This window comes from Photobacterium angustum, from assembly GCF_003026365.1.
Lineage (GTDB): Bacteria > Pseudomonadota > Gammaproteobacteria > Enterobacterales > Vibrionaceae > Photobacterium > Photobacterium angustum.
In genome coordinates, this window is sequence record NZ_PYOM01000002.1 from 1 (window position 1) to 57671 (window position 57671).

Annotated in this window: 48 protein-coding genes and 5 tRNA genes (1 of these 53 running past the window's edge); 25 read left to right on the top strand and 28 right to left on the bottom strand. The window is 38.3% G+C overall.

All coding sequences use genetic code 11. The features are described from left to right. Window positions 1-49: 49 nt before the first annotated feature. The 12 genes from CTN01_RS02095 to CTN01_RS02150 all read right to left on the bottom strand — a co-directional run bounded on the left by CTN01_RS02095 (window position 50) and on the right by CTN01_RS02150 (window position 8828). Window positions 50-125 (bottom strand) — tRNA-Gly (locus tag CTN01_RS02095). Window positions 126-144: 19 nt separating this feature from the next. After that, window positions 145-218: transfer RNA gene (locus tag CTN01_RS02100), tRNA-Cys, on the bottom strand. A gap of 20 nt (window positions 219-238) precedes the next feature. Next, window positions 239-325, bottom strand: a tRNA-Leu gene (locus tag CTN01_RS02105). Window positions 326-388: 63 nt separating this feature from the next. Then, a tRNA-Gly gene (locus CTN01_RS02110) sits at window positions 389-464 on the bottom strand. A 20-nt stretch (window positions 465-484) separates the two neighbouring features. Next, a tRNA-Cys gene (locus CTN01_RS02115) sits at window positions 485-558 on the bottom strand. A 215-nt stretch (window positions 559-773) separates the two neighbouring features. Further along, window positions 774-1892 carry a carboxynorspermidine decarboxylase gene (gene nspC / locus CTN01_RS02120; protein WP_258178902.1) on the bottom strand — a complete coding sequence of 373 codons (1119 nt, stop codon included), beginning with the start codon at window positions 1890-1892 and terminating at the stop codon, window positions 774-776. A 72-nt stretch (window positions 1893-1964) separates the two neighbouring features. Continuing rightward, complete coding sequence (locus tag CTN01_RS02125) at window positions 1965-3209, bottom strand: carboxynorspermidine synthase (RefSeq protein WP_045131036.1); 1245 nt, start codon at window positions 3207-3209, stop codon at window positions 1965-1967. A 40-nt stretch (window positions 3210-3249) separates the two neighbouring features. Beyond that, entirely contained in the window at window positions 3250-6159 is a 2910-nt protein-coding gene (locus CTN01_RS02130; RefSeq protein ID WP_045150417.1) for a pyridoxal phosphate-dependent class III aminotransferase, read from the bottom strand. Window positions 6160-6719: 560 nt separating this feature from the next. Then, complete coding sequence (locus CTN01_RS02135; protein ID WP_045150418.1) at window positions 6720-7124, bottom strand: MAPEG family protein; 405 nt, start codon at window positions 7122-7124, stop codon at window positions 6720-6722. A gap of 14 nt (window positions 7125-7138) precedes the next feature. Next, window positions 7139-7426: a putative quinol monooxygenase gene (locus CTN01_RS02140; RefSeq protein WP_045129154.1), complete on the bottom strand. Its 288-nt coding sequence runs from the start codon at window positions 7424-7426 to the stop codon at window positions 7139-7141. 31 nt (window positions 7427-7457) lie between these two features. Continuing rightward, window positions 7458-7910, bottom strand: a complete 453-nt coding sequence (locus CTN01_RS02145; protein WP_045150419.1) for an NUDIX hydrolase — start codon at window positions 7908-7910, stop codon at window positions 7458-7460. Between the two features lie 126 nt (window positions 7911-8036). Next, window positions 8037-8828, bottom strand: a complete 792-nt coding sequence (locus CTN01_RS02150; protein ID WP_045150430.1) for an SDR family NAD(P)-dependent oxidoreductase — start codon at window positions 8826-8828, stop codon at window positions 8037-8039. Window positions 8829-9005: 177 nt separating this feature from the next. On the opposite strand from CTN01_RS02150, the gene CTN01_RS02155 reads away from it, so the two are divergent. Next, the gene (locus CTN01_RS02155; RefSeq protein ID WP_045150420.1) at window positions 9006-9761 is read left to right on the top strand and encodes a siderophore-interacting protein; all 756 of its coding nucleotides are present in this window, start codon (window positions 9006-9008) and stop codon (window positions 9759-9761) included. A gap of 247 nt (window positions 9762-10008) precedes the next feature. Here CTN01_RS02155 and CTN01_RS02160 read toward each other — a convergent pair whose 3' ends face one another. The 4 genes from CTN01_RS02160 to uvrY all read right to left on the bottom strand — a co-directional run bounded on the left by CTN01_RS02160 (window position 10009) and on the right by uvrY (window position 13768). Further along, window positions 10009-10482: a hypothetical protein gene (locus CTN01_RS02160; protein WP_107188250.1), complete on the bottom strand. Its 474-nt coding sequence runs from the start codon at window positions 10480-10482 to the stop codon at window positions 10009-10011. Window positions 10483-10606: 124 nt separating this feature from the next. Continuing rightward, window positions 10607-11164 (bottom strand): CDP-diacylglycerol--glycerol-3-phosphate 3-phosphatidyltransferase, encoded by a 558-nt coding sequence (gene pgsA, locus CTN01_RS02165; protein WP_005368388.1) that lies wholly within the window; start codon window positions 11162-11164, stop codon window positions 10607-10609. 109 nt (window positions 11165-11273) lie between these two features. Beyond that, window positions 11274-13124, bottom strand: coding sequence for an excinuclease ABC subunit UvrC (gene uvrC, locus CTN01_RS02170; protein ID WP_107342080.1), 1851 nt, complete (start codon window positions 13122-13124; stop codon window positions 11274-11276). After that, the gene (gene uvrY, locus CTN01_RS02175) at window positions 13124-13768 is read right to left on the bottom strand and encodes a UvrY/SirA/GacA family response regulator transcription factor (protein WP_005368391.1); all 645 of its coding nucleotides are present in this window, start codon (window positions 13766-13768) and stop codon (window positions 13124-13126) included. Before uvrY ends, uvrC begins: the two co-directional genes overlap by 1 nt. 928 nt (window positions 13769-14696) lie before the next feature. On the opposite strand from uvrY, the gene CTN01_RS02180 reads away from it, so the two are divergent. The 3 genes from CTN01_RS02180 to CTN01_RS02190 are packed head-to-tail and all read left to right on the top strand — an operon-like array spanning window position 14697 to window position 17790. Beyond that, window positions 14697-15248 carry an ECF-type riboflavin transporter substrate-binding protein gene (locus tag CTN01_RS02180; RefSeq protein ID WP_005368393.1) on the top strand — a complete coding sequence of 184 codons (552 nt, stop codon included), beginning with the start codon at window positions 14697-14699 and terminating at the stop codon, window positions 15246-15248. A gap of 2 nt (window positions 15249-15250) precedes the next feature. Then, complete coding sequence (locus CTN01_RS02185) at window positions 15251-16945, top strand: ABC transporter ATP-binding protein (protein ID WP_045150421.1); 1695 nt, start codon at window positions 15251-15253, stop codon at window positions 16943-16945. Between the two features lie 2 nt (window positions 16946-16947). Next, complete coding sequence (locus CTN01_RS02190) at window positions 16948-17790, top strand: energy-coupling factor transporter transmembrane component T family protein (protein WP_005368397.1); 843 nt, start codon at window positions 16948-16950, stop codon at window positions 17788-17790. 87 nt (window positions 17791-17877) lie between these two features. Here CTN01_RS02190 and lgt read toward each other — a convergent pair whose 3' ends face one another. Next, on the bottom strand, window positions 17878-18678 hold the full coding sequence (gene lgt, locus CTN01_RS02195) for a prolipoprotein diacylglyceryl transferase (RefSeq protein WP_045084338.1): 801 nt from the start codon (window positions 18676-18678) through the stop codon (window positions 17878-17880). Between the two features lie 154 nt (window positions 18679-18832). Then, entirely contained in the window at window positions 18833-20425 is a 1593-nt protein-coding gene (locus tag CTN01_RS02200; RefSeq protein WP_052666728.1) for a sensor domain-containing diguanylate cyclase, read from the bottom strand. A gap of 519 nt (window positions 20426-20944) precedes the next feature. On the opposite strand from CTN01_RS02200, the gene CTN01_RS02205 reads away from it, so the two are divergent. After that, the gene (locus tag CTN01_RS02205) at window positions 20945-21190 is read left to right on the top strand and encodes a hypothetical protein (protein WP_045132750.1); all 246 of its coding nucleotides are present in this window, start codon (window positions 20945-20947) and stop codon (window positions 21188-21190) included. A gap of 52 nt (window positions 21191-21242) precedes the next feature. Here CTN01_RS02205 and CTN01_RS02210 read toward each other — a convergent pair whose 3' ends face one another. From CTN01_RS02210 to CTN01_RS02220, 3 genes are all read right to left on the bottom strand, one after another. Beyond that, entirely contained in the window at window positions 21243-22148 is a 906-nt protein-coding gene (locus CTN01_RS02210) for a cation diffusion facilitator family transporter (RefSeq protein WP_045150422.1), read from the bottom strand. Window positions 22149-22295: 147 nt separating this feature from the next. After that, window positions 22296-22781 (bottom strand): YehS family protein, encoded by a 486-nt coding sequence (locus CTN01_RS02215; RefSeq protein ID WP_045084340.1) that lies wholly within the window; start codon window positions 22779-22781, stop codon window positions 22296-22298. A 78-nt stretch (window positions 22782-22859) separates the two neighbouring features. Next, a complete protein-coding gene (locus CTN01_RS02220; RefSeq protein WP_230627077.1) occupies window positions 22860-23762 on the bottom strand; it encodes a hypothetical protein in 903 nt (300 codons plus the stop codon). A gap of 204 nt (window positions 23763-23966) precedes the next feature. Between CTN01_RS02220 and CTN01_RS02225 the strand changes: the two genes are divergently transcribed. From CTN01_RS02225 to budA, 5 genes are all read left to right on the top strand, one after another. Next, window positions 23967-25142: a vWA domain-containing protein gene (locus CTN01_RS02225; protein ID WP_244156123.1), complete on the top strand. Its 1176-nt coding sequence runs from the start codon at window positions 23967-23969 to the stop codon at window positions 25140-25142. Continuing rightward, the gene (locus CTN01_RS02230) at window positions 25139-26605 is read left to right on the top strand and encodes an MltF family protein (RefSeq protein ID WP_045150424.1); all 1467 of its coding nucleotides are present in this window, start codon (window positions 25139-25141) and stop codon (window positions 26603-26605) included. The genes CTN01_RS02225 and CTN01_RS02230 overlap by 4 nt, the downstream gene beginning before the upstream one ends. Window positions 26606-27281: 676 nt before the next feature. Continuing rightward, on the top strand, window positions 27282-28472 hold the full coding sequence (locus CTN01_RS02235) for a NupC/NupG family nucleoside CNT transporter (RefSeq protein WP_045084342.1): 1191 nt from the start codon (window positions 27282-27284) through the stop codon (window positions 28470-28472). 240 nt (window positions 28473-28712) lie between these two features. Continuing rightward, window positions 28713-30377, top strand: a complete 1665-nt coding sequence (alsS, locus tag CTN01_RS02240; RefSeq protein WP_045150425.1) for an acetolactate synthase AlsS — start codon at window positions 28713-28715, stop codon at window positions 30375-30377. A 12-nt stretch (window positions 30378-30389) separates the two neighbouring features. After that, window positions 30390-31109 (top strand): acetolactate decarboxylase, encoded by a 720-nt coding sequence (gene budA, locus CTN01_RS02245; RefSeq protein ID WP_005368429.1) that lies wholly within the window; start codon window positions 30390-30392, stop codon window positions 31107-31109. A gap of 68 nt (window positions 31110-31177) precedes the next feature. Here the strand turns inward: budA and CTN01_RS02250 are convergent, their stop codons facing one another. Together CTN01_RS02250 and CTN01_RS02255 are read right to left on the bottom strand one after the other, a co-directional pair. Beyond that, complete coding sequence (locus tag CTN01_RS02250; RefSeq protein ID WP_230627079.1) at window positions 31178-31843, bottom strand: hypothetical protein; 666 nt, start codon at window positions 31841-31843, stop codon at window positions 31178-31180. Window positions 31844-32077: 234 nt separating this feature from the next. Further along, window positions 32078-33757 (bottom strand): alkaline phosphatase D family protein, encoded by a 1680-nt coding sequence (locus tag CTN01_RS02255; RefSeq protein WP_045150426.1) that lies wholly within the window; start codon window positions 33755-33757, stop codon window positions 32078-32080. Window positions 33758-34215: 458 nt separating this feature from the next. Here CTN01_RS02255 and CTN01_RS02260 point away from each other — a divergent pair, with 458 nt between their 5' ends. The 7 genes from CTN01_RS02260 to CTN01_RS23095 all read left to right on the top strand — a co-directional run bounded on the left by CTN01_RS02260 (window position 34216) and on the right by CTN01_RS23095 (window position 41160). Then, a complete protein-coding gene (locus CTN01_RS02260) occupies window positions 34216-35442 on the top strand; it encodes an NAD(P)/FAD-dependent oxidoreductase (protein WP_005368435.1) in 1227 nt (408 codons plus the stop codon). A 137-nt stretch (window positions 35443-35579) separates the two neighbouring features. Continuing rightward, window positions 35580-36185, top strand: coding sequence for an S-(hydroxymethyl)glutathione synthase (gfa, locus tag CTN01_RS02265; protein ID WP_045150427.1), 606 nt, complete (start codon window positions 35580-35582; stop codon window positions 36183-36185). Between the two features lie 178 nt (window positions 36186-36363). Further along, on the top strand, window positions 36364-36933 hold the full coding sequence (gene gfa, locus CTN01_RS02270; RefSeq protein WP_045150428.1) for an S-(hydroxymethyl)glutathione synthase: 570 nt from the start codon (window positions 36364-36366) through the stop codon (window positions 36931-36933). Window positions 36934-37558: 625 nt separating this feature from the next. Next, a complete protein-coding gene (locus CTN01_RS02275; RefSeq protein ID WP_045084348.1) occupies window positions 37559-38689 on the top strand; it encodes an S-(hydroxymethyl)glutathione dehydrogenase/class III alcohol dehydrogenase in 1131 nt (376 codons plus the stop codon). A 300-nt stretch (window positions 38690-38989) separates the two neighbouring features. Next, window positions 38990-40234 (top strand): dicarboxylate/amino acid:cation symporter, encoded by a 1245-nt coding sequence (locus tag CTN01_RS02280; protein WP_045084349.1) that lies wholly within the window; start codon window positions 38990-38992, stop codon window positions 40232-40234. Window positions 40235-40527: 293 nt separating this feature from the next. Beyond that, a complete protein-coding gene (locus tag CTN01_RS22705) occupies window positions 40528-40677 on the top strand; it encodes a hypothetical protein (RefSeq protein WP_162836222.1) in 150 nt (49 codons plus the stop codon). 351 nt (window positions 40678-41028) lie between these two features. Continuing rightward, a complete protein-coding gene (locus tag CTN01_RS23095; RefSeq protein ID WP_005368446.1) occupies window positions 41029-41160 on the top strand; it encodes a hypothetical protein in 132 nt (43 codons plus the stop codon). A gap of 38 nt (window positions 41161-41198) precedes the next feature. Here CTN01_RS23095 and CTN01_RS02285 read toward each other — a convergent pair whose 3' ends face one another. Beyond that, window positions 41199-43520, bottom strand: a complete 2322-nt coding sequence (locus CTN01_RS02285; RefSeq protein ID WP_045150163.1) for an ATP-dependent helicase — start codon at window positions 43518-43520, stop codon at window positions 41199-41201. Between the two features lie 244 nt (window positions 43521-43764). Here CTN01_RS02285 and CTN01_RS02290 point away from each other — a divergent pair, with 244 nt between their 5' ends. From CTN01_RS02290 to torA, 6 genes are all read left to right on the top strand, one after another. Beyond that, window positions 43765-44472, top strand: coding sequence for a DUF445 domain-containing protein (locus CTN01_RS02290; protein WP_045084351.1), 708 nt, complete (start codon window positions 43765-43767; stop codon window positions 44470-44472). A 237-nt stretch (window positions 44473-44709) separates the two neighbouring features. After that, on the top strand, window positions 44710-45474 hold the full coding sequence (locus CTN01_RS02295) for a metal-dependent hydrolase (RefSeq protein WP_045150165.1): 765 nt from the start codon (window positions 44710-44712) through the stop codon (window positions 45472-45474). 195 nt (window positions 45475-45669) lie between these two features. Continuing rightward, the gene (locus tag CTN01_RS02300; RefSeq protein WP_045084353.1) at window positions 45670-46773 is read left to right on the top strand and encodes a phosphoribosylaminoimidazolesuccinocarboxamide synthase; all 1104 of its coding nucleotides are present in this window, start codon (window positions 45670-45672) and stop codon (window positions 46771-46773) included. 429 nt (window positions 46774-47202) lie between these two features. Further along, window positions 47203-47379, top strand: a complete 177-nt coding sequence (gene torE / locus CTN01_RS02305; protein WP_005368456.1) for a trimethylamine N-oxide reductase system protein TorE — start codon at window positions 47203-47205, stop codon at window positions 47377-47379. Between the two features lie 42 nt (window positions 47380-47421). Continuing rightward, entirely contained in the window at window positions 47422-48600 is a 1179-nt protein-coding gene (torC, locus tag CTN01_RS02310) for a pentaheme c-type cytochrome TorC (protein ID WP_005368457.1), read from the top strand. A gap of 23 nt (window positions 48601-48623) precedes the next feature. Further along, entirely contained in the window at window positions 48624-51092 is a 2469-nt protein-coding gene (torA, locus tag CTN01_RS02315) for a trimethylamine-N-oxide reductase TorA (RefSeq protein WP_045084354.1), read from the top strand. Between the two features lie 331 nt (window positions 51093-51423). Here torA and CTN01_RS02320 read toward each other — a convergent pair whose 3' ends face one another. The 4 genes from CTN01_RS02320 to zwf all read right to left on the bottom strand — a co-directional run bounded on the left by CTN01_RS02320 (window position 51424) and on the right by zwf (window position 56601). Beyond that, the gene (locus CTN01_RS02320; protein ID WP_045130865.1) at window positions 51424-52581 is read right to left on the bottom strand and encodes a hypothetical protein; all 1158 of its coding nucleotides are present in this window, start codon (window positions 52579-52581) and stop codon (window positions 51424-51426) included. A 342-nt stretch (window positions 52582-52923) separates the two neighbouring features. Further along, window positions 52924-54372, bottom strand: a complete 1449-nt coding sequence (gene gnd / locus CTN01_RS02325; protein WP_045128927.1) for a decarboxylating NADP(+)-dependent phosphogluconate dehydrogenase — start codon at window positions 54370-54372, stop codon at window positions 52924-52926. 1 nt (window position 54373) lies between these two features. Continuing rightward, window positions 54374-55099: a 6-phosphogluconolactonase gene (gene pgl, locus CTN01_RS02330; protein ID WP_045150167.1), complete on the bottom strand. Its 726-nt coding sequence runs from the start codon at window positions 55097-55099 to the stop codon at window positions 54374-54376. Window positions 55100-55101: 2 nt separating this feature from the next. After that, the gene (gene zwf / locus CTN01_RS02335; protein WP_045150169.1) at window positions 55102-56601 is read right to left on the bottom strand and encodes a glucose-6-phosphate dehydrogenase; all 1500 of its coding nucleotides are present in this window, start codon (window positions 56599-56601) and stop codon (window positions 55102-55104) included. A gap of 604 nt (window positions 56602-57205) precedes the next feature. Between zwf and CTN01_RS02340 the strand changes: the two genes are divergently transcribed. Continuing rightward, window positions 57206-57541, top strand: coding sequence for a PBPRA1643 family SWIM/SEC-C metal-binding motif protein (locus CTN01_RS02340; RefSeq protein WP_005368463.1), 336 nt, complete (start codon window positions 57206-57208; stop codon window positions 57539-57541). A gap of 111 nt (window positions 57542-57652) precedes the next feature. Continuing rightward, window positions 57653-57671, top strand: partial view of an RNA methyltransferase gene (locus CTN01_RS02345; protein ID WP_045150170.1) — the beginning only. It continues 449 nt past the right edge of the window; 19 of the gene's 468 nt are visible here — the first part of the coding sequence; its start codon is at window positions 57653-57655; the stop codon falls past the right edge of the window.

Here is a 57671-nt window from a genome sequence, read left to right on the forward strand (position 1 = left end):
GATGGTTAGACACCATCTGTGATTATCGCTTTCGCCATAATCTTTAATTTGGAGCGACACACGAGGTTCGAACTCGTGACCTCAACCTTGGCAAGGTTGCGCTCTACCAGCTGAGCTAGTGTCGCATATATTCTCATAAGAGAATGGAGGCGCGTCCCGGAGTCGAACCGAGGTCCACGGATTTGCAATCCGCTGCATAGCCACTCTGCCAACGCGCCATTTTTACTTCTCAATTAGATGGTGCCCCGGGCCGGACTTGAACCGGCACAGCGCGAACGCCGAGGGATTTTAAATCCCTTGTGTCTACCAATTCCACCACCAGGGCACGCAATTTCTTGCGATGGTTAGACACCATCTGTGATTACCGCTTTCGCCATAATCTTTAATTTGGAGCGACACACGAGGTTCGAACTCGTGACCTCAACCTTGGCAAGGTTGCGCTCTACCAGCTGAGCTAGTGTCGCATTATATTCTCATAAGAGAATGGAGGCGCGTCCCGGAGTCGAACCGAGGTCCACGGATTTGCAATCCGCTGCATAGCCACTCTGCCAACGCGCCAACTTTGTTTCTGAAGAAGTTTACTTTTTCAGAATCTTTTGTCCTTTGCGAGTCACCCCGCTGCGGTACGTGGTGTAATTTACTGATTTTACAGAATCAGTCAACGAAAAATTATGACTTTTTATTTAATTGCTCATTTTCCATTACATCGACCTATATTTCAGCCCGTAAATGATCAAAAACCAGACAATCTTTAATTATTAACTTTGTCTCATTTACGAAATTGAAAAACGCGACAATGAAGACTCAAAGTCTTGATAAGTAAATTCGTTTAATTTTTCCACGCCACCATCGATTCTACGGCAATAAATACTAGGCATTCTTAATCCATTGAACCAATTAAGCTTGACCATTGTATATCCCGCACTATCTGCTATGTGTAATTTCTGTCCAATAACTAATGGCTGTTCAAAGTTAGCTACACAGAATTGATCGCCCGCCAAACAAGAACAACTGCCAATCACATATTGAAAACTCCCCTCTTCAGAAGCTTCACTAATTGTGGCGGGCTCATTATAAATTAATGTATCGAGTCGATGCGCTTCTGTCGCACTGTCGACAATTGCCGTTTTCATTCCATTTTCGACAATATCAACCACAGTCACAACCAAATCTGCTGTTTGAGTAATAATGGCTTCGCCTGGCTCTAGATATAATTGGACATTAAATCGTGAAGCAAATGTTTTTAATGCAAGAGATAACTTTTCTAACTCGTAATCAGGCCAAGTGAAGAAAACACCGCCACCTAAACTCACCCAATCAAGTTTTTCCAAATAACGCCCGAAACGTTCTGATATCGAATCTAATAACGCAATAAACGCATCCGCACTTTTATTTTCACAGTTCATATGAAACATTGCGCCATCGAGATCATCAAACAATTCATCTGTTAATAGGTTTTCTTGCACTCCTAAACGCGAATACTGACGAGCAGGATCAGCTAAATCTTGCCCTGCACAACTTATCCCCGGATTTAAACGTAGACCAACTAACGCTTTGCCGTCAGCCAAATGGCGATAGGCTTGCAATTGAGAAACGGAGTTAAAAATGATTTTATTACAGTGCTCTAGCACCTCTTCTACATCTTCTTGGCTATATCCAACACTATAAGCATGAGTTTCACCACCAAATTTTTCAGCACCTAACCTGACTTCAAATGGCCCACTACTGGTTGTACCGTCAAGATAAGGCTTCATGACATCAAACACACCCCATGTTGAAAAACACTTCAACGCGAGTACCAGTTTTACACCAGATAATTGTTTTAACTTTTTGGCTTGCTCTAAATTATTGATCAGCTTCTGCTCATCAATCATGAAATATGGCGTTTTCAATGCGGCTTACTCTTTTATATAAATAACAAAGCGAGCCTGCTTCTACATACAAGCTCGCTTAAATAGATGTTTCTATTTCAAAATTTGAATATCAGGCTGACCCACTGGCAATTCTTGTACATGCCAATCTAAGCCAATTGTTGGCATTGTTGCTAAGAATGGGTCTGGATCTAGCTGCTCCATATTGAACACACCTTTATCAGCCCACTTACCATTAAAGAACTGTAATGCGGCAGTAATAGCAGGAACACCTGTTGTGTATGAAATTGCTTGATGCTCTACATCTTCATACGCCACTTCATGATCAGCGTTGTTGTAAATAAACACACTGCGTTCTTTACCCTCTTTCTTGCCTTGTACCCAAGTACCTATACAGGTTTTTCCTGTGTAACCCGGCGCTAATGATGTTGGATCAGGCAATAGCGCTTTTAAAACATGCAGTGGTTGTACAACAGTGCCATCATGCAGCGTTAGTGGATCTGGGCTTAATAAGCCAATATCACGCATACAATTGAAGTAATTTAGGTATTTATCACCAAAGCCCATCCAAAACTCAATACGTTTTGCTGGAATAAATTCCTGCATTGAACGTACTTCATCATGCGCCATAGAATAAACTTTATGTTTCCCCACCAGCGGGAAATCAAATTCAAGCATACGGCTATGGCAGCCCACTTGTTTCCACTCACCATTTTCCCAATAGAAAGAATCGCCTTGGATTTCTAACATATTGGTTTCTGGATCAAAGTTAGTCGCAAACTTCTTACCGTGATCACCTGCATTGACATCCATTACATCAATGCTGTCGATTTCATCAAACAAATGCTTTACTGCATAAGCTGCAAAAACACTCACTACACCAGGATCAAAACCCGCACCTAAAATGCCTGTAATACCTGCTTGCTTGAATTTCTCACGGTAACCCCATTGCCAATCATAAGCTTGAGGCACTTGTTGACCTTCAGAGCATAAATCAACAGCAACAGAAGTATCGAGATAAGAAACTTTCGCTTGATAGCACGCTTCCATTATCGACATATTGACCCACGGAGGCCCTGCATTAATAACCAAATCAGGTTTCACGTCTTCAATTAAAGCAACTAATGCATCAACATCGTCTGCATTGACAGCACGTGCTTGAATTGTCTTCGTCGGATCTTTTAAATTATTTTTCTTATCAATCGAGCTAATGATCTTTTCACATTTACTAACTGTACGAGAAGCTAATGTAATATCTCCAAGTACGTCATTATTTTGCGCCGCTTTATGTGCGACAACCCAGCCAACACCACCAGCACCAATTTGTAAAATAGCCATTATTTATTTCCTTCTAAATTCATTTATCTGTGTGGTTGTCTTACTGAGTCGAAGACAATAGCGATTGACCTAATTGAGAGACTTTATTCAATAAGGTTTTAAAATCGTTAATAGTTAAACATGGGTTTAAAATCGTGAACTTTAATGCCACTTTATCGTCAACAACAGTTTCACCCAGTACGGCTTGTCCTTGTACTAAGGCATCTATGCGCAATTGTTTATTCAGTTGGTTAAGTTGTTGCTCATTTAAGATTGCTCCTTCACCTACAAAACGGAATAACACTGTAGATAAAGCAGGATCGGCCAATAACTCAAATTGCGGCTGTTGATTAACTAAATCAGCGACATGTTGCGTTTGATTAATAAGATGATCGTACATTTCACCTAATGCATCAGCGCCAACACTTTGCATTGTCATTAACACTTTTAAAGCATCAAAACGTTTAGTTGTTGCTATTGATTTATCCACTAAATTTGGCAGTAAATCATCTTCACGATTAAGATAATCTGCATGGTGTAGCAGATATTTAAAGTGCGATTTATCTTTCACTAACACTGCACCACAGCTAATCGGTTGAAAGAAAAGCTTATGAAAATCAACGCTTAAAGAATCAGCTTTTTCAATACCATGCAAACGACTTTGATGACGGCTTAAAATGAGTGCGCCACCGTATGCACCATCAACATGGAACCAAAGATTATGACGAGCGGAAATATCTGCCAACCCTGTAAGATCATCAATTGCGCCGTGATCTGTTGTTCCTGCTGTTCCAACAACGGCAAACGGAATAAGATCATCTACTTTTAATGCTTCAATCGTGGTAATTAAAGATGCTAATTGAATAGTGCCATCAGGATTAGTATCAACACAGACTACAGATTGTTCACCAAGCCCCATCAACGACGCTGATTTTTGCACCGTGAAATGGGATTTTTTCGAGCATAATATACGTAGTTTATCCGCGTATGATGGCAAACCTTGTTGCTGAATATTATGACCAGAGATAGTGTCTGCAGCCCAATCACGTGCTAACAGTAATCCCATCAGATTACTTTGCGTTCCCCCACTGGTAAACACACCATCTGCTTGTTGGCCTAATTGATAAACATCGCACAACCAATCAACGATTTTCTGTTCAACAAACGTTGCTGCACTGGCCTGATCCCATGAATCCATTGACTGATTCAATGCGGCAATAAAAGCTTCTGCAGCAATAGCTGGGACAAGTGGCGGAGTATGCAAATGCGCAATACAATGCGGGTGTTGCACCATAATAGAGTGCTTCGCGATAAGATCGCCTGTTTGATCAATCACGGCATCAAGTGAGGATTGTGGCTGGTTTAAATCAATGCCATTAATTAGCGTTTTTAATAATTGAGGATCCATCCCCGAATAAGGCTGATTAGTTTGTTCAAAGACTTTTTTCAGCACTTGAGTCGTTTGATTCAGCGCCGTTTCAAAGCTCTCAGATCCGCCTTTACCCGTTTGAATAAAGTTATACTTCCAATTAGCTTTATTATCCGACTCTAAAACCAATCCTTGTTCAATCGGTTCAACATGTACCTCAATAGCCTCTTTAATCGTATTAATAACAAAATCAAGCTGTTCAAAACTAATAATAAGAGGTGGTAAAAAACGTAATACCGAACCTTGACGCCCACCTTTTTCAATAATCAAACCACGCTCTAATGCAGAGCGTTGAATTGCAGCGGTTAACTCAGGATCGGCGACTGGCTCACCAAACTTATTCTTACTACCATCAGATTGAACAATTTCAATGCCCAACATTAAGCCTTTACCGCGCACTTCTGCAATACAACTGGTTTGAGCCGCCACTTTTTCTAAACCACGACGCAGATACATACCGGCTTTTTGAGCATGCTCAACTAAACCATCTCGTTCAATTATTTCTAACGTTTTAGCCCCTGTTGCCATCGCTAACTGGTTGCCACGAAATGTGCCGGTATGCTCTCCAGGGTTCCAACTATCAATCTCTTTATTAAAAACAAGGACTGACATTGGCAAACCACCGCCTACTGCTTTTGATAAACATAGAATATCTGGCGTAATCCCTGATTCTTCAAACGCAAAATTGTGACCAGTTTTACCAATACCACATTGGATTTCATCAAAGATAAGTAAAATGCCATGCTCTTGCGTTATTCGACGTAATTCTCGCAGCCAAAAAGCAGGCGCAGGAATAACCCCGCCCTCACCTTGAACAGGTTCTACAATGATGGCTGCAGGTTTTTGAATTCCGCTTTCATCGTCACTCAGCATACGTTCGATATAACGTAAGCTTTGTTTTGCGCCTTCATCGCCGGACAAACCATACGGACAGCGCAATGAATATGGGAATGGCAGGAAATGTACATCAGCCATTAACCCTTGACGGCGAGATTTAGTATTCAAATTTCCCATCATCGCCATCGTGCCATTGGTCATTCCATGATAAGCACCATGAAAAGCTGCCATGGTATTTCTACCTGTCGTTTGTTTGGCAAGTTTAATCGCAGCTTCTACTGCATCAGCCCCTGTTGGGCCACAAAATTGCACACAGGCATTATTTGCAAACGACTCGGGTAAAAAGCTCAACAATTGTTTAATAAATTTATCTTTAGCAACCGTTGTTATATCAAGGGTTTGATATGGTAGGCCTGATTCTAATTGGTCAACAATTGACTTATTAATTTCTGGATGATTATAGCCAAGTGCTAGCGTTCCCGCCCCAGCTAAGCAATCAACAAATAATTGCCCACGGGTATCTTCAACTATTACACCTGCCGCTTTCGCTATTGCTAAAGGTAAACGTCTTGGGTATGAACGCACATCCGATTCATAGTGCTCTTGGCTTAGTAACAATTCATCAAGCGTTAAGTCATATAAACCATTAACAACAGGCACTGTTGTTGATAGATCAGTGTCGCCAAAATTAAAAAGTGTAGACATATTTCGTTCCTGTCATCACTTAGCTTTTGCACAAAAAAAACGTAACAAAAGATAAGCAAAAACCATATTAATAACGATATAAATACCGAGTTAAGATTTTTTAAAGATGAACCACACTCAAAATACAAATATGCAGAAGCAATAAGCACCCGCAGTAATATGCAACTCTATGTTTAGTGTGGTTTTTGATCAGGAACGATCAAGGCTCCGTAATAATACGGTATTTCGGTAAATGAAAACCAAAATGAAATGAAAGTGATAATAGATCCACTGTTGGGTCCCTTAAATATGAGTCAGCTCTTATAAAGCTGAACATCGTATAATTTCCCTTCTATTTATGCTGGTAAGCATAAATACCTACTGCGTAATTGCTAGGTGAACTACGTTATAATCTTACTCAATCTAAGACCGAGCAAAACTACCACAATCTATTAATAAAAAACAACATTAAAAAATAAAAAGATACAAACTTTTACAAACCACCCCCTCAAAAATTTAGCCATAATTCGACTATTATAAAAATAAAACAAGCTTTAACATTACAATCAAAATAACTCAATTTACAGCCAAGCCATAACTGCAGTAACAAATAGTCCAATGAGACCCAATAAACTCACCACAAAAAAGATGCTGCGTAATATTTTCATATTAAAGTAATAACACAACATATGCCCTATTCGTCCGAATAAATAAACCACAGCGAAGCCATTAATCCAGTGAGCAATGGGCTGAGAAAATAATGCAAACAGAACAAATACAATAAAGATCCCAAGGCTTTCATTGCTATTGGCTAATGCTCTATTTGCACGAAATAAAAAGTGTTCATGGTTAGCTTCAATAGTAAAACCGGGGATATGCTTTTGACTAAGAATAGCAATATCCAATACGACTAATTGCAATAATAACAAATATCCCACAGAGCCAAGAACCCAAATTGTCATTTTATAGGGAAGCAAAAACTCCATTGAATTATCCTTTTCTATTCGTTCTTGGTTTGCCACACCTCATAATGGCGCTCAACATTTGAAGTGACTCTCCCCCACTCAGATGCTTTGACTCGCCTTTGGTGATGTTCGAACGCAGTATTACTAGAAAACTCTTCGTAAACATCAAAGTAACAAGGAGAATGTGAGCGCTGATAAACATTGAACACCAAACAGCCTGACTCTTGCTTTGTTAATTCGACATGCTTCTCAAGTGCTTGGCTAACAAGATTAAGTTCTTCTTCAGGAACGACAATAAATCCTTTTAATATCACTTTTCCCATCTTTTCAATTTCCTCAATAATTTGAAAGACTCTACTTAATATCTACTTTAAAAAGAGATTCAATCGGCTTATCAACAAAATAAGTCCATACATGATCAAAGACACGGTGCTGATTGGGGAATGGCGTTAGTGCTTTTGCTTCTTCTAATGTGCACCATTGATAATCTGTATGTTCGTGATTAAGTGTTACGGCTTGATTTGGAGAGCATAAGACGACGAAAACAGGAATAATTTGTAGCACATTGACGTTGGCTTCAAAAAACTGCTGCAAATACTGGGCATTATAAAGATCCACCACTTCAATTTGGGTTTCTTCTTTAAACTCACGGACAATGGCTTGCCAACCCGTTTCATTACCTTCGATAGAACCACCAACATGACACCAATACCCACCTTTTACGCGCTTCATGAGTAGCATTTTCATCACGCCATCAATTTCTGATAATGCAACACCTGCCACTATGGAAGAATCTATCGGAATCATCATCACTCCTTAATTTGTCGATCACTGCCCTTTTCTAGTTATACACCAATAGTTATAAAAAACGGCTACATATTGAGCCGTTCAGTCATTATAGAATAATTAATGTGATGAACTAATAAGTCAAACTTAGAAGCTCACTTTATCAGCATCAAAATAATAACGTGCTGGCGCGATATTCATCCCCCCCGTAACAGGCAAACAAACACCTGTAATAAAACCTGCAAGATCACTTGCTAAGAAACTCACCGCATGAGCAATATCTTCAGGCTCACCCATACGTTTAATTGGCTGTGTTGCTAAGAAATTATCAATAAACTCTTGGTTTAAATTATTTTTTACAGCATCTGTCGCAATCATTCCTGGTAATACTGCATTACAACGAATACCAAAACTCGCGTATTGAATTGCGATTTGACGTGTCATATGGTTAATGGCGTTTTTTGCCGTACCGTAAGAGATGCTCGACATTTCAGCACTTAAAGAAGACAGTGATGAGATGTTTACAATGCTACCACCACCATGTTTAACCATCGTTGGTATAACTGCTTTTGATGGAATAAATACGCTATTAATATTAGCAAGTATATTCTTTTCCCAATCAACCACTTCAGTATGGGCTAAGTCACGATCTTTACTTAAATCTACACCGCCAAAGTTGTTAACCAGCACATCAATCTTTACTTCTTTTTCAAGAATAGAATCAATCAACGGCGTGTAAGAATCATTATCGAACGCATTAAAAAACATCCCCGTTGCTTTACCGTTATTTTGGGTAATTTCATTAGCCGTCGCTGTGGCCTCATCAATATTCCAATCAGCCACATAGACATTGGCACCTTGAAAGGCCAATAACTTACTACATGCCTTACCTATTCCTTGTGCACCTGCTAGTACTAACACTGTTTTATTTTCAAACATAAACCACCCGATATCGAACAACGTTTTTATCCATTATATCTATCACTCACAGGGAATACATATAGATATTCGTCCAAATGATTCCTGTCAGCCATATGCGTAAAAAGTAGTAAATAAAATATCTTATTGCACAGAGCCTTGTTAATATAAATAAAAACCATTCTCAATTGGTGAAAAATGAATAACGAAGTAACAGTAATAAACAGCAAAACCATCACAACCAATATGCAACGAATCACTTTTCAAGGAGAGTGCTTATCTGCATTTTCTAAGAATAGTGCAGGAAACTATATAAAATTACTTTTTGCTGAAAATGGCAGTACTGATATTAGTCTTGTGCCGAAAGGTCAACGACCAGTGATGCGTACCTATACGATTAGAAAATATATTCCGGAAGAAAATAGTATTGAAATCGATTTTGTTCGTCATAATACAGATCAAGGCGATCACAGCTATGCCGCTAAATGGGCGAAGCAAGCATCATTAGGCGATAAAATTTGTCTATTAGGCCCGGGGGAAATTAAAGACCTCAATCATGATGCAGATTGGTTTTTTATGGTTGCCGATATGACTGCACTACCATCATTAACGACAAAAATACAAAGGCTGCCAATAGATGCGAAAGGGTACGCCGTTATTCAAGTTATTGATAAAGATGATATACAGGAATTATCTAAGCCTGAAGATATTGAAGTGATATGGATAACAGCCTCTGAATCGCTAGCAGATACTGTAACGTCATTACCTTGGAAAGATGGCAAGGTTTCTGTTTGGTCAGCCTGTGAATTCGATACCATGCGTGAACTACGACAATATTTTCGTAATGAAAAAAACGTTGAAAGAGAATTCATTTACATTAGCAGTTATTGGAAAAACGGTGTGTCAGAAGATGGTCACAAAGACATTAAACGTCGAGATGCTGCGAACATATGAAAATTATTAATCACTTTTGTAATTTGCAAATGGTATAGACGTTTTTTATCGCTATGAACCCGACTAATGAATAAAATCTGCTGATAACAGAAGTATTCATGGTAGCTCAGAAAACTAAAAGTTCACCAGCTGAAAATTGAACATCATGTATATCATGACAATGAATGCTAACTTACGTTTAAACCAATATAACAACATGCAGATTATATACTTTCAACAAGTAAGAGTTATAACTGCATGTTAAACATTAATGAGTACTATCTTTTATACACAGGTTAAGATCTAACGCTTGCTTATTAAAAGTAGGAAAATGAGCTGCTTGTAGATACCCCCAAGCTGCAAGTATTAAAAATACGAAGGGAATTAATAAGTGCATGGCTGATATTAACCAAGCCAAAAATCCTGTTTTTACTTTCGTTGGTCGATAGACTTTTACGGCTTTAGGTGGAAAGCGCCTTTCACGAATTCCTGCGATCCCTCGCGGTATCAATATCCAACTCATCGTAAATGCAAATAGTGGAACACCAACCATCACCAAATACCAAAAATATTCAGCGAGATTAAAACCTAACCATTCGAAGCAATTTGGACGAGATACAACATCGTTAATAATAGGTATCAGCCAGATTGTATGAAGAAAGTAAATGACACTCCCAACGAATACTCCAGCCAAGATCCGAACCGCTTTTTCTTTCTTTGAGTATTCTTGAGCATATTCCATTGCGCAGATCCCTCATCCTTAATCGTTTAATTTTCACTCAATATAACGAAGAGAGGGTGTCTTAACAAATACTAGAAATATAAAAAAAGGCCTGATTAATCAGACCTTTCAAAAATAGAACTTACTAGTGATTTTCTGCGTTAAGCAAATCACCTTTGGCTGCTTTTAAATATTGCACCATTGACCAATACGTTAATACCATTGCAACATACAAAGATACATAACCTAACCATACAACGTATTCATGCGGATGCCATAACAACAATAATAGAGCAAACATCTGAGAGGCAGTCTTCACTTTCCCTACCCAAGAAACAGCGACGCTTGCACGTTTACCAATTTCAGCCATCCATTCACGTAATGCTGAAATAATAATTTCACGACCAATCATAGTGACAGCAGGGATCGTAACCCATACTGAATGGTAATGCTCAACCACAAGTACTAAGGCCGTTGCTACCATGAGTTTATCAGCAACAGGATCGATAAAAGCACCAAACCGAGTTGTTTGATTTAATTTACGAGCAAGGTAGCCATCGAACCAATCGGTGACACCCGCGACCCAAAAAATTAACGCTGTTGCAAAAGCAGACCACTCGTACGGCACATAAAAGGCAATAACAAAAAATGGGATAAGCATGAGCCGGACGAAACTTAAGATGTTAGGTATTGATAAACGCATAATATTATTCTTATGTTCAAAATCAGAGTTTAATCTACTTCCCTAGCCTACTCCAAAGTCTGCTTAGGTGCGAATTTATCAGTAAATTAAACCAAAAAAGTGCAGCGAACTAATTATGTTGCAATGCATCGACTATTTTTTCTGCTAAAGCAGGACTAATACCAGGTACTTTAGCAATTTCTTCTTTACTTGCTTTCTTCAGCTCTTGCATACCACCCATATATTTGAGTAACGCTTGGCGTCGTTTAGGCCCAATACCTTCCACATCTTCTAGACTACTACGCTTTCGAACTTTTGCACGTTGAGCGCGGTGACCACTAATAGCATGGTTATGACTTTCATCACGAATATGCTGGATAAGATGCAATGCTGGTGAATCGCTTGGCATAGAAAACTCTTCACCTGTAACAAATATGAGCGTTTCTAAACCAGGCTTACGTGTCGTGCCTTTTGCCACACCGACAAGTAAAGGTCGTTTTGGCCAATCAGCAATATACGGCTTCACTACATCATACGCTGTTGATAACTGACCTCTACCGCCATCTATGAAAATTATGTCTGGAATTTTATCTAATTCCATATTTTTGCTATAACGACGCTCCAAAACTTGTGCCATTGCTGCGTAATCATCACCACCAGTAATACCAGTTATATTATAACGACGATATTCTTGCTTTAATGGCCCTTCCTGATTAAACACAACACATGAGGCAACCGTTTTTTCCCCCATCGTATGGCTAATATCAAAACATTCCATACGTGAGATCGCCTTTAAGTTTAAAGCTTGTTGAAGAGCAAAGAAACGCTCTTGTATCGTTAAACGGTGATTAATTTTGCTCGTCAGTGCGGTTTCTGCATTCGTCTTTGCCAATTTTAAATACTGAGCACGAGTTCCTCGTGGATTGTATTTAAAACTGATAGTGCGCCCAGCCATTTCCGTTAACGCTTTAGCAATAGTTTCACCTTCTTCTCCCAGCGTTTCACTTAATAAAATGACACTCGGGATCACTCGACCTTCAACTTGGTTGAAATAGTATTGAGTAACAAACCCTGAAAGAACTTCTGTTAACGTTGCATCAACGGGCACTTTAGGAAAATAACTGCGACTGCCTAAGATCTTACCTTGACGAATATATAATCCATGAATGCATGCCATCCCATTACTGTGTGCAATACCAATAACATCTATATCATCTTCATTGTCTTGGCTTACGAACTGCTGTTCTTGAATACGTCTTAGTGCTTGGATTTGGTCGCGATATCGTGCTGCTTGCTCAAACTCTAACGCTTGGCTAGCTTGCTCCATTTTATCAACCATAATGCTAATCACTTGGCGATCTTTACCCTGTAAAAATAATCGCACCAATTGCACTTGCTGTTGATAGTCATCGTCACTGATCAATCCTTCTACACAAGGCCCAGAGCAACGTCCAATTTGATACATCAAACATGGACGACTTCGGTTTGCATATACTGAATCTTCACACTGACGAACCGGAAAGATTTTTTGCATAAGATGCAAGCTTTCGCGTACTGCACCGGCATCAGGATATGGACCAAAGTATTCACCTTTGCGACGCTTAACACCGCGGTGAATCGACAAGCGTGGATGTTTACTTGCACTTAGAAGAATATAAGGATAAGACTTATCATCACGCAGTAGTACATTATATTTAGGTAAATACTGCTTGATGTAGTTATGTTCAAGGATAAGCGCTTCAGTTTCAGTATGGGTTACCGTCACATCCACATTGCAGATATTTTTAACTAAAGCACGTGTTTTTTCACCCGCAACATTAGTTCGAAAATAACTAGAAAGGCGTTTTTTTAAATCTTTTGCTTTACCTACGTAAATAACCACACCAGTAGCGTCATACATACGATAGACGCCTGGCTGGTGTGTTACTGTTTTCAGAAAAGCTTGAGAATCAAAACTTTTTTCGTTTGGAACATCTGACACTATAACGTCTCTGTATCAAGCATTCCATGTCGAATGGCAAGATGCGTTAATTCAACATCACCACTAATATCCAGTTTGTTAAACAAACGATAGCGATAACTATTAACGGTTTTCGGACTCAAATTTAATTGCTCCGAAATATCTGTTACCTTCTGTCCTTTCGTGATCATCATCATTATCTGAAGTTCACGCTCAGAAAGCTCTTTAAAAGGATTCTCAGAATTTGAAGCAAATTGGCTTAACGCCATCTGCTGCGCAATTTCAGGTGAAATGTAACGCTGGCCACTGTTTACCATTCTTATCGCATTAACCATTTCATCTGGTCCCGCTCCCTTTGTTAAGTAGCCAGCAGCACCTGCTTGCATAACTTTTGTTGGAAATGGGTTTTCGGTATGAATTGTTAAAACAATAATTTTTACATCGGGATTGAATCGTAAAATCTTACGGGTCGCTTCAAGTCCACCAATACCAGGCATATTCATATCCATAAGAATAATGTCGGCATGATTGCTACGGCACCATTTTACGGCTTCCTCACCACTGATGGCTTCCCCTACCACTTTAATACCACGGACATCTTCTAGAAGACGTCGAATCCCTGTGCGAACCAGTTCGTGATCATCTACAAGGAATACATTAATCAAGCTGTATCTCCAATGATTTGGCTCTGCACCCAGCCAGAATGGCAGGATAGCTACTACTAATACTACATAATTCTACCTTAACTTAACACTTCGCCAAATGCTGATTCTGTGTATCAGCGCAAAGTTTAGTATCAAGTTAAAGCTTGACAATACGTTGTTTTATTATTCTTTATTACACGCTCCAAAATAAAGAGCGTCTATTGATTATTTCCTATTTGGGAGAAAAAATAAAGCGAAAAATATAATATTTCCAATTAGTTATAATTATCAATCAAATAACAGTTTGTTACATCATTTATGATTTATAAAATTTAGATCTAACGCTAAGTTTGTAATGACTTTTGCTATCTCTACTATATTGAGTGTAATTGATTATGTGATTTTTTTTACTCGAATAGAAAAATAAGCGCAAAAAAACACCAGTAACGAATATACATCAACCTCTTAAACCTCTATGACTCCAGTTTTTACATCAAGATCCATACCTCTATAAAATCAACGAACACATTGTAAAAATTCGCGTTTTATTAGCTCTATAATGTATTGAAACATTGAATAAAATAACAGCAAATACCGACTAAATTTTAGTTTTGAATATTTATTTAAATAAAGTCGTTCATTCTTTAGACGTCTAGATGTAAAGCATTCCCTTCGCTTACTTAATAGAGTATTATATGCGCCGCTTTTGGTTCTACTCTTTTTTCGATATCTCGAACTCAGAAATTAGGCCGACACCGCTCTTGTTTTATAATGGATTATTCGCGTTGAGTGACAACATTTAGCATAACTTGCTATTGATTATCACCAACTTTGGCATGGCTGCTAAACCGGTGACATTTACTTAACCATAAAGCATACGCGAATCCAGTTTTTATATGTGTTGTTCAATATACGTTGAATAATTATCAAGAGTTTACAAGGTTTAGTTATGAGTCTTTCAGCCAAAACGGTTGTTCTGATTGCTATCGGTGCTGCACTTTACGGCATTGGGGGGTTACCTATGTTTGGTATTCCTGTTTTTGCAAACACAACTTTAAAGCCAGCAATGGCTGTATTGGCACTATTCGCTGTTTTATTTGGCCCATTAGTTGGCTTTCTTGTTGGTTTTATCGGCCACTGGGTGACAGATCTGTTTGCCGGATGGGGAGTTTGGTTCACTTGGGTTTTAGGCTCTGGAATCGTCGGTATGATCATTGGTTTATATCCTAAACTAACTCGCGAACGCTTGGAAAAAGGCCTTTTTTCTAAGCTTGACTTCACTCTATTTGTAGTACTCGCATTCTTAGGCAATGTTATTGGTTACGGCTGTTCTGCCTTTTTAGACTCTATTCTCTATGCCGAACCTTTTGCCAAAGTCTTAGCGCAACTTGTCATTATTGCTGCAGGTAACACAACATTAATTGCTGTTGTGGGACACTTTATTTTGACATCTGTAGCTAAACGCAAACAGCAAAGCTACAACCTCAAAGAGGCATACTAAGCATGGCTATTCAATTTACTGATTTCTCATTTAAATATTGGGCACTTGAAAAGCCAACGTTAAAAAATATCAATCTCACAATTAATACTGGTGAGAAAGTCGTGATTATTGGTCCTAGTGGGAGTGGTAAATCAACATTAGGACAATGTCTTAATGGCCTAATTCCACATGCAATCAAAGGTGATTGTTCTGGAACACTTACTATCAATCAGCAAGATACTCAAAAAATGGACCTCGACCACTGTACAAGTATGGTTGGTACAGTATTGCAAGATACTGATGGTCAATTTGTAGGATTAAGTGTCGGCGAAGACATCGCTTTTGCGCTCGAAAATCAAATGATCCCACAAAAAGAGATGCACGATATTGTTCAAGCAACGGCTGACATGATTGATTTGAACGCCATCATTGATCACTCACCATTTGATTTAAGTGGTGGTCAAAAACAACGTGTATCTTTAGCCGGTGTGATGGTTGATGATGTCGATATTCTCTTATTTGATGAGCCTTTAGCAAGCCTTGACCCAAAAACAGGTAAAGCCGCAATAGAAATCATTGATAACCTGCATAAAGATACAGGCAAAACAGTGATTATCATTGAACACCGTTTAGAAGATGTGCTCCACCGTCCCGTTGATCGCATCATTATGATGAATCGTGGTGAAATTGTTGCCGACATGACGCCTAACGAATTATTAGCAAGTACGATACTTGAGCAGCATGGTATTCGTGAGCCTCTATATATTTCAGCAATTAAAGCGGCTGGTTGTACACTTTCAAAAGACGATAACCCCGCTTATTTCTCTACCCTTTCGCTAGAAAAATTTAAGCCACAACTAGAGCAATGGTTTCATCAAGTAGCGCCAATACAAAATCCAGAGCATAGCGATATCTTATTGAGCGTGAAAAACTTGTCTTACTCCTATGATGGCGTAAAAAACACCCTTAATGATATTAGCTTTGATGTTCATAAAGGCGAATTTGTTTCTATTATGGGCAAAAATGGCTCGGGTAAGTCAACCATTACTCGTTTAATCATGGGAGTATTAGAGCAAGATAGCGGTACTATTTCATTAAACGGTGATAATCTCGCTAATTGTTCTATCTTTGAACGCAGTCATAAAATTGGTGTTGTATTACAAAACCCCAATCATATGATTTCACACCACATGATTTTTGATGAAGTCGCATCAGGGCTTCGTAACCGTGGTGTTGACGAAAATACAGTAAAAGACAAAGTTAATCACATGCTTGAGCTCTGCGGCTTAGGTCGTTACCGTGAATGGCCGATTGATGCACTGAGTTTTGGTCAAAAGAAACGTGTAACCATTGCGACGATGCTTGTGTTAGAGCCTGAATTGTTGATTCTTGACGAGCCAACAGCAGGACAAGACTACCATCACTACACCGCAATGATGGCATTCATTAAAGAACTCAATGAAAAGCTTGGTATTACTATCATTATTATCTCGCATGATATGCATTTAGTACTGGAATATACACAACGCGCCATTGTTATTGCTGACAGTCAATTGCTTGCAGATGACAGTGTCTACCGTATATTTAGCCAGCCAACCCTACTTGATAAAGCTAACTTAACTGTGACAAGTCTTTACACTTTAGCTGAAGCTATGGGCATTACACGTATCGACAACTTCATCCGTTGTTTTATTGAGCACGAAGCAAAAACGAAATAATCATGAAAACCAATAAATTCAAATTTGGTATTAGTTATATTAATACCCATTCATGGCTACACTCGCTAAACGGTATTACTAAACTCATTCTCTTTATGGCTTGGGTTACCATGGTATTATTGACGTTCGATCTACGCGTTATTTGTGGATTGATTGTTTTAGGTCTGTTCTTACTTAAAGAAACCAAAATACCTTTTAAGGTTTATAAACCGTTACTCATGGGTACAGCTATCGTTTTACTGATGAACGCATTATTTATGTTCTTGATTGCGCCGCAACAAGGTACCGATTATATGCACAGTAAAACCGTTCTGATCCATCTCTTTGGTCATTACGATATTACACTTGAAACATTGTTTTACTTGTTAACAGTGACACTGAAATATTTCAGCATGTTCCCGATCGCATTGGTGTTTGTGTTCACCACTCATCCGACAGAGTTTTCAGCGAGTTTAAACAAACTGGGGGTACCTTATCGTGTTGCTTACGCTGTTAGCTTAACCTTACGTTACCTGCCAGAAGTGATGAAAGACTTCACCAACATTATGCATGCTCAACAAGCACGTGGGGTAGATATTTCAAAAAATGCACCGGTGATGACACGTATCCGTAATGTCGCAAAGATTCTTGGCCCATTAATTTTTTCAAGCTTAGATCGTGCAGATGTCATTTCGAATGCAATGACTTTACGTGGTTTTGGACGTAATAAAAAGCGTACTTGGTATAGCTTAAAACCAATGACTAAAAATGACTTCATTGCTTTAGCAATTATTGTAGCGATACTTGGGTTTGGTATTTTCCACCGCGTTGAATCTACCAGCTTATTTTGGTACCCATTCCACTAATTACTTAGCTTTCAGTATCAGTTAACAGCAACAAAAAAGCCGATCATGAGATCGGCTTTTTTATATCTACAGTACAAAGAATCGTTTTTAACTTTGAGATTCTCGCGCTAATCGACGCGCTTTTTGACCTCGAATCACCAAGATAATACCAGCAATAATAAATGGAATACTTAACAGTTGACCTGTATTAAGCACCATATCTGTAGAATAGTCAGCCTGATGGACTTTAATAAATTCTAATAAGAAACGTACTGTCATAACTAATACTAAGAACCAGCCTAGTAGTAGCCCCTTATACTTTCCAATATCTGTTTTACGGTAAAGCGCAAACAATAAAACAAAGATGGCTAAATAAGAAAACCCTTCGTACAACATGACAGGGTGACGAGGGATCATATCAACACGCTCAAAAATAACTGCCCATGGAAGATTACTCGGTGTACCTAGAATCTCTGAATTAAAGAAATTACCCGTACGAACAAAGAAGCCGAACAATGCTGTTGCAATGGCTAAACGATCAAGTAACCACATGAAGTTAATTTTGTAGCGCTTAGTATAGAAGTAGACGGCTAGAATTACACCCAAACCACCACCGTGACTTGCTAACCCGCCGTTCCATACCGCAATAATCTGACCTGGGTTCGCCCAGTAGTAGTCTGGATCGTAAAACACGACATGAAATAAACGCGCGCCGACAATAATACCAACGACGGCGTACATTAATAATGAATCTAGACTTTCTACTGGCTTATCTTCACGTTCATACACTGACTTCATAACTTGGAAACCAGCGGTAATTGCTAACGCAAATAACACACCATACCAATGAATCTTCAAACCGAAGATTGACACCATAACGGGGTCGACATTCCAAACAAAATGATCCAACGAGATAACCTTCTCAGTAACATAGTGCCCAAACAAGATGGACGACTTACAATAAGCACAGGTTAGCAAGAAAAATCACTGTGGTGAATAAACGTTAGCTTAATTTAAGAAAATTTAATTCTATAAATCAGATTATAACTATCAGAATGAAAAATTAGAGCGATATAAAGAAACAGTTTCGGCCTTTTTTCTTACTTTCATATAATGCATTATCTGTTCGCGTCATTAATGTTTCAACGTCATCATCATCGTGAGAAATAGCTGCACCGATGCTTAAAGAACAATAAATTTCATCACCTTTATATCGAAGAATTGTGTTATTAACCGCATGACAAATTTTAAACAACATCTGTTCAACTTCAGGCACATTTATTTGCTGAGTAATAATAGAAAACTCATCACCACCAAGACGGAACAATTTATCTTCTTTTGCTAATAAACCATGGACGATCGTTGCAACATGAATTAAGGCTTGATCCCCAAAAACATGTCCATAGTTATCATTAATTGACTTAAATTTGTCAATATCAATACTTATCAGTGTAAATGTTGTTTCTCGACTAAACATTTTATCGATATATTGATTAAATGAGCGTCGGTTTCTTAATTTAGTTAATACATCTCTATTAACAAGAAATTGTAACTCTTTCGTTTTTAGCTTTAATTGAGCCTCAATTCTTTCTTTTTCACCTCGTTGAAAAGCAACGATAAAATAAACTAGAACAGAAATAATAACACCAGCGCAAGCAATGCCAACTAACACCCATAAATCTTGTTCTTGTTTCTCGTTAGCTTGCTTAAATTCAACGAGCCATACTCTATTTGGCAACGTTACTTTTCTCGTAAATATCGTTCCCTTTGTTAAATCCCAACCTTTACTCTTGTACATAATTGGAAAGTCTTTAGAGCCGATACCAGTATCAATAATTTTAATTTTACTATGAATACCATTTAGCGAATGTTGAATAACGGAGTTCATATATACAGTTAAATCAACCACACCAACAACAACACCTATCATCTCATTGCTATCAAGATTAAAGACTGGATAATCAATCAACAATCCTCGCTTGTTTTTTTTATGATGTGTATCAATTGTTATGGCATCTTTATTTAGATCGTCATTTGTAATTGATGCTAGCGTATCAGAAAGAATAGAAACGCTGTCTGATACATTAGGCTGCTTTGTTGTTCTTATATTATCGAAGAAATACTGTGTGCGTTGACTGATAGAATAATAACCAAGTATATCTAAATTATATTTTGTTCTTGGATAAATATCAGTAACAACATAAATAGCAGGTATATCAGAAAAGTTACCATTAAATTTCAACTTTTCATTTTTAGTTATTGTATAAATATTAAAATTTGAACTGGTATTTTTTTCCAACTTTATAAAGTTATCAATATTTTCAGGTGTTACTTTTTGAAGCCATTGAAGGCTCATTAAACTTTTTGAGCTCCCTACAACCTCTTTGGCAAAGAGGTCAAAATTACTCCAATTTGAAGGAGAGCTTGATTGAAAGAAATTGGCCGCCGATCCAATAAAGTCGATATCGCTATTGACTTGATCACGCAGCAAATCAGCTTGACGAGAAGCCGCTGATTCTAATACTGCTTGCTGGTTATTGGTCTGTATATGATTGATTACAAATACTAAAATCACAGTCAGTAGTAAAACCATCATTGATACAATAAGAGGTACCAGTTTTAGTCTTGTTACTAAGCGTAAGTTTAAGTAGGGCAAAATCAATATTCCTAGTGTGGTTAATCACGACATTTTACATTATTTTTATTATATGCAAATAGTAGATTTTGGGGTTGGTTAAATAGTAAACAGAATCACGATAATCATCTCTTATAATATATAAAACTTGATCTGACTTAGGGCTAATACCTTATTATTAAACACTATTGTCATAGAGACATTTACACTTATAGTACAAATGCTATCAAGAATTGCTAATAGTGTACCTTTAGCGGTGCTAAAAATTATAATCATGCCAAATAGTGTAATTATAAACGATGACGATTGCCCTGAAAAAGTAGAACAAATATTATCGCTTTAGATCGGTATTAATAAGATCGAAAGCGCATGGAATATACCGTAGCCTCTAAATAAAAAGTGCTACAGCCGTTAACACGTAAACTAAATTATATAAGCAATTATTATATCCACTCACCTTCTCTAATATAAACAGCAATTGAATATATGTGCTATGGCTTATAACAACTCTTTTTATTACAATAAATATAGGGATTGATTATGATGAATACTTTCTTTATAAGCTTATTTTTCTCATCCGCTTTACATGCTGCACCTTCATTACATCACCTCGATTACTCAATTGATTTCCATAATAAATACGGCACTGACGGGTTACTTATTTCAAGCCCTAACATTCAATTTATTTACAAAGAAATCGATAGACATTGCTATAAATTGTCAGAGATCGTGGTGCTAGAGTTTATTGGGCGCTGGCTAACTATGAAAAGTGTACATAAAAAGTAAAGCAATCTAAAATGCTTTAACTAAAGTACACTTTTATCTCTAATCTAATAAACTACTGTTGTATACCGCAATGTTGATGCTTACTATCACATGTGTAAGATGATGCCTCAATTTGTACTGTCACATGTTCAATGTCAAAGTGATCATGTACATAATGTTTGATTTCATCAGGCATACCTTGCCCTTTAACATATTCATCAACAACAAGATGAACTGTCATGGCATTTTCAGTGGTACTCATCGGCCAAACATGTAAATCATGGAAAGTATTTACATGCGGCAACTCTGTTAAATAGGTTTTTAGCGCTGATATATCAACGTTATTCGGAACGGCATCTAATGAATAATTGATCGAATCTTTAAGTAAGCTCCACGTACCAATTAAAATCACCACAACAATCGCTAAGCTCATCGCAGGATCTAACCAATCCCACCCAGTAATGTTTATAATAAAAGCGGTAATAATCACACCAAGAGAGACTGCGGCATCACCCGCCATATGAAGGAAAGCCCCTTTCATATTTAAATCATGCTTTTGTCCTTTGGCAAATAACATCGCTGTCGCTGCATTGATGATCACACCAATAAAAGCCACCATCATCACCGTGGTACCTTCCACGGAGCGGGGTTCAGTAAATCGTAGAACTGCTTCCCATGCAATTGCTCCAAGCGCAAACAATAATAATAACGCACTTGTTAATGAAGCTAATATTGTCACTTTACGGAACCCATAAGTTCGCTGCTCAGTTGCCGCTTTTTTTGCTAATGCAAAAGCTCCCCATGCCAAGACCAAAGTAACAACATCGCTAAGGTTATGCCCTGCATCGGCTAGTAATGCTAGAGAATCAGTAATAAAACCATAAGTCGCTTCTACAATGACATAAAGAAGATTAAGTACAATCCCTATTGCAAAGGCGGAATTGTAATTTGAAACATGGTGTTCATGTGAATGCGCCATTAGCCGTTTTCCATTATTTTAATTTTTATTAATTTTACTCTTTCTAATAAGAATCACATGCAACCTGATATTACAGATGTAAAAAAAGCAGCCAAAGCTGCTTTTTTCACTTTCGATTTATTGTGTTATGTCTACAACGACAACAAATTATTCGGCTTCTACCGTCGCAGATTCATCGCCACGGAAGTTGATCTGTAATGCTTGTAAAAAGTTACGTAGCACCTGATCTTTACACTCACGGTAGTGTTTATGATCTAGCTTACGGAAAAACGCACTTAATTCATGCTTACTTAAACGGAAATCCACCAGCTTAAACAAATCTAATACATCATCTGCTTTTAGATTTAAGGCAATTTGCAGCTTACGAAAAATAATATTATTCGTTAGCTTTTGCTCTGGTACTGGTTGTGGACCTTCTTTCTTGCCACGCTTTTGATTGATAAAGCCGTTAAGAAACATTGCTAATTCTTCATCTGAACAGCTTTTGTAATCGTCATTATCTTCTGGCTTTAACCAGTTACATACTTGCTCACGAGTTACAGTTACATCTGCTTGTGCAAAGATTTCAATTAATTGGCTATCATTTAGATCAAAGATGTAGCGTACACGGCGTAAAATATCGTTATTAGTCACAGTTTTTCCAGTTTAATAGGCTGCCCCTTCATGGGGATCACAGCTAAATTTTGGCTGATACTAGCAGATGTTGCAGGGTTATTCACTTGCATTGATCAAAGATGACACATCTACCGTTGCTATCATCGCTTTAGTTAATGGATTCTTCTCACTGGTGATTAAGAGTTTATTGTCTTTATACCAATGTACAGCTTCCCACTGTGAATAAATTCTTAAACGCTTATATTTGGCTGTTGACCAATCCAGCTGATTGTCTTTTACTTTAACTAACCAAATAAAGGAATAACCTAAAAAAATATCTTTACGATAGCCCAATAACGCCAGAGTTGAAGTCTTGGCGTTATAATCAGCACTCGTAATTAGCCCTTCTGTTAAATAATCCCCAACAGGTGAGACTACCTGGTTAGATTTAGTCGTACTGAGTCGGTATAACTTGGTATGCTCATTTTGCCAATTTTTACTAAATAACCATAATTGATCATCCACAACTGTTATCGCTTCACTATCAAAATTATGTTGATACGTTTTACCAGGTTTAAAATCTTTAAAACGGTATCGAATAGTTGAGACAGGCGTAACTGACGAGCCTTTTTCAAGCGAGGCGAGTGGTACTTTATAAATCACACCACCATCACGACGTGTTGAGTTATTTCCTGTATCACCAATGTATAAATAGCGTTTACTCTGTGCTAAATCTTCCCAATCATAATTTTTACTGCGTTTAACCGTCACCGTTTTTGTGACAGTTTGAAAATTAGAAGACAGTTGATAAATCTGATTTCGGCTGCCACTGTCATTATGCGACCATACATGCCCATTAATAATCGCCAGACCTGATGATTCATTTAAAACCTCTGGTAAGTTTGCCAGCACATCAACTTCTAAAGGCTTACGCACTGAATACGTAGACGCTGAACTACAACCCGATAGACCGAGTAAAACCACCATCAGATAAATGTTTTTTTTAAATATATCCGCCACAGAAACAAACCTATTAAATTAAAATACGTGATGACTTAGCATGCATTTATAGCCGCTAGCTGGTTATAAGAAACCACAAATATTGCCTCAAACTCAGCACAAATAGCGCTTACCAACCATACTTAGAGAATTAGTTTTTAGTGTACGCTGACATGTAGCACTCAATATATTGATATGCGAGATATTATGCTGATACGACTATTAATGCTCAGTTTTCTTTTGGTGGTCTCTATTCCAACCTATAGTAGTAGTGATAAAAAGCCACCAGCACTCGTATTGCCTGACACTTTACAGCCAGAACAAACAAAAAATATAAACACGCCCATACCTTTTACTCGTACAGGTCCCACAATTCAAGTGGCGATCTTACTCGACGCTAGTGGCTCTATGGGAGGATTAATCAATCAGGCAAGAGAACAGATCTGGTCAATCATCAATGCCATTGCAACAGCTAATAAACAGGATCACCCTGTTACATTACAAGTTGCATTGTTTGAATATGGTGTTGAACATCAATCAAAATATGATGGTTATTTACGCTTACTCTCACCACTTACCTCAGATCTAGACCAATTTTCAGAAGCACTATTTGCAATAAAGATTGGAGGGAGTAAAGAATATGCGCCACAAGTAATTCAAGAGGCAACAAACCGTTTACAGTGGAGCTCCCATCAAGACGATCTTCGTTTAATCATCATTGCGGGTAATGAAAAGTTTCAACAAGGTGATATTCCGATTAGCCATGCTATTCCTCTGGCAGTAAGTAAAGGTATCATCATCAACACCTTATATTGCGGCCCCCATTTAAAAGGTCGTAAATTACAGTGGGCAACACCTGCACTGCTGAGCCATGGCAAATATCTGAATATCGATCATAAGAAGAAAGCCCCCCATATTGAGACCCCTTACGACGATGATATCATCGAACTAGGTAGAAAACTTAACGACACTTACATCGGTTATGGCGCAAAAGGGGCAAGCAAGAAAAGCCAGCAAATCGCTCAAGACACTAATGCATCTCGTCTTTCTAAATCCAGTAGCACAGAGCGCAGTATTGCCAAAGCAGGAAAGCAATATAAAACCCAAGATTGGGATCTGATTTCCCTAGCTCAAGAAAATTTAGAGCAAGGTATAACGAACGCGAAAAAAGATCAGCAGCACTATCAGGGATTAAATGATCAACAAATCACCGAAAAGCTAAAAAAACAAATTGCACAAAGAGTACAACTACAACAACAAATATCAACGTTAGAGCAAAAACGAAAAACCTTCATTAAACAATCAAAAAATGAGAATACAAAGTCAAAAGATGACTTGGGAAATGCGATTATTTTAACCATACAGGATCAAGCTAAATCAAAAGGCTTTAGTTTCCCATGAACAACCAACTAAAAAGGCTGTTATTACCTTTATTGCTGTTCCTAGCTTTACTCCTTACTTCTAGTACAGCTCTAGGCTTAACACTATCCCCCCTTATAGGCCCTACTTACACAGGCGATCTTAGCGTCCTTGAAAAAAAAAGAGTGATAAGAGTACTAGTTTCGGCTGACTTAGGTTTTTATTATATTGAAGATGGCCTTCCTAAAGGTATTATCGCTGAATTACTTCACCACTTTGAGTTAGATATTCATAAAACTTATCCAAAGCTTAATATTCAAGTGATCCCTGTACATAGAGATCAGCTCATCAAATTCTTAATTGCCGGACATGGTGATCTTGCCGTAGCAAATTTAACCATTACTGAGCAACGCAAAAAACAAGTCGCCTTTAGTGAGCCTGTACTTAGCGATATTTCAGAAGTTATTATTAATAATATCGATTCGCCTGAAATAACCAAAATAGAGCAACTCAGCGATCAAGAAATCTGGGTAAGAAAAAGTTCGAGTTACTATCAAAGCCTGCTTGAAGTCAATAACCGTCTATTACTGCAACGCCTTGCACCAATGAAGATCCATTTCATAGAAGAAACACTGCAAGATTATGAATTATTAGAAATGGTTAATCTCGGGTTGATGAATATGACCGTTTTAGATGATCATAAGATGAAAATATGGAACAAGATATTACCCAAATTACGCATGAATTCTGCTTTCGTTTTAAGGAAAAACGGTGAAATAGCGTGGGCGATGAGAAAAGATAATCCTAAATTAATGAAATTGGTTAATCGGTATATTGAACAAATAAAGTCAGGAACATTATTAGGGAATGTTGTTTATAACAAGTATTTAGATAATCAAGGTTGGATAACAAATCTATTGAGTCATAGTAATATTGATAAAATGGAGAAACTTTCTGATCTGTTTTTTAAATATTCTACAGAATATGACTTTGATTATTTAATGATGATGGCTCAGGGTTTCCAAGAATCAGGGCTTAATCAACATAAAGTCTCAAATAAAGGTGCCGTTGGCATCATGCAAGTGCTACCAAGTACAGCAAGAGATCAATATATAAATATTCCTAACATTTATATATCAAGTAATAATGTTCATGCGGGTATAAAATATATGCGCTATATCCAAAATAACTACTTAGATGATAACCGCCTAACCTTTGATAATAGAATGTATATGACACTCGCCTCTTATAATGCAGGCCCTGGCAATATTAGAAAAATGCGACGTTATGCAAAGGAAAAAGGCTACAACCCTGATATATGGTTTAATAATGTTGAAATTATTACAAGGAAACACATAGGCAAACAACCTGTTGTCTATGTTACTAATATCAATCGTTACTATATTGTCTATAAGCAATTGATGCGTTTAAAAAAACACCGAGAGAAAGGTGTCCGACCTTTTGTTCCACCTTATCGATTTGATGTCCCAACCATTCTTGAATAAATATTCTTACTTACGTTGAACCGTCTTTAACTTAGACGATCAACGTAAGTTAGCCATCCATGCATTATTTAGTCTTTAGGTTTTTATTTAATTTTGTTTCATTACGCTGATCGTGTCGATGGAAGTACCATAGCTTACGATTTTTAGAGGATTTTTTCATCGATTCTATTCCACTAAATTATCACGAATATAATATTTTCTTTCGTAAGGTAAATGAATATTAAGCGCAGCATTGAATCATATTTAAAAAAATCTGAAATTTATTTATCTAAAATATTATTTTCCATATTTAATGAACACCATTAAAAATAACATTAGATATACATATAAAACACAACTGTTTATTTAATCATCGAGTTTTTAACGACTATCCTACTGTTATATTTTAAAAGCTATAAATAAAGCTTTTTTAATCATATTACAGGTGAGATTCAGCTCACAGTTATACTAATTTAGTATATTGATGAGAGACTCATTTAAGCGTATAACGACATCCCAGTAACTACAGGGCTCTTTCAAAGTGCAATCGTTTGCCGCAATCGTAAATCATCTAGGCATTTAATAATGACAGAAAATTACGCCACTAAAAAGTGAGATATAAATCACTTTTAGTAAGAAAGAAATGTTTAAACATAAGTACATTGATTGACAAGAATCACACTGAGAGCAACCAAACATGGTCTATCTACATTTCGTTTTAGGGTTAGTCGTTATCGCTGCCCTAGCACTTGTTGCAAGTAATAACCGTAAAAACATCAAGTACCGATATATTATTCAGCTACTGCTTATTGAAATGGGATTAGCCTACTTCTTGCTTAACTCATCAATAGGTACAGGGATCGTTAAAGAATTTGCTGATGGATTCAATGGGTTACTCAATTTTGCCGCAGAAGGAACTAATTTCGTCTTTGGCAACCTATCTAATAATGATGGCTTTAACTTCTTCTTAAGTGTTCTAATGCCAATCGTATTCATTTCAGCACTAATTGGTATTCTTCAGCACATCAAAGTATTGCCTTATGTAATCAAAGGCCTTGGATATTTATTATCAAAAGTTAATGGCATGGGTAAACTTGAATCCTTTAATGCTATTAGTGCCTTAATGGTCGGACAGTCTGAAAACTTCATCACCTATAAAGATATTCTCGGTAGAATGTCTGAGCGTCGCATGTACACGCTAGCGGCAACAGCGATGTCAACTGTATCGATGTCTATCGTCGGTTCTTACATGAAGCTAATCGATCCTAAATACGTCGTGGCTGCTTTGTTTCTAAACATGTTTAGTACCTTTATTATTCTTTCTATCATTAACCCATATGATCACGAAGCAGAGATGAATATTGATGAGATGATGGCCGCTGAAAGTGGTGAGAAACTCACGTTCTTTGAAATGTTAGGAGAATATATTCTTACTGGCTTTAAAGTCGCGGTTATTGTAGCGGCAATGCTGATTGGTTTTATCGCACTAATTTCAATGATTAATGCAGGCTTTGATGCTGTGTTTGGCATCAACTTCCAAGATGTTATTGGCTATGCTTTCTATCCATTTGCATGGATCATGGGTATCCCTGCCCATGAAGCCCTACAAGCAGGCAGTATCATGGCAACCAAGCTTGTTGCTAACGAATTTGTAGCAATGCTGTCACTACAAAAACAAGTAAGTGAATTAACACCGCACACCGTAGGTATTGTTTCTATCTTCCTTGTGTCATTCGCTAACTTTAGCTCTATCGGTATTATTGCTGGTGCTGTTAAAGGGGTGAACGAAGAGAAAGGAAACATGGTCGCACGTTTTGGTTTACGTTTACTTTACGGTTCAACGCTCGTTAGTTTTCTATCAGCGTTAATTGCAGGCATCATGATCTAATCGTTGTCATTGCCACTCCCCTCTAAAATGCCGGTCTTTCATAATATGAAGGCTGGCTTTTTTACTACATCGTAAGTTCCCCCTCCCCTATTTATCTCTAAATTGAGAATTTAACTTTCATTTTCAGTTATTTGATTTGTATGATAAATACATAGAATTGTGCCACTCATCACATAAAATTCGAATTCACGAACAATGTCCTGAGCCTATTAACTTAATAAATATAATTTTGAGGCTTATATGTCGGATAAAACCGTCTCTGGTGCTGAACTGGTTGTTGAAACTTTAAATGCACATAACGTTCCACACATTTTTGGTATTCCTGGAGCAAAGGTGGATGCTGTTTTCGATGCTGTTTGTGATAACGGACCAGAAATCATTATTTGTCATCATGAACAAAATGCAGCGTTTATGGCAGCAGCAACAGGGCGTTTAACGGGTAAAGCAGGCATTTGTTTAGCAACCTCTGGACCAGGCGCATCAAACCTTGTCACAGGCGTTGCAACAGCGAATAGTGAAGGTGATCCTGTGGTTGCACTTGCAGGTGCTGTACCTCTTTCTATGTATTCTCACAATACTCATCAATCCATGGATACCCGTTCACTGTTTACTCCTATCACCAAGTTTTCAGCAGAAGTGATGGATAGCAGCTCGGTATCTGATGTTGTACATAAAGCTTTTCGTATTGCAGAGCAACCTACCCAAGGTGCTAGCTTTGTTAGTCTACCGCAAGATATTCTAACTAACCGTATTCCTTACCAGCCAGTACAACAGCCTAATCCAATTTTGTTCGGTGGTGCACACCCACAAGCTATTCGTCAGGCTGCTGATCGTATTAATGCTGCAAAAAATCCGGTGTTATTACTGGGCATGGATGCAAGCCAGCCTTTTGTTGCTGATGCTATTCGCCAACTACTCAAACAAACACCAATTGCCGTTGTGAATACGTTTGCCGCAGCTGGGGTTATTTCTCATGATTTATACAACTGCTTTTTAGGTCGTGTTGGCTTATTTAAAAATCAACCCGGTGATATTGCATTAAACAGTGCAGATTTAATCATTACCATTGGCTACAGCCCAATTGAATACGATCCGATTCTTTGGAATAAAGATGCAAACACACCAATTATTCATATTGGTTATCAACAAGCAGATTTAGAAATTAGCTATAACCCTGTTTGTGAAGTTGTGGGTGACTTAGCGGTGTCTGTTACGTCTATTGCTTCTGAATTAGATAAGCGAGAATCCTTAGAGAGCAACAAACAGATCCAATTATTACGCCACGATTTACAACATATTATGCAGATGGGGATAAATAAAACCTCATTAAACGGCGTTCACCCACTTCGTTTTGTTCATGATTTACGTCGCTTTGTTAGTGACGACACCACTGTATGTTGTGATGTAGGCTCTATTTATATTTGGATGGCACGTTACTTCCACAGCTTTGAACCTCGTCGTTTATTGTTCAGCAATGGTCAACAAACATTGGGCGTAGCTTTACCTTGGGCAATTGCAGCTTCCCTTCTTCACCCTAATGAAAAAGTAATTTCCATGTCTGGTGATGGTGGCTTCCTATTCTCATCAATGGAATTAGCCACGGCCGTGCGTCATAAATGTAATATCGTTCACTTTGTTTGGACAGATCACAGTTATGACATGGTTAAGATCCAACAGCTTAAAAAGTATGGTCGAGAGAGTGCCGTCAGCTTTATAGGTCCTGATATTGTTAAGTACGCAGAAAGCTTCGGCGCACATGGTTTAGCGATCAATACTGCCGATGATATTGAGCCTATTATGCGAAAAGCTATGAGCTTAAGTGGCCCAGTATTGGTCAACGTCAATATTGATTATAGCGATAACAGTCGCCTACTTGATCAACTTCATCCATGCCAACAAGATTAATAGGAGCATCACATGAGTGCTGAAACACATAACAAAACGTTCTACCAAACCTCAATGATGAGTGCATTAATTGCTGGGTTATATCAAGGTGATTTCACAATTGGTCAGTTATTAGATCATGGTAACTTTGGTATTGGTACCTTTAATGATCTTGACGGTGAAATGATTGTAATGGGTGATGAAGTTTACCAGCTTACAAGCACTGGCGATGTTCATCTTGTTGATCACGATATCACCACGCCATTTGCTTCGGTTGTTAACTTTGAGCCAAAAGCAAAACTGAGTTTAATTGAACTAAGTAAAAAAGAATTTGAAACGTGCTTAGAGCAAGATCTACTCGCTCATAACGCAATTAATGCCATTCGTTTAACAGGTAAGTTCTCGTATGTGAAAACACGTACAGTACCTGCTCAGCACCGCCCTTATCCACCTATGGTTGAAGTTGTTAAGCATCAACCTATTGCTGAAATGACACATGTTTCAGGTGTGATGATTGGTTTTAAAATACCAGACTATATGATTGGTATTAATGTGCCAGGATTCCACTTTCACTTTATTAGTGATGATCGTACTCAAGGTGGTCATGTGAGTGACTTTATTCTCACAGAAGGTAATGTTGAAGTTGAAATATTTAAAGATTTCCACCTTCGTATGCCCGCCTCACAAGAATTTGATCGCGCAGATCTTCACCCTGAAGATCTACAAACTGCGATCCATGTAACTGAGAAATAAAAATTTAAAATATTAGGTATTTCTTAATAACAAAAGGAGCGTTAAATACGCTCCTTTTCTTTTATCCCTTATTTTTCATACAATCTAAAATCACTCAGATCAAATGCCCATGTTTGCGCAGGATTACCAGGTAGTGAAACGGTAATTTCTTTCTTATTATTCGTAACTGTTGGTATATCACTACAGTTACCAAATTCAGAAGTCATCAATGGCAATGAGTTTTGTCTCGCTACAACATAGATAAACATAGCAGGACATGCCGTCCCTCCGGTCGATAACCACACTAAACTTACTTTACCATTATTGATTGGAAATTCTTTTTCTACACCTACATCAACGTATTCTTCTGACGTATAAATTTTATTACTGTCCAAATATAAACTAGCGGCATCATCATCAGTGCTCTTAGTAAGAATTAACGGCTTAGCTTGTGGGGCTCGTTCAAACTTAGGCTGAAAAAATTGGCTTTTATCTGAATAGGTCAATACAGCACCATTCAAGGTTATCTTTTCCCCAACCTTATCCATAATAAATGGTTCATTGGTTTCATTAATAAGCAGTTCATAACGATGGCCGTCTGGCGTATCTACCCAATAATTTAAGGTCGCATAATTTAACTTACCTGTTAACGTCGTCGGGATCATAGATTCAAGCTCAGTCGCACTCACATTTGTAGTCACAACGGTACTGAGTAATAAGAGGGATTTTAAAATAAACTTTGATTTTTTGAACATCGTTAAGCCTTGCAATGACATAGAAACAAGAAGCAGTAAAATTCCACCACCACACTATGCTATCTTACGCTTTAAAATGCGATATTTTATGATATAAATCATAAGATTAACTGCCAAACAAAAAGTATCGATTACTTATATTTTCTGAGCAGATATTAATATATGTATAAAAAAACCTGACTCATTCACCAAGCGGCAATTCATCAGGTTATTCATCGTTAAGTATAAATAGGTTTAGCTGACCATTAATCCATTTTTGCTCACCAGCTTCTGAGTTTCTACTTGGTACTCTTTCTCTTTTACCGTCGAAACAAAGTGCCACGTTGAAAGCACTTGCTGATGATCAATATCTAAACGAATAAAACCACGTTGTTTTAAATTAACCCATTGAAGATCTGAAACTAATTGCGGTAGAATAAATTCCATCTGCCCAATTGTTTGCAAGTCTAACCCTAAATATTTTTCTAATCCGGGAGAAGTCACCGAGCTTGTTGCAAACTCAATCCCCACCCCATTTCCTTTATGATCACTTAATTCACTACACCAAGCATTGTGGCTATCGCCTGCTAACGTAATAAGTTGTTTATTTAACTTTGTCGTCACGCCATATAACCATTCACGCTCCATATAAAACCCGTCCCAAGCATCTAAATTATATGGAAGTAAATATGGGTCTGAACTTGGATCAGATAAATAGGTATTAATTGCATTCTGTACCGCGATCATCGCAGCTGGCTTGTTTGCATCACTTGCCTGAAATAATTGAAATAGCCCCATCATGACACTACTTGGCATTTCAATCTTACCCATTAACACTTGTTGGCCTAACAATGACCATTTAGCCGTCTTCGTTGTCATACGCTCACTGAGCCATTGCTTTTGATCATTGCCGAGTAACTTGCGTTCAGGAGCGCGTGCCTGTTGAATTAACCCAGAAATAGATTCAATCGATGTATCTGTCAGCGAAAAGTAATCAAGCGGTTCATCTCGTGCGACAACACGGGTATCTAACATATATAAGTCAAACAAATCACCAAAGCTAAAGTCTCGATAGGTGATCATAGAAGAAACAGGGTTTTCTCTAACAGGTAACCATTCTAACCAAGCTAACGCAGCTGCAGCTCTACGTTGAGAAAAGTCACCTTCTTGTTGTTGATGGTTCTCAGCCCCTTCTCGCCATGTATCATTGGCTATTTCATGATCATCCCAAATAGCGATCATTGGTAATGCCGCATGTAACGCTTGAAGATCACTGTCACTACGGTATTGCGCATAACGTTTGCGATAATCATCTAAAGTAATGCATTCAGACTCTTTACTTGGAATACGATTTAAACGTTGTGCATCTTCAGTGGCATATTGCCCAGCCCCATATTCATAAATATAATCGCCTAAATGTAGTACTGCATTAATAGGTGAAGTTTGGTGCTGTTTAACTATTTCTCGATACACATTAAAGTAACCAGCAGGAAAATTAGAGCATGACACGACGGCAATAGACGCTTTATCAAGCTCACCTTCAGCTAAAGTCTTAGTCTGCCCTACAGGACTTAACGTATCATTTGCTTCAAAACGATAATAATACTGTTGATTAGGTTGTAGACCATTAACATCTACCTTTACTGTAAAATCTTTTACGCTATCGGTCGTAACCTCTCCTGAAGTAACAATCTGCATAAATTGCTCATCAGTCGCAACTTGCCATTGAACGTTAATTAAGCGTGCATCTGTAGTAATACGTGTCCAAATAATAACGGCTTGTTGTAAAGGATCACCACTAGCAACGCCGTGATTAAAGCCAACCTTAATTTTCGATTTTTGTTGCTGTTCATCATTACTATTACATCCTGTAAGCGAAGTAACCATCGCTGCTGATGATAGTGCTTTTACAAATCCTCGACGTGATAACGACATATCTATTCCTTTAAATATAATAACTGGTCAAACCAGGCAGAATATCGCATGTCTTTATGACGTTTTTGTTTGAGGGAGATGTAATTTTTATTAACAAAACACTCAAAATGAGCACAGTAGCAACAAAAAATACCTCTAAGGCATTATATTGTTACCTTACAGTAAAAGTAATTTGTCATTTATGGTTATTATCATCTTACATGAAATAAATATAATACCTCCTATCGAAAAAAGTGCGGTTTTGAAAAAAAAAAATCCTGCTTTATCTCACAAAACTTGAATTTTGGTGGATTTCATTGTCTTATATCAATGAAATTCATCTAATAAATGATAGAGCATGCCATTCCATATAGGCATGTTCACAAAATAATAGAGTAGCAACGGATTAGCTCATTAATTTAATGATGGTCAAACCATCCCCTGAGGAATGAAGTCCAGGGTGCCTTTGAGGAATTCGTATGTCACGAATCGTTATTGTAGGTGGCGGTGCCGCAGGCTTAGAGTTATCAACTCTATTAGCAAAAACCGTACGAAAAGAAGATGAAATTATTCTTGTAGAACCAGAAACGCATCACTTCTGGAAACCTCGTTTGCACGAAATCGCAGCAGGAACTTTTGATAGTGACTTAGATACAGTTTGTTATTTCACCCATGGTGCCCGTCATGGCTATCAACATTACCAAGCCGCGATGACAGATATTGATCGTGATAATAAAATGCTTTCTGTTCGTCGTCCTGATGGTACAGAAGCGGCTTTAAAATACGATTACCTTGTTATTGCTATTGGTGCGGTAAGTAATGACTTTAATACCACTGGTGCAAAAGATCATTGCTTATTCTTAGACTCAGCAAGTCAAGCTCGTCAGGCATGGCATCAAGTTAGCCTGATCCTTCGAGCAAGTGAAGATCGCTCAGTAAATATTGTTGGTGCTGGTGCGACGGGTGTTGAGCTTGCAGCAGAGCTTGCTCGTGTTAGCCAGAAACTTCAACGCTATAATGGTGCACCACTGCATATCAACTTGATTGAAGCTGCTGGTCGTGTATTACCAAATAGCCCTGAAAAAATGTCAGAAAAAGTGCAAAAAGAGCTAGAGCGTAATAACGTGAATGTTCTTCTTGATACACGTATTCGTGAAGTCACTGAAAAAGGTATGCTAACAGTTGACAACCGTGAGTTAAATGCTGACGTACAGTTCTGGGCTGCAGGCGTTAAAGCGCCAGATTGGCTAAACGGTATTGGCGGTTTAAGTTATAATCGTATGAACCAAATTCAGGTAAATGCTAATTTAACAACAACGGTTGATGATAGCATCTTCTCTTTAGGTGATTGTGCGTCAATCCCTCAGGCTGATGGCAGCTTTGTTCCACCTAAAGCACAAGCGGCTAACCGTGCAGCCGTTCACTTAGCAAAAAGCCTTGGTGGAATGCTACGTGGTAAACCATTAACTGACTTCGAATTTAAAGATGGCGGTATGGTTGTTGCTGTTGGTCACCATTTTGCAGTAGGCTCATTTGCGCCTGGTTCAAAAATGGAAGGGAAAATGGTTCTTCAAGGACGTCTAATTCGTCGTCTATACGATACAATTTTCCGTCTTCACCAACGTACAGTTACGGGGATGTTTACTGTTTCACGTTTGATGATTGCAAAACGCCTTAAAGCTGTATTTAAACCTAGCGGTATTTAATCGCTAGTTAAATCTCTTAATAATGGTCAATATATTTCGTATATTGACCATTATATAAAAATAATAAATTTAAATTATATTCATCTACTATTTTTATTAATAGTGTATTGCCACACCTTAAATTAATAAGTCTAATAATGCTAAAGCTATTCGCTAAACTATTTAACCGAAATGATCGCCCTACCATCATTAACATTCACCCGGCCGTTAATCGTGGTATTACACCAACAAATAACTCTTTAAATGGCGGTAAACTACAATGCCACTGTCGTTCAAATAAAGTGACTGTATCTTTAGAAGGTCAAACAGCACATAACCATATTTGTGGTTGTTCTAAATGTTGGAAACCTAAAGACGCATTATTTTCACAAGTTGCTGTTATTCCTCGAGATAAAGTAACAGTAACAGCAAATGCAGACAAACTAAAAGTTGTTGATGACGCAGCTGTGATTAAGCGTTTTGCGTGTAAAGACTGTGGTGTACATATGTATGGTCGTATTAAAGATACTAACCACCCATTCTACGGCTTAGATTTTGTACATACTGAACTGTCAGCAGAGCAAGGTTGGTCTGAGCCTACTTTTGCAGCATTTGTATCATCTCTAATTGAAGCAGGTGTTGATCCTAAAGAAATGGGTGCTATTCGTTCTCGTATTGAAGAATTAGGTATGGAACCTTACGATTGCTTATCACCTGCATTAATGGATGTAATTGCTGACCATGTAGCACAACAAAAGAAGTAATAATAAAAATTTGATTATTCCTAATCAGTAATAATCATTTACTGTAAAACAGATTGTTTAAACCTAATAAAACTTTAGAATACTTCCATTCGCTAATTAATATTTAATTAACGAATAGAAAAATAAAAAATAACACTCTAACTCTACATTTAATTATAAATAATATAAGAGCATCTTTATGTCTATTAAATTACACCCATCAATTGATAATGGCTTTATTGCAACTAAAGAAAACTTTGTTGGTGGCGTATTAAGCTGTAAATGTGAAACAAATACAGTACGTGTTAAACTATCAGGTCAAACAGCACATAACCACGCTTGTGGTTGTTCTAAGTGCTGGAAACCAGAAGGCGCAGTTTTCTCTCAAATCGCTGTTATTTCTCGTGACAACGTTGAAGTTATTGCAAATGCAGACAAACTTGTTGTTGTTGATAAAAATGCTGCAATCAAACGTCACGCTTGTAAAGAATGTGGTGTTCACATGTACGGCCGTATCGAAGATACTAACCACCCATTCCACGGTTTAGATTTTGTTCACACAGAGCTATCAACTGACGAAGGTTGGTCTGCTCCTGAATTTGCAGCATTTGTTTCTTCTATCATCGAAACTGGAACTGATCCAAAAGATATGGATGCAATCCGTGCTCGTCTAAACGAACTAGGCCTTAAGCCATACGATTGCCTATCTCCAGCACTAATGGATGCAATCGCAACTCACGTTTACGCACAAAACCATAAAAGTGCATAAGCGATAAAATAAATCCAATAACGTTTTAAGCACATGTAGACCATTCGGTTTACATGTGCTTTTTTATTTGCACTGAAAAAGTTAGTTAATGGCATAATACTAAATCGTAATCATCGCTAACCAGATAATGATCACACCTATTCTTTTTTAAATCGAAGACCTGAGAACTACTTAATAACGTTTTTAAAAATAAACAACTCTCCTATCACTACACATAAACTTTATACCTTATAATCGTATAAATTAATCTCATCATTCACTCTCATTCAATAAAACCACTCGCGCAGATTTAAAATAAAAAACAATAAATTCAACAAGATAAGTGCTTATAGGGATATTGATAACAATAAAAGCAGAATAACTAAAAATTCCTTTAAAACATAGTCTACAATAGCGTATAGTTCTTTACTTAATTTTAATATTAATATTAATTTTATGCTTTTAAAGGAAATGATAAGTTTGACTATTACCATTTAGTAATAATCATTTTCCATTTCATGGGATTATCAATAAGCAAGAAATAAATATAATGGTTCCATCAAGACGACATGAGCAATATCGTTTAATTGTCGTAATTTAATAATAATTATCGCCAATCAAGTTGGCTTAACAGAGTGATTTAACGATGACTGATAAATTTATCAAATCAAAAGCTGCGATTGCATGGGGTCCAAAACAACCGCTTTCAATTGAAGAAGTAGATGTAATGCTTCCTCGTGCAGGTGAAGTTCTAGTTCGCATCGTTGCAACTGGCGTATGTCACACTGACGCTTTCACACTATCAGGTGATGATCCAGAAGGTATCTTCCCTGCAATTCTTGGTCACGAAGGTGGCGGTATTGTTGAAATGATTGGTGAAGGTGTTACTGATCTTCAAGTTGGTGACCACGTTATCCCACTTTACACTGCAGAATGTGGTAAGTGTAAGTACTGTCTATCTGGCAAAACAAACCTTTGTCAGGCAGTACGTGAAACTCAAGGTAAAGGCTTGATGCCAGACGGCACAACTCGTTTCTACAAAGATGGCCAACCTATCTTCCATTACATGGGTTGTTCAACATTCTCTGAGTACACTGTTCTTCCTGAGATTTCTTTAGCTAAGATTAGCAAAGAAGCACCACTAGAAGAAGTATGTCTACTAGGTTGTGGCGTAACAACAGGTATGGGTGCGGTACTTAATACAGCTAAGGTTGAAGAAGGTAGCACTGTTGCTGTATTCGGTCTGGGTGGTATCGGTCTAGCGGCTATTATTGGTGCAACTATGGCAAAAGCAAGCCGCATCATCGCTGTTGATATCAACGAAGAAAAATTCGAATTAGCACGTAAGCTTGGTGCAACTGACTGCATCAACCCAATGAAGTTCGACAAGCCAATTCAAGAAGTGATTGTTGAATTGACTGACGGCGGTGTTGATTACTCTTTCGAGTGTATCGGTAACGTAAACGTAATGCGTTCAGCACTTGAGTGTTGTCACAAAGGTTGGGGCGAATCAGTAATCATCGGTGTTGCTGGTGCAGGTCAAGAGATCTCTACTCGTCCATTCCAACTAGTAACAGGTCGTGTATGGCGTGGTTCTGCATTCGGTGGCGTTAAAGGCCGTTCAGAGCTTCCAGGTATCGTTGATCGTTACATGGCAGGTGAATTCCAACTTGATGACTTTATCTCATTCAACATGGGCTTAGACAAAATCAACGAAGCATTCGACCTACTACACGAAGGTAAGAGCATCCGTACTATCATTCACTTTGATAAATAATTTGCCTCTTATTTAAGCTATACCTTGTCTTCGCAACAACTGCTTGTTGCGAAGACAAGTGAGATGCATATATCTCAAACTTTGTTCAATACCATGCTATGGAATAGCACTTCCTCATTTAGCGAAAGTTATTATTAAACTTATTCTTACTGTCATTTTTTAAGACATCAGCTTATCGTTAATTGAGAATTGGCATTTGCCACGCTCTGGCACTTTGTGTCAGAGCGTTTTTTATTATAACTATTATATTTTTATTATTGCGCCATTTTTAATTTCTCAACGAACGTAGAAGAGTATCTAATGCATCGTAGATTACTAAAATCACTACCTTTTCAATTACTCGTATCAGGGCTGTTAGCATGGGCATTAGCATCAGCATTGCCATTATCAGCAGAGTTTGAAAGCTCAACGACATTTAAGTTATTAATGTTAACTAAAACAACCTATATAGGTTTGTTAAAAATGCTCGTTGGCGCCGTTGTTTTATTTTCTCTATTACGAGGAATTACCAGTATAGGCTCAACGCTTCGCCTAAAAGAACTCGGCTGTAAAACCATCGTCTTTTACGCTTTTACTTCAACACTCGCTATTGGCCTAGCATTAGGTACTTCATTATCTTTGCCTAAATGGCCGCAGCTTATTGATACCTCGACGGTAAAAGTTGGTGAACATGTTCAGCTAATAGATCAAACATCAGCGTCAGGCGGTGCGATTGTTGAAAAGTTATTTAACATGGCATTAGTAAACCCTTTTCAGGCGCTTGCAACAACGAATTTACTCGCCATCGTTGTTTTTGCATTGTTATTAGGTATTGCACTATTAGCCAGTCTGCCTGAAAAGCATCCTGTTTTTGATGTCATTAATGGTCTCAATATGGCTGTAAACCGTGTTGTTTCGTGGATCATTAAGTTAGCACCATTAGCCGTATTTTCTATTGTTTTCCAGTTCACACTGCAAAGCGGTAATGCCATCTTTGGTCAATTAGCTCTTTTTGCATTATTGGTATTTACACTAACGCTGATCCACGGTGGATTCGTACTACCTATTATCGCTAAGATTGCTACTGGAATTAAATTCAGCCATTTATTTAAAGCTCTATCAGCACCAATGGCAATGGCGTTTGCAACATCATCAAGTTCTGCTACCTTGCCCCTTTCAATGCAAACAGCAGAAGAAGAGCTTAATATTTCGCAATCTACCAGTAGTATGGTACTGCCATTAGGTTCAATTATGAACATGGATGGTACTGCACTCTTTGAAGGTGTTGCTGCTATTTTCCTTGCTCAAATGTACGGTATTGATCTAGGTACAAGTGGTTTAATCATGATTTTCATCATGGCAATGGTCTCTTCTATTGGCGCACCAGGTATGCCGTCAGGTTCTATGTCAGGTATGCAGTTAGTCTTACTGGCTGTAGGTATACCGCTAGAAGCAATCGCGATTTTATTGGTTATTGAACGTCCATTAGATACCTTTAGAACAGCCGTTAACGTTGAAGGTGATTTAATTGCCGCGCTTGTTATTGATAAGTGGCAGAATAAATAACGTTAACTTCAGAATGGAAATGCATCATAATTGCACAATATTATGATGCAATTTTCGATTTTGACATAATAAGTCTCGTTACCTAACATAAGTGCTATTGAGATCACTCCCTATTTATATTTATCATTCTAAACATCATTGATTAGGTTAGGAAGTAAACTCCTATGTTATTTAATACAACTTAGGTTCAGAAATGGTTGATATATTTAAACGTATAGGGAAGCTTAAATACGATGTTATTTTAATAACTCACCGATTTTTTACTATACAGCTAAACAACAAGTAGGTTTAGAATGTTAAAACAATTACTTCACACCGTTTTTCATAGCCGAAAAGTTAATAAATCACGACAATTGCGCTCTCGTCTTGAATTCGTTATTCAACAAAACTTAGGCCAACGTGAAGCTCGATATAATAGAGAACAACGTTATTTTGTCGATTAATGATAGATATCATGATGAAAACATTTATCATTTAAATATCATAAATAAAACCATTACTATTGAGATAGTAAATTCTTTGCGAGTATAACCAAAATATATTCATGTTTTACGTCATAAAACACCATTATCTTAATTCATATTAAAATTAGACATAGAAACCAACTTTAATCTATTTATGATATTTATAACTAAAAGGATGGTTAATCTCGATAATGAACGAGGCTATAAATCATGGTTTTTCCAATTGAAAATATTATTTATATAAAGGTGATATAAATAATATCTTTATTGGTTTAAATTATTATCGGCTAAGAATGTATACAGTTGTTAAACTGACATAGGAATAATTCTATGATTAAACAATTAATCGAATCTATGAAAAATAAAAAGAAAAAAGAAAAAAAACAACAAGCATTAAAAAATCGTCTTGATTTTGCAATGTCACAAAATACGGGTCATAAAACAAGCCATCAACATGAATAGCCTTTTTATTCTAAATCAATCATGAATGGCTTATTTATTTAGCTATATCTTCTTGCTTTTGCTTTAGCTATTACGATAAGCCGATTCACCAACACTTTTTCTTTCGTCAAATCTGCTTTTTTTAATTCTCGTAGTATTCTATTTAACTCTGTTTCTAAATATTTTGCTGTTTTAGTTTTCACCATTGAACGAACGAGTTTTTCTGCATTATTAGGTAACGGTTGTTCAACTGCCCACAAAAAACTATAGTTTAATTGTCCATTCTTACCGACTGCTGGCTGCTCTATTTCTACAGGCTCTGGCGCTGCTTGCATCTGCTCAAACCGTCCTAAGCGCTGGTAATATCCTTGAACAATCGGCGATTTATTAAATGGTAACGTCCCTTCCAGATAAAGCTGAGGACCAATTTCTTGTGCCAGTGTCGCTTTCGATTCAAGAATAAACTGACTCGCGTTTTTATCTTTACGAACATAAGTATCTTTTTTACTGTTCTCAACCGAATAATAAATTTTAGCTTTATGTTTCGCACGTGTTATCGCAACATACGCCAATCGTCTTTCTTCTTCTGTATCCGCTGAAATGCCTACTGAAGATCGATTAACGTAAGGAAAAGCATCTTTATCCCAATACGGTAAATGTACTTGGCTATACTCACAACCTTTCGCTCTGAATATCGTGGTTAGTTGCACATTGCTTGTGGTGGATTCTGATTGGCGCAACGAATCAGAACGTTGCGTATAATACTCAAAATACTGAAGTGCTTTTTCACAATCTTGATCCATCGAAGCCAACACCGTTTCAACACTATCAAGTCGTTCAACTGCTTCTTCTATTTCTGAGGCGGTCGCTTCTGTTTTCCAAATCCAATTATCTAACTCGCTATCACGACGATACTGACGATAAACATCTAATGCTTTAAAGCCCCCTTTACGGCGAAGCATCATTAATAATTCTACTCGTGATGTAAAATTATCAAGATTTAATGCTGGCTGTAACTTTTGCGTTTTCTTCACAACCTCTAACCACTGCTCAATTGGCGTATTAGCAAGCTCATCACATAACGGTCGCAAACTGGCATTTGGCACATAACAGTGTGGAAAAGACATCATATTAAAGACGAGTGTCGCTTTCTCATATGGTTGAAACTGATTGTAGCGCCCAGTGGCAAATCGCATCACATCAAGCAATAATTTCACTTCTCGACTATTTGATAACACCGAGCCAACAGGCATATAAAAGGGAATATTTTTAGTTAAAAACGCTAATTCAAACAACATGGTTTGTGACCAACGGCGAACTAAAATCGCGACATCCGAAGGTGTTCCACCTTGTTCAATATATTCAGCAATAGATTGTGCTATCTCGCCGACTTGGCGCGCAGTTCCTATCACTTCTATAGGCGTATCAGCGACTGACTGATGGGAGATCGTTTGAAAATCGTGGAAACGTTGTTTGTTATTTGCAATCAAGTGACTCGCAGCTAACGCTAAGCTGTGACCAAAACGAAATGTATGTGACAGGCTATAGGTGGTTGCAGGCGTAAAATCCTGTTCAAAATTCAGCATAAATTGGGGAGCACTGCCACGCCATTTATAAATGCACTGATCCACATCACCGACAGCAACTAATTGCGATTGCTCTCCGAGTAACAGCTTTAATAATCGATATTGCGCGGTGTTTATATCCTGAAATTCATCAACAACCATAAATTGGATTTGTTGATGATAGTAAGCACGTAACGCCTCATTATTCGTCAGTAAATTAACGCTTTCTACCAACCAATCATCGAAGAACAACTGTTTGCGCTCTTTACGAATAGTTTCGAAGTTCCAATACGCTTCAATAATAAAATGATATTCATCACTAATATCAGATAGCTCAAACACTTCCTTTGGCGGTAACATATGCGCTTTTACTAAGCCAATAAAACTCATCAATAATTCGATGGTGCGCGGATCTTTGAATGTTTGTTGCTTTTGGTATGACTTCTCTTGCGCTGCCATTTGACGCAAAATTTGTTTCGCGATGGTTTTATCACTTTCACCATTATTAAAATCAATTTGATAACCCGTCTCAGCTAAATAACCTGATTGACGTAATAATTGATAACAAAAACTGTGAAATGTATGCACGGGAACATTCACCCCGTGACTATTTCGCTCTAATTTAGCTTTAAAATCGGTGCGAATATCACGGTTAAACATCAACACCAACATGTTTTGTGGTGCAATTGTCGCTAATTTTTTCTCAACTAGCCCTACCAAGGTGGTGGTTTTACCCGTCCCCGCACCTGCAACACATAATGCATTACCAGATAGGTGATTAATAAAAGCCGTTTGTTCAGCTGTAAAGCTTGTCATGACAACACCACGTGATGGTAGATAAGTGAGTGCGCGAGTATAACAATTCCTTAATTAGGTTTACATTCATTGCTGGTGATATATACAGCAGTTGAACAATACATATACCTAACCATTAGTTATCAATCTGCTAATTGTGGCATTGCGCATAGTCTGTTGTTAAAATCTGCCCACTATAAGCCATAAAGACTTGGCTCACCTCTTTTAAAATTAGCTGTGTGCTCCACACCGAGAATAAACCCGTATGAATAAAAGCTTACTCACAAACCTTATTTCACTTATCTTGCTAGCTATTGGTTACCTTACAAACCAGCAAGTCATCCTTTATTGTGGCTTATTCGCATTCTCTGGTGCATTAACAAACTGGCTTGCCATTCATATGTTATTTGAAAAGGTACCTGGACTCTACGGTTCAGGGGTTATTCCAGCTCGTTTTGAAGAATTTAAAACAGCCATTAAAAACCTAATGATGGAGCAATTTTTTACCCAGGAAAACATTAGCCGCTTCCTTAATAAAGAAATGACAAGCTCAACCAATTTAAACTTGCAACCTGTGATCCAAAAAATTGATTTTGCGCCAGCTTACGATTCGTTACTTGATGTGATCATGAATTCACAATTTGGTGGCATGCTAACTATGATGGGTGGCGTAGAAGCACTCCAACCATTACGCGAACCTTTCATTGAAAAAATGCAGGATTCTGTTAACGAAATTAGCCAACAAGATGACTTTAAAGCGGCACTTAAAGATCAACTAGCTAAACCTGAATCACTCAATGATATCGAAGATACGATTGAAGAAATTATCGATCAACGCCTGAATGAATTAACCCCTAAAATGGTTAAAGAAATGGTACAAAAGATGATCAGTGAGCACTTAGGCTGGTTAGTTGTGTGGGGCGGTGTCTTTGGTGGTGTGATCGGTATTATCTCGGCATTTATCGCCGCATAAATTTTTCTCTCCCTGTTAATTAGAGCCTTAGTTAAGTTATTCCGACTTTACTAAGGTTTTTTTATCTCTTTTTTCTCATCGTCAACGCAATAACATACTTAACAGATAAATACTCCGTTTCGTTGTTTATTTATCCGAATAAACATAAAGCACATGCTAGAATTGTGATATTGGTTGAAATTTATGACCATATGATGATAAACACAACTGTATATAAACCCAGTTGGAATTTTCTTCTTGGCAAACTTTTCTACTCATTTCAGTGTTGCAGCCGTTGCTAGTGGTTTAACTGCTACCGCCTTCTTATCGGCTGATCATATTTCGCCCACGATGGCTATTTGGATGACATTTCTCGGCACCATTGGCGGCCTATTACCTGACATAGATTCAGATCATTCAACATCGATGAAAGCCTTATTTAATATCTTGGCTGGTTTTTGCTGTTTTATTTTAATTAGTCATATTTATACTCAAGTGACGATGCTTGAGTTACTGCTTTATACCGCAGCGCTGTTTATTACTATTCGCTATATGGGAAAAGCGGTTTTTGAACGCCGAACAGTCCACCGCGGTTGCTGTCATTCAATTGCGTTTGTTATCCTCATTGCTCTATGTTGCGTTCATGTAAGCTCTATCATTGGACATACTGCAGAAACCAGTTGGCTCGCAGGTGGGTTTGTTCTTTTTGGTGGTTTTGTACATTTGTTATTAGATGAAATTTACAGTGTTGATCTTTCCAACCAACGCCTAAAAAAATCATTCGGTACAGCATTAAAACTCTTTTCCCTTAGCAATCCTCTCATTAGCTTGGCGCAAATTGCGGCAATTGTTTTACTTTTTACGACTGCACCGCCATATCATAAAACATTGCATATTTTAACCAATTGGCATCACTTCAGGTTTAGTCCGGCATGGCTTAATTGGACAGATATTCAAGTATGGGTAAACCACTTTATCCATCAAGCACCACAAAAATTAAGCAGTATTCATCAGCTTTTTTAACATAGCCAAGGCGATAAACATCCAATGTCTATCGCCTTTTTGTTTTATTAAAACCAAAGGCAAACGTTTGCTATTTTGCTGGTAGTCACCTACTTAACCTTGTATTATGCGATTACGATGATTGATAACGATGTGCTTTTATTCATGTCATTATCCTTCTGCATTTCTGCGTAATCTTTGAATAGGACTTTCACGATGAGCCTTGCCGATCAAGTTTTAGCTGTTAATGATGATCTCCCTATCCGTACTGATAAACCCGTTCATAGTGGTAAGGTACGCTCTGTTTACTGGCTTACAGAAGCTGACAGTCAACGTTTGATTAAAGAAAAAGGCTATAACGTTCAACCCGACGCACCGCTCGCTATTATGGTGATCAGCGACCGTATCTCTGCTTTTGATTGTATCTGGCACGGAGAAGGAGGGCTTAAAGGAGTCCCAGGGAAAGGTGCTGCGTTAAATGCGATATCTAATCACTGGTTTCAATTATTTAAAGATAATGGGTTAGCCGATAGCCATATTCTTGATATCCCCCACCCTTTTGTTTGGATTGTACAAAAAGCAAAACCCGTTATGGTTGAAGCAATTTGTCGCCAATATATTACTGGTTCAATGTGGCGAGCATACAGCAAAGGTGAACGTCATTTCTGCGGTATAGAATTACCTGAAGGGCTAAAAAAAGATCAAAAACTCCCTGAACTACTCATGACACCATCAACAAAAGGTATTCTAAAAGGCATTCCGAATGTTCCTGAAGCCGATGATGTCAATGTGACTCGTGATGATCTAATCAACAATTTCGCTGCATTCAACTTCCGCAATACTGATGACATTACCCAGTATGAAAAGTTATTGGCAGAAGGGTTTAATGTTATCAGTGATGCACTCGCAAACATTGATCAAATCTTTGTTGATACCAAATTTGAATTTGGCTATGTAACAGATGCTAGTGGTAACGAAAAACTCATTTACATGGATGAAGTGGGTACGCCCGATTCTTCTCGCATCTGGGATGGAGCAGCTTACCGCGACGGCCAAATTGTCGAAAACTCAAAAGAAGATTTCCGCCAAGTGCTGCTTAACACCTTTCCAGAACCAGATATTTTATTAAATAAAGATCGTATGGAAGAACGCTTTGCTCTAGCTCGTGACAACGAATTACCGCAAGAAGTACTCATGCAAATATCGCGTGTTTATACGGGTATTGCCGAAAAAATCACAGGAAAAAAGATCACACTAAGCAAAAACCCTAAAGCTGAAATTATTAATATTTTACGCAATGACTATCAGCTCATTGGTTAAACCTTAAAAATTGTAACCCTTAATAAAAAATAGGCATTCATATAATGCCTATTTTTTTCACCAGAAACCTTATTAATGCTATTCACATTCTCAGTAGCGATTAATTGCTATAACACAATCCTATATACATATTCAAGTAACGATTAACACAACTTTGCTTTGGTTTTATTACAATCACACAAAAAGCAATACAATTACGGATAACCCTCGCCCTTCTACTTTGAAATATTTTGTTATATTTCTTAACAACTCAACTTATTATGCCTTTTGTTATTAAAGTATACGGTCAGAATCAAAAAACACTTTAAAACATAAGGATAACTCTCAAGTATTAATTGAATTGTATGTAGTGGTTACTTTATGATCGTAATATAAATAGATTTAATAAAAATATTTATAACTACTCATTTTTTAAAATTAGGAGGTTGTATGAGCAGTGCGACTGATCAAGAAACCAAGCAAACTCGTGGCCGAGAATGGAAGATGTTCATTTTTATCGTCGTCTTTTTATTTCCAATTCTCAGCGTCATCTTTGTCGGGGGCTACGGCTTTACCGTTTGGATGCTTCAACTCTTCGTATTTGGTCCACCAGGACATGGCGGTTAATCCCTAATTAATCACCGTTAGCATCATATAAGAGAATCTATAATGAAATCATTTTTGCTTAAAGCTTGGCAGACTCTATCACGTCCAAGCGTTCATATTAGCCTAGGTGTATTAACCCTTGGCGGCTTTATTGCTGGCGTTATTTTCTGGGGTGGTTTTAATACTGCACTAGAAGCAACCAATACCGAAGAGTTCTGTGTTGGTTGTCACGCTGAAAACGTTGCACCTGAATACGCAAACACTATTCATGACAAAAACCGTTCTGGTGTTCGTGCAACTTGTCCTGACTGTCACGTTCCACACGACTGGACAGATAAAATTGCCCGTAAAATTCAAGCAAGTAAAGAAGTCTTTGCTCACGTAGCCGGCTTCATTGATACTCCTGAAAAGTTTGAAGATCGTCGCTTGGTGCTTGCTCAACATGAGTGGGAACGCTTTAAAGCTAATGGCTCTCAAGAATGTCGAGACTGTCATGACTACAAAGGTATGGACTTCACTAAAATGTCGCCTGTTGCGCGTATTCAGATGAAGAATGCCGCAGAGCGTGACCAAAGCTGTGTGGATTGTCATAAAGGTATTGCGCACCACCTACCTAAAAATATGGATACCAGTGGTGGCATGATCTCAGAGTTAGTACAGCTATCTCACGATACTAAGTATAACAAAGGCGAAGAAGTGTATAGCGTGCGTTTCCTTCCTGTTTATGAAGATAAAGACATGAAGGTAGAAGCTGGCCTATTAAATCCTGCTTCTGGCGTAAAAGTTATTGATGAAACTGACAACGCAGTTGAAGTTGAAATTGCAGGTTGGCGTAAAGACAAGGGCTATGGCCGAGTTATTCAAGAAGACTTCGGTATGAATATCCCTGTTGCATCGCTCCTAAAAGAATCTGCGCAAAACGACAAAGTTGTAGATAAATACGAAGAGAAAGTTGATGACCTAACAGGTCTTCCTTGGCAACGTGTAACAGCAAAAGTATGGATGCCAAAAGACTCGCTTGTTAATGACATCACGCCAGTTTGGGAAAAAGCGAAATCAGCTTACACCACTAATTGTTCAGTTTGTCACACTCAACCAGCTGAAAACCACTTCGATGCCAATACTTGGCCTGGAATGTTCAACGGCATGTTAGCGTTCGTTAACTTTGACCGTGATAGTGAAGCTGTGGTGCGTAAATACCTTCAGAAGCACTCTTCTGATTTTTCTGACGCACAACACTAAGTATTGATGGAGTTAAAATAAATATGTCTGTATCAAGAAGAAGTTTTCTTAAAGGCCTTGCAACAACAAGTGCTGCTTCTGTTATCGGTCCTAGCCTACTCGCATCATCAAAAGTGTTTGCAGACGATCAAATTGGTCAAGGTACATGGCGTTACTCCGGCTCACATTGGGGCGCGTTCCGCGCCCACATCTATGCTGGTAAAGTACAAGAAATCGAAGCGATTGAAATAGATAAAAACCCAACCGAAATGCTAAAAGGCATTAAGGGCGTAATCTACAATCCATCTCGTGTACGCTACCCTATGGTGCGTTTAGATTGGCTTAAGAAACACAAATTTAGTGGTGAGACTCGCGGTAATAACCGTTTCATCCGTGTTACATGGGATGAAGCATTAGATTTGTTCTATCGTGAACTGGAACGTATTCAAAAAGATTATGGTCCATGGGCGTTACATGCTGGTCAAACTGGCTGGCGTCAAACGGGTCAGTTCCACAGTTGTACCAGCCACATGCAACGTGCTGTGGGTATGCATGGTAACTACATCACCAAAGTAGGCGACTACTCAACAGGTGCAGGCCAAACCATCATGCCATACGTGCTTGGCTCAACAGAAGTTTACGCACAAGGTACTTCTTGGTCTGAGATCCTTGATCACAGTAAAAATGTGGTGCTATGGGCAAACGATCCGGTGAAAAACCTACAGGTTGGTTGGAACTGTGAAACTCACGAATCTTTCCCATACCTAGCGAAACTAAAAGAGAAAGTCGATAACGGTGAGATCAATGTGATCTCTGTCGATCCGGTTAAGAACAAGACCCAACGTTACCTAAACAACAAACACCTATACATTAATCCACAAACCGATGTGGCATTTATGTTAGGTGTGGCGCATACACTGTACAACGAGAACCTTTACGATAAAGAGTTCATCAAGATGTACTGCTTGGGCTTTGACGAGTTCATTGGTTACGTAAAAGGCGAAACCAAAGACAAAGTTGAGAAAACGCCTGAATGGGCTGCTGAGATCTGTGGTGTACCAGCCGATCAAATTAAAGACTTTGCCCGTATGCTGGTTAAAGAGCGTACTCAAATTCTGTTTGGTTGGTGTATTCAACGTCAAGAGCACGGTGAGCAACCATACTGGATGGGTGCGGTTATTGCCGCTATGGTTGGTCAAATTGGTCTACCTGGTGGTGGTATTTCGTATGGTCACCACTACTCTGGTATCGGTGTACCTTCAACAGGCTTTGCTGCACCAGGTGGCTTCCCTCGTAACGTCGATGAAGGTCAAAAGCCGAAATGGGATAACAATGATTTTAACGGTTACAGCCGCACTATCCCTGTTGCACGTTTTGTTGACTGTATTTTAGAGCCGGGTAAAGAGATTAAGTACAACGGTTCAAAAGTTATTCTTCCTGATTACAAAATGATGGTGATCAGTGGTAACAACCCTTGGCATCACCACCAAGATCGTAACCGCATGAAGAAAGCGTTCCAGAAACTACAAACTGTTGTAACAATTGATTTTGCTTGGACTGCAACCTGTCGTTTCTCAGATATTGTACTGCCAGCATGTACCCAGTTTGAACGAAATGATATTGATGTTATGGGTTCATACAGTGGTCGTGGTTTACTGGCTATGCATAAACTGGTTGACCCGCTTTACCAGTCTAAAACTGACTTTGAAATCTTTACTGAGCTAACACGTCGCTTTGGTAAGAACAAAGAATACACTCGTGGCATGGATGAAATGCAATGGGTTCGCATGCTTTATAACGATTGTCGTAAAGCGAACAAAGGCAAGTTTGATATGCCTGAGTTCGATGTATTCTGGCAACAAGGTTTCTTAGACTTTGGTACAGGTAAGCCTTGGGTACGTCATGCTGATTTCCGTCAAGATCCTGAAATTAACGCTCTAGGTACACCATCAGGCTTTATTGAAATCACCAGCCGTAAGATTGGTCGTTACAAATACGAACACTGTCAAGAGCACCCAATGTGGTTTGAAAAAACAGAACGTTCTCACGGTGGTCCTGGTTCTGATAAACACCCATTCTGGCTGCAGTCTTGTCACCCAGATAAGCGCTTGCACTCACAAATGTGTGAATCAGAAGAGTTTCGTGCAACTTACACTGTACAAGGTCGTGAACCTGTTTACATCAACCCTCAAGATGCGGCTGAAAAAGGTATTAAAGATGGCGATGTGGTACGTGTATTTAACGACCGTGGTCAGCTATTAGCTGGAGCTGTACTTACTGACAGCTACCCTCGAGGTATTGTTCGTATCGAAGAAGGTGCATGGTATGGCCCTCTTAACGAGAAAATTGGTGCGATCGATACCTATGGTGATCCAAATACACTAACTATGGATATTCCATCTTCTGAACTTGCGCAGGCAACGAGCGCACAAACCTGTATTGTGAACTTCGAGAAGTTTAAAGGTAAACTGCCACCAGTCACCTCCTTCGGTGGTCCAATTGAAGTAAGCTAATTAAAATTAGTGTCTGAATAATATTAAGCCCTAACCTGTCTGTTAGGGCTTTTTTTTACTCTTAAACTTGGTAAGACTTTACTCTTGTGGATACTTATTCTTGAAAGAGAAAAGAAACGCAGTCATGGTTTATTCAATTCAGATAATATAACGAGCATTTTGAAAGGCTCTACCGGATAAAGCAGTAAATAAGTGACGTTATTATTTTGTGATGAGTAATAATAAAGAAGAAAAAGGCAACGCTAAATTTTAGCTATTTTATGCACTAGCAGGCTAATTCCGGCAGCACTACAAAAAGACCCGTCAGCTTGGGGCGGGTCATAGAAGCATCTTATCGAATAGAAGATTTCAGCTCTGTACACCACGCATTTGCAGGCCATATACCGTACGTCTGAACTTCTTTTTTACCTTTATTCCACTGATTAATAGGGTCTTTCCAAACGACTTCACATCTATTACTTGAAAAAACACCTGGCAACTTAATAGATAACTGAACATCTACAGCATCTTTAGGCAAATAAACTGAAGCACTTTGTGGTGCAGGGAAGGCGCCAGATTTGTGCTGAATATTTTTATTCGTTACTGTCTTATATGCTATTTGCCATTTGGTTATATACGTACTACCGGGCTTACTATTGATGATGAGTTCTAACTGATTAATTGGTTGAGTCCAATTATTGATTGGACGTTTACCGTCAATGGAAGTAAACGTAAAAGCAACAGGAACCAGCTCACCGATTTCATCTCTTGTTGCTGGGAATTTAGTTGCAGTAACAGAATTACTGCCTTTTTCAGAAATTAATTTTGGAGTAAGACCAATTTGATCTTTCTTTGGTGAGGTCACATTCATCGAGGTTACTATACTGTACTGACCTTCGGCGTCGTTGCTCGCAATGGCAACACCACGACTGGCCCATTTTACCCCACTAATATAGCCAAACCCTTGAGAAATATCTCCGGTTTCATGGTCAATATACGGTGTTTTTTCGGCTGCACTTTTTATAATATCCCATTTATCAGCAACTAAACCATAAGGGTTATTAGTATACGCTTCTACCGCAATAATATACGTCGCTGCTAAACTTTTCGCTTTTGAAAAAACCCAAGAGTGTTCCATTCCAACGTCTACTTTAACCCCTGAGTTAGGATCTAAGTATCCACCGTCAACTTTTACTTCACTGCTATTTTTAGATGTGTTTTTTGATGAGAACTCCCATTTTTCATCTTTACGTTTAGTCAGAAAATAAACAGGGTCATCAACCATATCTGTACTAACTAAAGTAAATTCACCGGTGAGATAGTTTAAATAACCAATGGCACCAACTTGAATGGAAGGATCGTTACTCCAGTTTGCAAACGTATTTTCTTTTGAGCTTCTCATCAAATTCGTGAGCTCTTGATTCCAAAATGATGAGTCATCAGCAGAAAATACAGAACCAGACGAGAGTAAAACAAAAAGAGTAAGTCCTGTTTTTTTTAATATTTTCATAGCGTCCTAGTCTCATAGACATAAAAGTTTACAGCTAAACTTTCAAGTTAAGTAGAACATAGACAGTCATCAGTAACAGTGAACAGATAGCCTACCGTTCATTCCTGTCTATACTTTCTGAAACATATTCTTCAACATCCCCAACCTTTTTACTTGTCGATACGAGATGGTAAAAGTGATCCATATCCCCTTTCAATGAAATCCGATTTCAGACTAAGCTATCAATATAATTAGTTCAAATAAAAAATAACAAAAAAAAAGAACAAAAAAACAGACACTTAAAAATAAAACATAAAAAAAGCCACCGCGAACGGTGGCTTTTTTGCTTACGTTATTTAGGTATTAAACGTCGTAAGTAGTAGAAGCAGTGTTGCCGCCTGTACCAGTCCAGTTTGTGTGGAAGAACTCACCACGTGGACGGTCAGTACGCTCATAAGTGTGAGCGCCGAAGTAGTCACGTTGAGCTTGAAGCAGGTTAGCTGGTAGACGAGCTGTTGTGTAACCGTCTAGGAAAGATAGCGCAGAGATCGTACATGGCATTGGGATGCCAGATTCTAGAGATTTCGCTGCTACTTTACGCCATGCTGCTAGGCTGTTTTGTAGGATGTTTTTGAAGTACTCGTCAGAACCTAGGAATGCGATATCTGGGTTCGCTTCATACGCATCACGGATGTTGCCTAGGAACGCAGAGCGGATGATACAACCACCACGCCACATTAGTGCAACGTTACCGTAGTTTAAATCCCAACCGTTTTCGTTCGATGCTTCACGCATTAGCATGAAACCTTGCGCGTAAGAGATGATCTTAGATGCTAGTAGTGCTTGACGTAGTGCATCAACCCACTCTTGCTTATCACCTTCAACTGGCGTGATCGTCTTGTCAAATAAAGTTGCAGCTTCAACACGTTGGTCTTTTAATGCAGACAGGCAACGAGAGAATACAGACTCAGAGATAAGCGTTAGTGGAATACCTAGGTCTAGTGCATTGATACCAGTCCACTTACCCGTACCTTTTTGACCAGCAGTGTCTAGGATTTTCTCAACTAGTGCTTCACCATCTTCATCTTTGTAGCCAAGAATATCAGCTGTGATTTCAACTAGGTAGCTGTCTAGCTCAGTCTTGTTCCAGTCAGCGAATACTGCTTGCATCTCATCAGCATTCATACCTAGACCATCTTTCATGAACTGGTATGCTTCAGTGATAAGCTGCATGTCACCGTATTCAATGCCGTTATGAACCATTTTAACGAAGTGACCAGCACCGTCGTTACCAACCCAGTCACAACAAGGCTCACCAGCGTCAGTTTTAGCAGAGATACCTTGGAAGATTGGCTTAACCGCTTCCCAAGCTTCAGGAGCGCCGCCTGGCATAATTGAAGGACCGAAACGAGCGCCCTCTTCACCACCAGATACACCAGTACCAATGAAGTAGATGCCTTTCTCACGGCAATGCGCTACGCGACGGTTAGTATCTGGGTAGTTAGTGTTACCACCGTCGATAATGATATCGCCTTCATCCAATAGTGGAATTAGTTGATCAATGAATGCATCAACAACACCACCAGCACGAACCATTAGCATCACTTTACGTGGTGCTTCTAACTTCGCAACAAGATCTTCAAGAGACGTTGCGCCAATGATGTTTGTGCCTTTTGCTGGGCCTTCAAGGAATTCTTCCACTTTCGCGACTGTACGGTTGTAAGCAACAACGTTAAAGCCGTGGTCATTCATGTTTAGGATCAGGTTTTGGCCCATTACTGCCAAGCCAATTACACCGATATCGCCTTTCATATTATTCTCCTTGCGCCAGCAGTTTTGCCGCTGCTGAATCTAAAAACCATTCTGTTTTGCCATTTACGGCTCTAATTTTCGCTGCAGGATAAGCTAGAGCTTCTGCAGGCGTATTATTAATTTCTTGCAATACTTCAGCTTTGCTCTCACCTAACACGAGGTAGGTAATACGATCAGCATTTTCAAGTAAGCGCGCTGTTTTTGAAATGCGTTTTTGACCACTATCTGGATGTGTTGCAATCACAGAAAGCTCAGGATCGTCAAAGTCTGTTTGGTTTGGGAATAATGATGCAGTATGCCCATCGGTTCCCATACCTAATAAAATCCAATCAAATGCAGGCAACCCATTTTTATGTGGAATTTCTGCATCCATTTCCTCTGCAAATCGAACTACTTCTACAGCAGGATCATCTTCACCTTTAATACGGTGAATATTACCAGCTGGAATTTCGATTTGTTGGAACAATAACTCGTTTGCTTCACCGAAATTACTTTCCGAATCGGTTGGCTCAACACAACGCTCATCGCCCCACCAAAAATGTAAGTTGCTCCAATTAACATCTTTCGCATAAGGTGCTTGCGCTAATGTTTTAAACAACAGTTTTGGTGTACTACCACCAGAAAGCGATATATGGACAGGCTTCACCTGTTTGCTCATTGACATCATGGTGTCAGCTAATGAAACGACAACATCTTGCGGTGTTTCAAATACGCGATAATTAATCATGCTTATAGCTCACAATAGTCAGTGTTTGCTAAGTTCTTACAAGGAAAACGCCACTCACGATTACTTGATGCAAGTAAGTCATCAGCTTGTTTTGGTCCCCACGTACCTGCGGCATAACCAAATAAGTGCTCTGGGTTTTCTTTGTATTCAAGAATTGGTTGAACAAATTTCCAACAAGCGCGAACAGCATCTGTACGTGCAAATAAGGTTGCATCTTGCTTCATACAATCAAGAAGTAAGCGTTCGTACGCCGTTAGCATATTGGTTTCTTCAAGCTTGTCGTAATGGAAATCCATTGATACTTCTTGAGATTCAAAACCTGCCCCCGGTTTTTTAAGACCGAAGCTCATTAGAATCCCTTCATCCGGCTGAATACGGATAATCAGCTTGTTCTCTGGTGCATTTTCACCAAAGACTGGGTGCGGTGTTTTCTTAAAGTGAATAACCACTTCTGTCACACGTGTTGGTAGTCGTTTACCTGTACGAACGTAGAATGGCACACCATTCCAACGCCAGTTTTGAATAAACATCTTCATACCAACGTAAGTTTCAGTACGTGAGTCTTCCGCTACACCTGGTTCTTGGCGATAACCTAAGAAATGCTTACCACGAGCATCTGATTCCGTGTACTGACCCAACACTAAGTTATTTTTAAGATCATCATCTGATAATGGTTTAAAGCTTTGCATCACTTTAACCACTTCATCACGGATAGAATCAGCATTAATTGCAGCAGGCGATTCCATACCGACCATTGCTAATACTTGCAGCAAATGGTTTTGGAACATATCTCGAACAGCACCCGCACCGTCGTAGTAGCCACCACGATCTTCAACGCCTAATGATTCAGACGCAGTGATTTCAACGTAATCAATAAAGTTACGATTCCAAAGCGGCTCAAACATGCCGTTTGCAAAGCGGAATACAAGAAGATTTTGTACCGTTTCTTTGCCTAGGTAGTGATCGATACGGTAGATTTGATGCTCTTGGAAACAAGCATGAATTTGCTTATCTAATGAGATCGCTGACTCTAGGTCATAACCAAATGGTTTTTCAACAATCAGGTTTTTCCAACCTTCCGTTTCATCATTTAGGCCATGAGCGGCTAGACATTCAGGGATCACGCCGTAAAGGCTTGGTGGTGTTGCGAGGTAGAAAACGGCATTACCTTGCGTATTATGCGTTTCTTTGAAAGTGTCTAAGCGTTCTTTCAATACTGCATATTCATCTTTATCAGACGTATTTAATGCTTGGTAGTAAAGATGCTGACAAAAGTTAATCAATGTTTCTTCATCGATTTTTTCATTTTCTGTCAAAGATTGCTTTAACTTATCACGAAATTCTTGATCGCTATATGATGTACGACTTACCCCTAGAATTGCAAAATCTTCAGGCAATAAACCATTAGCATAAAGGTGATAAAACGCAGGTATTAACTTTCGGTGTGTCAAATCACCTGACGCACCAAAAATTACAATTGAGTTATTTTCTGGTTGAACCATATCATTTTCCCATTAATTTCAGATCTTCAGACCTGCGGCAGCAATCAATTGCTTGGTATAACGGGGCCTTATTATGCCGTATTTTTTTCATTCGTTACGAATAAATATGAAAAAAATAAAAAAATTTCGTTATACCTTATTATTTTTGTTAAAAAGTACAATGACCATTAACATCAACTCGATGCATAACTCGCTGACTAAACAGCGATAAATCACTAATAAATAAAATTATTACGGCTTATGTTAACAACATTTGTTATCAGTACCAGTCGAAATTTTCTATTATGCCAATAGGCCAAGCCTTTGAACGCTGTTTCTTCTGTCCATTTTCTTTAAAGTACTCATTATTAGAAACGATCGTCAATCTAAAAGATACCCAGACTGACGCAAACGTTTAAACGTTCACCAACTCACATTCTCATTCATGCTTTATCACGCGCTTAGTCGTTCAAAATCCCTTATAAGGTATATGGGTTACTATTGATAAGCTCACTAATGGCGGTTATTATGCCCGCAATTTCAACCACCCTCGCGGTGGTTTTTTATTCGTAACAATTAACCCACTATTATGGTTTGGGTTAATTCATGGTAAATAGGTTATCCCATGTCTAAATTCTTCTTTAAAGGGCGTATCGAAAAGAAACCAAAATATGAAAGCTTTGGTTACAATACGAAACGCGAAACCAAACTGGGCACGGAAACCAACCCACTCACATTGATAGTGAACAGCGAAGAACGCCAACAAGAAGTTCAGCAACAAGTTAATGACAACCAACTATTTGCAAATATCACTATCAAGGCTGACATTGCAGAAGATATTGCTGAGCTAGACGGTATTTTAAATAAACCAAAAACCACTGTGTTTGAAAAAACACCCAACCGTAATGACCCATGTTCTTGCGGTAGTGGTAAAAAATACAAAAAGTGCTGTGGTAAGTAGTAGCAAACAAAAAAGCAGGTATTCGTATCTGCTTTGTTTTTAGCTTCAAATAAATGTCTAACTGACACCTGTTAAACATTTATTTATATGTAATTTAAAGTAGATAGAAGTATGAGCAAAAAAAGCCAAG

Coding starts and splice junctions, on each gene's coding strand:
- CTN01_RS02225 (WP_244156123.1), top strand. CDS start 23,967: ATGCTCAGTTTTCTTTTGGTGGTCTCTATTCCAACCTATAGTAGTAGT.
- alsS (WP_045150425.1), top strand. CDS start 28,713: ATGTCGGATAAAACCGTCTCTGGTGCTGAACTGGTTGTTGAAACTTTA.
- CTN01_RS02185 (WP_045150421.1), top strand. CDS start 15,251: ATGGCTATTCAATTTACTGATTTCTCATTTAAATATTGGGCACTTGAA.
- CTN01_RS02320 (WP_045130865.1), bottom strand. CDS start 52,581: ATGAAAATATTAAAAAAAACAGGACTTACTCTTTTTGTTTTACTCTCG.
- CTN01_RS02180 (WP_005368393.1), top strand. CDS start 14,697: ATGAGTCTTTCAGCCAAAACGGTTGTTCTGATTGCTATCGGTGCTGCA.
- budA (WP_005368429.1), top strand. CDS start 30,390: ATGAGTGCTGAAACACATAACAAAACGTTCTACCAAACCTCAATGATG.
- gfa (WP_045150428.1), top strand. CDS start 36,364: ATGTCTATTAAATTACACCCATCAATTGATAATGGCTTTATTGCAACT.
- CTN01_RS02280 (WP_045084349.1), top strand. CDS start 38,990: ATGCATCGTAGATTACTAAAATCACTACCTTTTCAATTACTCGTATCA.
- pgl (WP_045150167.1), bottom strand. CDS start 55,099: ATGATTAATTATCGCGTATTTGAAACACCGCAAGATGTTGTCGTTTCA.
- CTN01_RS02160 (WP_107188250.1), bottom strand. CDS start 10,482: ATGGAATATGCTCAAGAATACTCAAAGAAAGAAAAAGCGGTTCGGATC.
- CTN01_RS02135 (WP_045150418.1), bottom strand. CDS start 7,124: ATGGAGTTTTTGCTTCCCTATAAAATGACAATTTGGGTTCTTGGCTCT.
- CTN01_RS02130 (WP_045150417.1), bottom strand. CDS start 6,159: ATGTCTACACTTTTTAATTTTGGCGACACTGATCTATCAACAACAGTG.
- CTN01_RS02155 (WP_045150420.1), top strand. CDS start 9,006: ATGAATAACGAAGTAACAGTAATAAACAGCAAAACCATCACAACCAAT.
- CTN01_RS02205 (WP_045132750.1), top strand. CDS start 20,945: ATGATGAATACTTTCTTTATAAGCTTATTTTTCTCATCCGCTTTACAT.
- CTN01_RS02235 (WP_045084342.1), top strand. CDS start 27,282: ATGGTCTATCTACATTTCGTTTTAGGGTTAGTCGTTATCGCTGCCCTA.
- CTN01_RS02230 (WP_045150424.1), top strand. CDS start 25,139: ATGAACAACCAACTAAAAAGGCTGTTATTACCTTTATTGCTGTTCCTA.
- CTN01_RS02145 (WP_045150419.1), bottom strand. CDS start 7,910: ATGATTCCGATAGATTCTTCCATAGTGGCAGGTGTTGCATTATCAGAA.
- gfa (WP_045150427.1), top strand. CDS start 35,580: ATGCTAAAGCTATTCGCTAAACTATTTAACCGAAATGATCGCCCTACC.
- CTN01_RS02190 (WP_005368397.1), top strand. CDS start 16,948: ATGAAAACCAATAAATTCAAATTTGGTATTAGTTATATTAATACCCAT.
- CTN01_RS02290 (WP_045084351.1), top strand. CDS start 43,765: ATGAATAAAAGCTTACTCACAAACCTTATTTCACTTATCTTGCTAGCT.
- CTN01_RS02140 (WP_045129154.1), bottom strand. CDS start 7,426: ATGGGAAAAGTGATATTAAAAGGATTTATTGTCGTTCCTGAAGAAGAA.
- pgsA (WP_005368388.1), bottom strand. CDS start 11,164: ATGCGTTTATCAATACCTAACATCTTAAGTTTCGTCCGGCTCATGCTT.
- CTN01_RS02210 (WP_045150422.1), bottom strand. CDS start 22,148: ATGGCGCATTCACATGAACACCATGTTTCAAATTACAATTCCGCCTTT.
- CTN01_RS02275 (WP_045084348.1), top strand. CDS start 37,559: ATGACTGATAAATTTATCAAATCAAAAGCTGCGATTGCATGGGGTCCA.
- CTN01_RS02250 (WP_230627079.1), bottom strand. CDS start 31,843: ATGTTCAAAAAATCAAAGTTTATTTTAAAATCCCTCTTATTACTCAGT.
- CTN01_RS22705 (WP_162836222.1), top strand. CDS start 40,528: ATGTTAAAACAATTACTTCACACCGTTTTTCATAGCCGAAAAGTTAAT.
- CTN01_RS02340 (WP_005368463.1), top strand. CDS start 57,206: ATGTCTAAATTCTTCTTTAAAGGGCGTATCGAAAAGAAACCAAAATAT.
- torE (WP_005368456.1), top strand. CDS start 47,203: ATGAGCAGTGCGACTGATCAAGAAACCAAGCAAACTCGTGGCCGAGAA.
- CTN01_RS02260 (WP_005368435.1), top strand. CDS start 34,216: ATGTCACGAATCGTTATTGTAGGTGGCGGTGCCGCAGGCTTAGAGTTA.
- CTN01_RS02150 (WP_045150430.1), bottom strand. CDS start 8,828: ATGTTTGAAAATAAAACAGTGTTAGTACTAGCAGGTGCACAAGGAATA.
- gnd (WP_045128927.1), bottom strand. CDS start 54,372: ATGAAAGGCGATATCGGTGTAATTGGCTTGGCAGTAATGGGCCAAAAC.
- CTN01_RS02300 (WP_045084353.1), top strand. CDS start 45,670: ATGAGCCTTGCCGATCAAGTTTTAGCTGTTAATGATGATCTCCCTATC.
- CTN01_RS02125 (WP_045131036.1), bottom strand. CDS start 3,209: ATGGCTATTTTACAAATTGGTGCTGGTGGTGTTGGCTGGGTTGTCGCA.
- zwf (WP_045150169.1), bottom strand. CDS start 56,601: ATGGTTCAACCAGAAAATAACTCAATTGTAATTTTTGGTGCGTCAGGT.
- CTN01_RS23095 (WP_005368446.1), top strand. CDS start 41,029: ATGATTAAACAATTAATCGAATCTATGAAAAATAAAAAGAAAAAAGAA.
- CTN01_RS02285 (WP_045150163.1), bottom strand. CDS start 43,520: ATGACAAGCTTTACAGCTGAACAAACGGCTTTTATTAATCACCTATCT.
- torA (WP_045084354.1), top strand. CDS start 48,624: ATGTCTGTATCAAGAAGAAGTTTTCTTAAAGGCCTTGCAACAACAAGT.
- torC (WP_005368457.1), top strand. CDS start 47,422: ATGAAATCATTTTTGCTTAAAGCTTGGCAGACTCTATCACGTCCAAGC.
- CTN01_RS02255 (WP_045150426.1), bottom strand. CDS start 33,757: ATGTCGTTATCACGTCGAGGATTTGTAAAAGCACTATCATCAGCAGCG.